The sequence below is a fragment of the Delftia sp. WSY_10 genome (assembly GCF_043104705.1).
GTDB lineage: Bacteria > Pseudomonadota > Gammaproteobacteria > Burkholderiales > Burkholderiaceae_C > Comamonas > Comamonas tsuruhatensis.
Genome location: NZ_JBICKY010000056.1, coordinates 610,651 through 666,720 on the forward strand (window position 1 = coordinate 610,651; position 56,070 = coordinate 666,720).

Consider the following 56,070-nt stretch of genomic DNA (forward strand, 5'->3'; position numbering starts at 1 on the left):
ATTGCAGAGACCGATAAGAGCGTGATTGCCCGGAACGCCGAGGGCAAGGCGTCCATCGCGCTAGCAGAAGCCTTTGGAACGGAGCGCGAGCAACGTGTGGCACAGGTCAAAGCGTCGGAGGACAACGCCGCCGCGTTGAACAAACTCGCCGCGTTGAAGGCCACTGAACTCGCGGTCATGAAGGCTGAGCTTGACGCACTACAGACGCTCTACAAAGAAAAGGCAAACCAATCTCCAGAGCGCAAAAAAGAGATCGAGGAGCTGCAAAAGAAGGTCGACCTGCGACAGCAGGATACGGACAAAGCTGTGGCTCAAGCGCAGGCATCGCGCCTGGCTGTCGAGCAGGCGAAGGCCGAAGCCGAGGCGAACAAAGACAACAGCAAACGCGTCATCGAGCTGCGTGAAGCCTGGGAGCGTGCTCGCCAGGAACTGGAGCGAGTCCGTGCCGCAAAGGCAGCGGGCAAGGCCACTACTGAGGAGCTGGAAAAAGCCGAGCTGGCGGCAGGCAAGGCAGCGTATGTGTACCGCGATGCCCTGCAGGACCAGCTCAAGGCCATTGAGGCCAAGCGCAACCTGGCGCAGGCAGACTTTGATGTGCAGTCGGCGACCGTGCGCGTCGCCATCGAACAGCAGAAGGCGATCTACGAAGTCGCCAAGGCCCGTGGCGACGAAAAAACCGCCATGGCCGCGCAAAACGAGATCCGCCGCCTGGAGATCGAGCTGCTCACGCTGTCGGCCCAGGCCAAGCGCTTAGAAGCCGATGCGGCCATTGCTACAGCCCAGGCCAAGAAGGCCGAACTGATTGCCTCGGGCGAGTACACCGGGGCCAAGAGACTGGAGATCGAGGCCGCGATCAAGTCGGCAGAAGTCAAGCGCAAGGAAGCCGACATCGCGGACATCACGGCGAACAAGCTGCGAAATCTCGCGCGGGTGCAAAGCGACCTCAAGAACTCGGCAGATAAGGCAACCGACTCCATCAACAACCAGGCCGATGCCATGGAGCGCCTTGGCGATGGTGTGCAGAAGGTGGGCTCCGGCTACCGCAACAAAGATGGCTTCACGTCCGACGCCAAGGGCAACGTCCAGTCGCAGTTCCAGTGGACGCGTGCCTCGATCATCGACTATCTCAAGCAGGCCGGACTGGATGAGAAGGTGGCTGCCGAGCTGTCCAAGCAGTTTCTCGATGCCAACGGCAATGTGCCCTACGAGGCATCGGATGTGCAAAAGAAATGGGGCGGCACCTACGGCACGCTTGCGTCGGCGCTGGGCAAGATGGCCGAGTACTACAAGTACGACGACTCCGGCAAGCACGAAGCCGCGTACATGCTTGAGCAAGCCAACGGCAAAGACAAGCCCACGAAGCCAGCCCCTGGGCCATCGCCCGCTCCCGGCCCTGCACCAGCCCCTGGCCCAGCACCAGCCCCTGGCCAGGGCGGCAACACCTACATCAACAACATCACCATCAATGGCGTGGAGCCCTGGGGCTTCCTGAACGGCACGACGAGCCACACAAGCAAGCAGAGTGCAGACACTGAGGTCGACCTCATGCGCAAGCTTGCTCAGGCGAAGGGAGTGGCCCAATGATCACGCTCACCCACGCCGGCACCACGCTGGATCTGTCGGATCGCCTGATCTGGACAGATGAGTACGCATGGAGCCCGGCAGTCACAGAGACGCGCTACAGCACCAGCGGCGCGCTGCACGTGCATGTCGGCCTGCGCCAGGCTGGGCGGCCGATCACGCTGGACGGCCGCGACTCCCAGGCATGGATTTCACGGGCGTTGTGCGACCAGCTCAGGGCCTGGCAGGGCATGCCTGGCGCCACGTTCCAGCTCATCGTGCGCGGCGCCCCGCGCACCGTGCTGTTCCTGGAGTTCCAGGCCGATCCGATATGGCACCTGCTGGATGGAGAGCACACCTCCGAACTGCAGTACGTGCCGTCTTTTAAGTTCATGGAGATCTGATATGGCCCTGCTCGCAGGCGACATCCGTTTCGCACGCTCTGCCAATATGGCCGACGTGCCCGAGGGCGGCGGTCCGCCGTCTTCCCAACTGCTCACATCGGGCCGGTCGAACGAGATTTTTCCAGACATTTCCGAAGAGACCAGGACCACCGGCCGCGTCGAGATTTACCAGGTCTTCGGCGTGCTCAGGAATACGGACCGCACGCCATTTATGGGCTGCAACGTGATACTTGCCGAGCCCCCTGCAGACCCCAATGTCTCTGTCACGCTGCTGTCGCTCAAGAGCCCCTTTGCGACGCGCGCCGATATCGCAAAGCGCATCGAGAGCGGCATGGCCGCTGGCAGCGAGTTCGCGGGCTACCTGCTCGAAAACCACTTCACCACTATGCGCAGCATCCAGGTTTTCCAGCGGCCTGGCATGCCGCCCCCGGCCATCGGCCGCACGTTCGTCCTGGTCTACAACGAAGGCCAGGCCGGCGAGCGCCGGCAGCGCATCCGCGTCAAGGCGACGGACACCGTGACCCGTATGTTCACGGAGACCTCGGGCGGCCAGCTGGTGGACTTCCTGGCCCAGGTCACGACATGCGAGCTGTTCGACGGCCTGCTCTACGATTTCCCAGGCTCCCCCGCAACCCGCTCGTTTGCGCGGGCCGCAGGCAAGACGCTGACGCGCGAGACGGTCTACAGCGATTCCGGCCTGTTCTACAGCGCGACCCGGCTGACAGCAGCCACGGCCATCAATGACGCTTGGCTCCAGCTCGCCAGCATTTACACCCAGGTCGTGCCCAACAGCCGCTCCGAGGTGGCCTCGGTCGACCAGATGCCGGCCGCGCGCCGAACGATCCTGCTCGCAGACGCGCCGCGTCGCGTGGAAGTGGGCATCACGCCCCACACACAGCGATATGTGATCGATGAAGCCAGCGCGGGCCTGACCTTCGTCTGGCAATGCAACCCGTTGCCTGAGCCCGGCACGATCTTCATCGACTTCTGGGCCTTGGGCCAGCGCTACACCCTGACCGATGACGGCAACGGCAAGCTGGTGGGCGCGGGCGGCGGCGCGGTCAACTACCTGACAGGCAGCATCAGCGCCACGCTCAAATCCATCCCGGACATCGGCAGCTCCATCGCGCTGACCCATGGCGCCCGCGTGTCGTACACGAACCGTGCGAATCAGGGCGCTGCTATCCGCCCCCCGGAGTACTGCTGGGTCGTGGGCGGCCAGGACGAAGCCACAAAGTACGACCGCATCGTCCCCGGCACCTTGGTCGTCAAGTACACAAGCGGCGGTGTTGTGCGGACAGTCACAGAAGCCGGCGCGGGCAAGCTCGCGGGCGCCGCAACCGGCGTCGTGGACTACCACAGCCGCACCGTGCTGCTGCGGCCAAGCTTCATGCCGGACCCGGGCGCCGAGCTGCAGGTCGACTGCCAGCTCGAAACCCTGGTGACGGAGTTCATCAGCGGCGGGCCTGATGCCACAGGGATTGCGGCTTTCAGCCTGGCACAGCAGCCTGCGGCGGGGACGCTGCAAATCGAGTGGTGCGTCGCGCGTGCGGTGAGCCAGACCGCAGGCGGCAGCTTGAACACGACCACGTCGACAAAGACCGCAGACGTCACCTACGTTTTCAAGTCGACGCCTGAATGGCAGACGCCGCAAAGCCCCGGGCAGAACGTCGTGCTCAACGCCGCATACCCGTAAAGGACGCACATGGCATACGAAATGATTTCCCGCCCGGTTGCGGTCACGACCACCAACGGCAGCAGTGCAAGCCTGTCCGAGCAAAGCGGCACGACCGCCGACAACCGCCTGGTCGCAATCCGAACCGTAACGGATGACGGCGCTGGGCGCTTCGCTGCAGCGCTGGGCACCGTCGACTATGCAGGCAAGCAGGTCCAGCTCAAGATGGTTGAGTTCGAGCGCAAGACCGAGTCATACCGCAGCGACTACGAAGACTCGAAACAGTTCTCGCGTGCGGTCGGTGATGGTGCTGGCCTCTGGCAGGACAACGGCAAGAAGGGCGGCACATACGGCACGGCCAGCGTGGGCGAAGAGATGCTCGGGGGCTCCAGCATCGTTGCGCGGTACCGTGTCGGTGCCGGCGTGCCGCGCAGCCACAGCGAGACCTACAAGCCCGCTGAGGTCACGATGGACCTGTGCCCCTACACGTCGCAGCGCATCGTTGCCGGCAGCGTGCAGTTTCGCTGGATGGGCCAGACCTACGTCGACTTCGAGGGCGTGATCTATCGCGGCCGCACGGATACCGATCCTGGCATTGCCAGCGGAAAGATCGACTATGCGGCTGGCACAGTCGGCATGTACGACTATGTCGTCGGCGGGTCTGGCGCGACGGACTTTCAGCTGCAAAGCCTGTGGACGCAAGCCGGGCAATGGTCCACGGCGAGCGTGTTCTTCAACACCGATGCGGCCCCGTTGCGCGCGGGCGCTGGCGGCTTCGTGCTGACCGTGGTGGACACGCGCGGCAACACGTTGACCGCGAACGTCGATGCGCAGGGCAACGTCACAGGCTCGCACATGTGGGGCCGCGTGGACTTCAGTCGGGGCGGCGTGCAGCTGATGTTTGGCGACTTCGTGCTCGACTCCAGTCTCTCGGCCGAGGACAAGGCCGAGTGGTGGTACAGCGCGGCCGATGTGGGCGCCGTCCAGCCAGGCCGCATCTGGCGGCCGTGGCCGGTCGACCCCACGACGCTGCGCTACAGCGCGGTGAGCTACATCTATCTGCCCGTCGACGTGACGTTGATGGGCATCGACCCGGCCGCGCTTCCCTCTGATGGCCGCGTCGCGTTCGCCCGGCCTGGTGACACGTGCGTCATTGGCGTCACCCACGGCGGCGTCCAGTTCGTGCCCGAGGTGGGTCAGACGTTCAACCTGGGCCATCAGCGCCTGTCCTTCGTTCAGGTGCTGGACGCGGCCACGGGCGCCGAGATCCGCACGGGCTACACGGCTGATCTCGACGCCGGCACCGTCAAATTCACCGACCTGGCCGGCTACCCAGCCGCCGTCAAAGTCATCGGCCGCACCGAGGTCTACCGGCAGATCGCAGAGGTTCGCATCGACGGCAAGGTCAAGCTCACGCAGCCCGTGGGCTATGCCTTTCCTGCTGGGGCCGTGTTCTCGACCGCGCTGCGCTTCGGCGACCGCTTCGCCCGCGTCTCCCGCGTGTACGACCAAGCGAGCTGGAACGGCACGACCTGGTATGACGGCCTGGACCCGTCCAAGGGCGAGGCCACGGCCACATACCGGCACAACGATTTCCCTATCGAGGTCTCCAACCTCGGCGCCATCACCGAGCGATGGGCGCTGCGCATCCGACAAGACGGCAGCACGTTCGACTTGATTGGCCAGCACCTGGGCCAGATCGCCAGTGGCAGCCTCAACGTGGACTTCGCGCCGCTCAACGCTGCAGCCGGTGCGCCATACATGCGCGTGCGCGCCGAAGGCTGGGGTGCTGGCTGGGTGGGCGGCAATGTGGTGTTCATCGACACCATCGGCGCCGAGGCTGCGATTGACATGGTCCGCTGCACGCAGCCGTCCAGCCCTGCCGGCATCGATGACCGCTGCTGGATCGTCCAGCGCGGCGACGTGGGCCGCGCGCCCGAGGCTTCCTTTTAAAAATCCATAGAGAGCACATCCATGGCATCCCCTGTCGATACCTCCGTCAAACACTTCCTGAGCACCATGATCGGCGCCCCTGCCCTGAGCGGCACCGTGGGCTCGATGATCGCGCTGCTCGACGCGCTTCTGGTGACCGGCTTTGACACGAAGACGCTCACGTCGCTGACCGTCGCGGGCGGCGTCGCCACGGCCGCGTTCTCCGGGCAGCACAGCGCAATCGTGGATTCGGTGATCCTCGTCTCGGGCGTGGCCGGTGGGCCGGCCGGCTGGGCGGGCCACAACGGCGAGCAGAAGGTGGTGGCCGTGGGCGCCGGCATGGTGCGCTTTGCAACGACGCTACCCGACGGCACGTACACGGGAACGATCACGATCAAGATGGCGCCGGCAGGCTGGGTCAAAGCGTTCACGGGCACGAACATCGCCGTGTACCAGAGCGCCGATCCGCAGTCGAGCAAGATGCTGCTGCGCGTTGATGACACCGCAGCCCAGTGGGCGCGGGTGCGCGGGTACGAGAACATGCAGGACGCTAATACAGGCACCGGCTTGTTCCCGCTCGACAGCCAGACGGCCGGGGGTGGCTACTGGTCAAAGTCGGCTGCTGCAAACAACACGCCCGTGAATTGGGCCTTCGCTGCAGATAGCCGCTTCTTTTACACCTCAGTCCAGCCGGGCTCCTCCGGGGCTGCGAACCGGCAGATTGGTGTTATCCGGGCATTCGGCGATCCGATATCGGCACGGCCCTCTGGCGACCCCTACGCCAGCCTGCTCAACTACAGCACGTCGACGAACGGAATCGAATACCAGTACGACAACTGTCTCTCCAATACGTCCCCCGGGCTGTCAGCGTGTCCCCGGGCCTACTCTGGCCTGGGTTCATGCGTGCTGCACAGGATGACTGTATGGGGTGGGGGTACATCGGTTTATCAGTGCAGCGGGATCGCAAACATCCACGGATCGTTCCCCAATCCTATTGACGGCGGTCTCTATCTGACCAAGCGCTTTATTGCAACAACCGAAAGCATCAGCCTGCCCAGGTCTGAGCTGCCAGGCTCATATCACATGCTGCAGACCAGCGCCTACGACAGCTTTCGCTCGGGCGACAAGGTGCCCGGAACGGGGGGGCTGGTGGGTAAAGCGCTGATGGCTATCCACGGCAACAACGCCAACTCCATGACCTCGGGTTCTAGCTCCAGCAACACGAGTATCGTGTTCGTTGATGTGACCGGACCTTGGCGCTGATCCATGGCAGCACATCGCTACTGGCGCGCCTCGGGCATAGAGCCCTATGACAACGGCGCCGTGACCGAACTGACAGAGTTCCAGTTGCTCGCAGGGACGACGCGCGTCGATGCTTCCGCAACGCTCGCGGCGAGCAATGGCATCAACGTGGCAGCGCTTTCAGACGGGGCTGCAGGCGCCGCCGTCAGCTTGCCGCGCCGGGTGACGCTGAACTGGGATTTCGGAGCGTCGCCGCAGGATGTGACCGACATCCGCCTCGGCTCGTCCGCCGACCAGCGACGCTTTGCTCTCATGGTGACCATGCAATGGTCCGACGATGGCGCGCAGTGGACCACTGCATGCAGCTACTGGGGTGTCGCCTGGCCCGGCCCACGGATGCTGACTGCAAGTGCCATGGGTTTCCCGCGCACGCCGGCCAATGAGTCTGTGCAGCTCCTGATGGACTTTGAGGCCGATGGCCCCGTGCCACGCAACTTGGCGTTTGGCAGCGTCCCTCCGATCCTCTACGGCTCCGCCGCCATACGCAGCACTGCACAAGCACGGTTTGGTGCAGCGTCTTGGTTCGCGGGCAACGGCACAAGCCGCGTCCAGTCCGAGGGAGTGAGCTATGGAGGCGGCGACCTTACGCTCCAGGCCTGGTCGTACTTCACAGGGTCGATAGCAACCAACTGGTCGCACCTTCTCCAACTCGGCTCAGACATCAACAACCGTATCAACATCGGTGTGTACAACGGCCAGTACGTGCTTTATGCGACCAGCAACGCGGGCACCCTGAACCCTGGCACGGGGCGGACCGTGCAGCTCAATACGTGGACGCACCTCGCGCTGGTCCGCGCGGGGACGACATACACGATGTTCGTCAACGGCGAAGTAGTGTTCACAGGTTCGAGCTCGGCAGGGCCTGCGGCATTCGGCAACGGCAGCATCGCGCTCGGCACGCAGCAGTTCAATGGCTATTCCGTTGATGGCTGGGTGGGCTGGATGGATGATGTTTGCGTCAGCTTCCGCGCTGAGTACACGGGGCCATTTACGGTGCCTTCGGTGCCTCGCAGTGCCCACGCATCGACAATCCTGCTCAACCGCGTCGCCGGCCGTGCATCGTCTTCTGGAGTGGTCGTGGCCTCCCCTGGTGGCGCCATGCCACCGACTGGCAAGACGCTACTGGGGCTTGTTGGCAAGTCCAGGACCAACTATCTGTTCGACCGGGCTGCGAACGGCCGCATTCGTGGCACTGTCGAGCGCGATGCGTCGCCGGCCGACGTGCCGATGCGTCGGCGCGTGACACTGCTCCGCGACATCGATCTGATGGTCGTGCAGCAGCAGTGGAGCGATGCCGTGACCGGGGCCTACGACTTCCAGTACATCGAGACCGACCATGCCTACACGGTCATCGCGCACGACTACGAGCACAACTACCGCGCGGTCATCGCCGACAACTTGAGTCTCGCCACGGGTGGCGTGGAGCTGATGCCATGAGCGCGCCGAGCAGCGATTGGGAGATCACCCAGACCACGGCCCTGGCGCAACTGGCCGCGATGCTTGCGCGTGCGGACGTCGGGCCTGGCCGGGCCAGCCTGGCGCTGTTCTCCACAGCCAGGCCGGCGCTGATCACGGACCCGCATGCGGACGCGCCCCAGGCCGAGATCGTCCTGGCCAAGCCCAGCGGCACCATCATCGGCAGCAGCCTGGTGCTGTATGTGGAGACGCCTGCAGGCGCCATGGTGCAGTCCAACGGCCTGCCGCGCTGGGCAGAGTGGCGCGCGGCCGATGGTGCGGTGCTGGCGCGCTGCGATGTGACGGACATGGACCATGGCGGCGGCTTGCGCGTCATCGGCGGCGCTACCCCCGAGGGCGAGACTTCGCCCATGCTCTACACGGGCGGGCTGGTCCAGCTCGGATTGGTGGCCCTGTCATGACGGACAGCAACAGGCTGCTCTTTCGTTCGGCGCCGCACACGGGCAGTCCCGTGCCGCTGGTGTTCGGCAGCGATGGCGGGACGGCGCCCCCGGCCGTCACGGTCGAGGGCGGGGGGCGCATCACGGGCCTGCGCGGCCATCTTCGCGCTCGCGTGGCAGTCCGCGCCTCGGGGGGCAGCCGCGTGACTGGCTTGCGCGGTCACATCCGCAGCCAGTGGGATGCCAACGTGAGCCGCACAACGCGCTCTGAGCTGGGCACGGCCTGGCAGACGGCTGCGCCCGTGGCCCAGGCGCTGGAGGCCGCATGGCAAACCGCTGATAGGTTGCGCGTGGCGTGTGCCAGCGTCTGGCGGCAGGGCCAGTGGATGCGGGCCGGCGAGGTCGCTGCGTGGCATGAAACATTGCGCATGCGTGCCACCGTGGCGAGCGCCTGGCAGGAGGGCGAGGGCCGGCGCGCAGCCGTTTACACAGCCTGGCATGAGGCCCTGCGCGTGCGTGCTGGCAGCGTCAGTGCCTGGCAGCAGGGCGAGATGCTGCGCGGCAGCCTGGTCGCCGGCTACTACGAAGCGCTGCGCCTGCGCGCGGCCGTGGTGGGCACCTGGCAAGAGGCCGTGCCCCGCTCCGAGTGGCTGCGCAACGGCTTCGGCGACGCAGAGCGCTGGCGCATCGTTTTGGATGCCCATTGGCAGGAGGCCATCTGGCCCGCGTCGGGCGAGAGCCCGGTTGTCGTGCCCCCTGGCAAGACGCCTTGCTACGTGCCCAGCTCGCCTGTGCGCCTGCTGTTCCGGCTGCCGGCAGTCAGCGGCCGGCCGACGCGCCTGGTCTTCATCTGCGAGGACCGAAATACCCCGACACCGGGCATCGTGGTGCCGCCCCGAAGGACATACATCGTGATCAATTCAGTCGAGATCCGTCGTGCTGATGCCTTGGCCGGCGACCCGCTGCCCAGCGAGAGCTTCCAGATGTCGCTCAACCGCCAGTCCTGGACCTGGACTTTCTCGGCGAGCTTCCACGCCGCCGCGCGCGACGCGCTCATGCCAGGCCCGGGCGGTCAGCCCGTCGAGCTGGAGGTGCGTGTCAACGGTCAGCCATTCCGGCTGCAGGGCGAGCGCATCGGCCGCAGCAAGCGGTTTCCCGAGCACTTGGTCACTGTCTCGGGCCGGGGCAAAGCTGCGCTGCTGGACGCGCCGCACGCGCCTGTGCAGACGTTCTCTCATGCTCTGGACCGCACGGCGCAGCAGCTCATGAGCGAGGTGCTGACGGTCAATGGCGTGGGCTTCGGCTGGAGCGTGGATTTCCATCTCACGGACTGGCTCGTTCCTGGTGGTGCCTGGATGCACCAAGGCAGCTACATCAGCGCGTTGACAGATATCGCAACGAGCGTGGGCGGCTACCTGCAGCCGCATGACACCGATGCTGTGCTGCACGCGCTGCCAGCGTGGCCGCTGCCCTGGTGGCGGTGGAACGAGTTGGCGCCTGACATCGATCTGCCGGAGGGCATTGCCGAGGTGGACGAGACCGAGGTGATCGACGTGCCTGAATACAACCGCATTTTTGTGGCTGGCGAAGCGGGCGGCGTCATGGGCGACCTGACCCGCGCCGGCACGGCCGGCGACGTGCTCAAGCAGCCGATGGCGGTGCATCCACTGATTACGACGATTGGCGCCGCCAAGGCCCGGGCCATCGCGGAACTGGCTGAATCCGGCCGGCAGCTCAAGCACAAGATGACGCTGCCCGTGCTGGCAGAAACGGGCGTGATCAAGCCAGGCCGCGTGCTGCGCTATTACGACGACGCCGGCACGCGGCGCCTGGGCATCGTGCGCGGCACGTCAATCTCGCAGCAGTTCCCGGTTTTGACGCAGGCGCTGGAGGTCGATAGCCATGTCTAACCTCTATCTGCAACTCCGGGAAATCCTCGCACCTGGTCGGGTGCAGATTGGCAAGGTCGTGGCCGTTGCCGACGGGGCGGTCACTGTGGAGCTGCCCGGCGCGGGCCGGGTGCGTGCGAAGGGCCAGGCCGCCGAGGGGGCCACTGTTTTTGTGTTGGAAGGGGTGATTCAGGGGCCAGCGCCCGACCTACCTGTTTATATAGACGTGATCTGACAAAAAAGACGGGCGACCTGGTCAAGTGCTACGAACACCTGCCCAAGCCCCGAACCGCAGAGCAAGCCTGCAAGCCCGGCGAGGCCCGCCACCCTGTACAGAGTGCGCGGAGCATACCGGATTTCACATACGGAAAAAGGCTTGCAATGCAGGAAATACGCTGCGGCTCCTGCCGCCGCAAACTAGGCGAGGGGGAATACTTCCGCCTTTGCATCAAGTGCCCCAGGTGCGGGGCATTCAATCAGCTGAGCGCCGCGAGCGCCCCATCAGAGCCCCCCAGAGGGCCGACAGCTGAGATAAATGACAAATCCCATCATTCCCTGGATCGGCGGCAAGCGCCGCCTCGTCGACCTGCTGCTCAAGAGGTTTCCCCACCATAGCTGCTACGTCGAACTCTTCGCGGGCGGCGCGGCCGTCTACTTTGCCCGACACCCTGCGGACGTGGAAGTCCTCAACGATGTTAATGGTGACTTGGTCAACCTATATCGCGTCGTCACCCATCACTTGGAGGAGTTCGTGAGGCAATTCAAATGGGCGCTGACGAGCCGGCAGGTGTTCAAGTGGCTCCAGGAGACCCGGCCAGAAACGCTGACGGACGTGCAGCGTGCGGCCAGGTTCTTCTATCTGCAGCAGCACTGTTTCTCGGGGAAGGTCAGCGGGCAGAGCTTTGGCACGGCAACCACGGCGCCGGCTATCAATTTGCTGCGAATCGAAGAAACGCTGTCAGCAGCGCATTTGCGCCTGGCTGGCGGCACATATGTCGAGCAGCTCGATTGGGCGGCGTGCATTGACCGCTATGACCGGCCGCACACCCTGTTTTATGCGGACCCACCGTACTGGGAGACGGAAGGCTACGGTGTGCCATTCTCCTGGGAGCAATACGAGCAGATGGCGACCAAGCTCAAGACGATCAAGGGCAAGGCCGTGGTCAGCATCAACGACCACCCAGCGATCAGAGAGTGTTTTAAGGACTTCGAGATGGAGGCGCTCAAGCTCGACTACACCGTGGGCGGCGGTGCAAATCGGGTGGAACGGGGTGAGCTAATCATTTACAGTTGGGATCGCCAGGCTGAACCAGCAGGGCTTTTTTAAATTAAACATATCGCTAAGGAAGGAAGTAATGAATTACGATACTGCCGTTGAATGGGCGAAAATTCTCGCGACTCCAGCTGTTGCGGCAGTTGTCACAGTGACATTCGGCTTGATGCAGTTTCGGCTTGCCAAGGTGCAAGCTGATACAGCTAAGCAAGCAAAAGATATAGCTCACGATAAACTCAGACTAGATCTGCTGGAGCGTCGTATGAAGGTATATGACGTAGTCATAGAATTCATTCGTACAACACAGATGGAACGTCGCATTAATATGTCGGATGTGATCGATTTGACAAGAGATGTTCAAGTCGCAAAGTGGCTGTTTGGACCAGAGGTATATAAATTTCTTGATACCTTTTACACTACAGCACGCTTAGCAGCGATATCTTTCTTTGATGTCAACGAAGGTGATATGCGCAGCGAAGTGACGTTGAGTACGGCACGGCAGTTAGAGCAGGATAAATTTCTAACTTGGTTACTTGCCCAACAGCCAGTTTTTGAAGCACTTCTAAAGCCGTATCTCCAATTTTCCCAGCGCTCATAGGCAGATTTTTCGGAGAGACGCGCAGTACTGCTTGGAATGTTGTTGATCTAGCGGTAAGAAGCTGGATGATTGGCATTGAACGTCCCAAAGATTAAGACAAAGCCCCTTTCAAGGGGTTTTGCTAACTGGAGGAGCGTGCATGAGGCCTGTGCCAAAGCGAGCGCAACTTTGTGCCAAAGCGAGCGCAACTTTGTGCCAAAGCGAGCGCGACGCCATCGGAGGGGGCTTCGGGTTGCTAGGTGTTTTCCCCCGCATGTCTTCGCCGCGACAAGCTTTCCATGCAAAATAGCACGAACGTTCGTTTTAACAAGAATTTCGCATGTCCAGCGTTTCCGCCCCACGCCGCACCGCTCGCTCTCCGACCAACTCCAATGCCGATCCCAAGGCCGGCTCTTCCGTGCACGAAGCGGCTGCGCCCGCGCCGCGCCGCGCGCTGCACAAGGGTCAGCAGACCAAGGCCACCATTGTGGAGGCTGCCCTGAACCTGGCCACGCACATCGGGCTTGAGGGCCTGTCCATAGGCGCTCTGGCCGAGCTGACGGGCATGAGCAAGTCGGGCGTGTTCGCGCATTTTGGCTCGCGCGAGGAGCTGCAGATTTCCGTGGTGCATGAATACCACGACCGTTTCGAGCAGGAAGTGTTCTTCCCGGCGCTTCAGGCACCGCGCGGCGTGGCGCGTCTGCGGGCGCTGTTCGACAACTGGATGAAGCGCACCTCCATCGAGCTGGACTCGGGCTGCATCTATATCAGCGGCGCCGTGGAGTTCGACGACCGCACGGGGCCGGTGCGCGATGCGCTGACGGCTTCGGTCCAGACCTGGCACGCAGCCATGCGCCGCACCATCGTGCAGTGCCGCGAATGCGGCGACCTGCGTGCCGACCTGGACGAGAACCAGCTGCTGTTCGAGATCCACGGCCTGATCCTGGCCCTGCATTACGAGGCGCGCTTCCTGCGCAACGAAGGCTCCATGCAGCGCGCCATCGACGGCTTCGAGAGCATTCTGGCGCGCTACGCCAGCCCGACCTGATTTTTCAGTTTCACCGTTTTCACCGCATCCACTGCAAACCCCGCCAACACAGGAGAAGACAAATGCCCAGCTACAACCCGCCCCTGCGCGACATGCAATTCCTCATGCACGAGGTGTTCAAGGTCACGGATGACTACCGGCAGATGACGGCGCATGCCGAGGTCGATGCCGACACCATCAACGCCGTGCTGGAAGAGGCGGGCAAGTTCGCGGCCAATGTGACGTTTCCGCTGAACATCAGCGGCGATGCCGAGGGCTGCGTGCTGAACAAGGAAACCCACGAGGTCACCACGCCCAAGGGCTTCAAGGAGGCCTACCAGAAGTACGTGGAAGGCGGCTGGCCTTCGCTGTCCTGCGACACGGTCTATGGCGGCCAGGGCCTGCCCTTTGCGGTGAACTCGGCGCTGTACGAGATGCTCAACAGCGCCAACCAGGCCTGGACCATGTACCCCGGGCTGTCGCACGGCGCCTACGAGGCCCTGCATGTGCATGGCACGGAAGAGCAAAAGAAGCTGTACCTGCCCAAGCTGACCAGCGGCGAGTGGACCGGCACCATGTGCCTGACCGAGCCCCATTGCGGCACCGACCTGGGCCTGCTGCGCACCAAGGCCGAGCCCGTGGCCGGCGCGCCCGAGGGCACCTACAAAATCACCGGCAACAAGATCTTCATCAGCGCTGGCGAGCACGATTTCACAGAGAACATCGTCCACCTGGTGCTGGCCCGCCTGCCCGATGCGCCCCCGGGCTCCAAGGGCATCAGCCTGTTCGTGGTGCCCAAGTTCGTGGTCAAGGCCGATGGCTCGCTGGGCGAGCGCAACCCCATCTTCTGCGGCGCGCTGGAGCACAAGATGGGCATCCATGGCAATGCCACGGCTCAGATCAATATCGACGGCGCCATCGGCACCCTGGTGGGCCAGCCGAACAAGGGTCTGCAGGCCATGTTCGTGATGATGAATGCCGCCCGCCTGGGCGTGGGCAACCAGTCGCTGGGCCTGACCGAGGTGGCCTACCAGAACGCCCTGGCCTATGCCAAGGACCGCCTGCAGATGCGCAGCCTGTCGGGCACCAAGGCCAAGGACAAGCCGGCCGACCCCATCATCGTCCACCCCGACGTGCGCCGCATGCTGCTGACGGCCAAGGCCTATGCCGAAGGCGGCCGCGCGCTGGTGACCTACTGCGCCTTCCTGATCGACAAGGAGTTCAACCACCCAGACGAAAAGGTGCGCAAGGACAGCGCCGAGCTGGTGGCGCTGCTGACCCCCATCGTCAAGGCCTTCATCACCGACAACGGCTGGACGGCCACCACCATGAGCCAGCAGGTCTATGGCGGCCATGGCTTCATCACCGAATGGGGCATGGAGCAGTTCGTGCGCGATGCGCGCATCAACATGATCTATGAAGGCACGAACGGCATCCAGGCGCTGGACCTGCTGGGCCGCAAGGTGCTGGGCAACCAGGGCGCATCGCTCAAGAAGTTCGGCAAGCTGGTGGCGCAACTGGTGGAGGAAGAGGGCGTCAACGAGAAGATGGCCGAGTTCATCAATCCCATCGCCTACCTGGGCGACCAGATGACCAAGTTCACCACCGAGATCGGCTTCAAGGGCATGCAAAACCCCGACGAGGTGGGCGCCGCCTCTGTGGACTACCTGCGTGTGGCGGGCCACCTGGTGTTCGGCTACTTCTTCGCCCGCATGGCCCAGGTGGCGCTGCGTGAAATCGCCAAGGGCAACACCGACCCGTTCTACCAGGCCAAGCTGCAGACCGCGCGTTTCTACTTCGCCAAGCTGTTCCCCGAGACCGCGACGCTGATGCGCACGGCCCGCGCGGGCAGCAAGTCCCTGATGGACACGGACGCGGCGCTGGCCTGAACGGCTTCACTCCAACATGGGAGCACGGGCTGTGCGCATCAGCGTGGTCTGTGCGCCTTTCTAGGCGAAAGGGGTTTGAAATGAAGGCATATCAAGCACTGGCAGCAATGGTGCTGGGCCTCACGGCCGTCGCGGCGCAGGCGCAGATGACGCCCGTGGGCCTGTGGAAGAGCGTGGACGACAAGAGCGGCGAAGCCAAGTCCGAGATCCGCGTGGCCGAGAACGACGGCGTGGTCACGGGCCGCATCGAGCAGATCCTGCGCAAGGGCGCCGATCCGGCCGCCACCTGCACCGAGTGTTCTGACGACCGCAAGGGCCAGCCGCTCAAGGGGCTGGAGATCATCCGCGGCGCCAAGAAGGCCGAGGGCAAGGACGTCTGGGAAGGCGGCAAGATCCTCGACCCCGAAAACGGCAAGACCTACACCCTGCGCCTGACGCCCATCGAGGGCGGCGCCAAGCTCGAGGTGCGCGGCTCCATCGGCCCCTTTGGCCGCACCCAGACCTGGGTGCGCGTGCAGTAAACCATTCCGGAAGGCGGCCGCAGCGGCCGCCTTCCTCCCACTTGTGGAACATCCATGTCCCGATTCAATGTGAAGAAAGTCGCCGTGCTCGGCGCTGGCGTGATGGGAGCGCAGATCGCGGCCCATCTGGTCAATGTCAAGGTGCCCGTGGTGCTGTTCGACCTGCCTGCCAAGGAAGGCCCGAAAAGCGGCATCGCCGAGCGCGCCATCGCCAACCTCAAGAAGCTCAAGCCTTCGCCCATCGGCGTGGCCGAGGACGCGGACCTGATCCAGCCCGCCAACTACGAGGAGCACCTCAAGCTGCTCAAGGGCTGCGACCTGATCATCGAGGCCATTGCCGAGCGCATGGACTGGAAGCTCGATCTGTACACCAAGATCGCGCCCCATGTGGCCAAGCACGCCATCGTGGCGTCCAACACCTCGGGCCTGTCCATCACCAAGCTGTCCGAGGCGCTGCCCGACGCGATCAAGCCGCGCTTTTGCGGCATCCACTTCTTCAACCCGCCGCGCTACATGCCGCTGGTGGAGCTGATCGCCACGCCGACCACGCAGCCCGTGGTGCTGGACCAGCTCGAAGCCTTCGTCACCAGCGGCCTGGGCAAGGGCGTGGTGCGCGCCAAGGACACGCCCAACTTCATCGCCAACCGCATCGGCATCGCCGGCATGCTGGCCACCATGAAGGAGGTCGAGAACTTCGGCCTGACCTTCGACGTGGTCGATGACCTCACCGGCAAGAAGCTGGGCCGCGCATCCAGCGGTACCTTCCGCACGGCCGACGTGGTGGGCCTGGACACCATGGCCCATGTGATCAAGACGCTGCAGGACAACCTCAGCGCCGAGACCGATCCCTTCTACGGCAGCTTCGGCACGCCGCCCGTGCTGGCCAAGCTGATCGAGCTGGGCAACCTGGGCCAGAAGGCGAAGAAGGGCTTCTACAAGAAGGTCGGCCGCGATATCCTGCAGTTCGAGCTGGACAGCGAGGACTATGTGCCCGCAGGCGGCAAGGCCGACGAGGTCTATGGCCGCATGCTCAAGAAGCCCGCAGCCGAGCGCCTGAAGCTGCTGCGCAATGCCGAGGGGGCGCAGGGCCGCTTCCTGTGGGCCATCCTGCGCAACAGCTTCCACTACGCGGCCATCCACCTGGAGAGCATTGCGGAGTCCGCACGCGACGTGGACCAGGCCATGCGCTGGGGCTTCGGCATGAAGCAGGGCTCGTTCGAGCTGTGGCAGGAAGCCGGCTGGCTGGAAGTGGCGAAGATGGTCCAGGAGGACATCGATGCCGGCAAGGCATTGAGCAAGGCACCTCTGCCCAAGTGGGTCTTCGAAGGCCCGGTGGCCGAGGCCGGCGGCGTGCACACGGCGCAGGGCTCGTGGAGCCCTGCCAAGGGCCAGTTCGTGCCCCGCCGCGTGCTGCCCGTCTACGAGCGCCAGATCTTCCCCGAGAAGCTGCTGGGCGAAGACAGCCTGCCCGACTGGAAGACGGCAGGTACCACGATCGCCGAATCCAAGGCGCTGCGCACCTGGACGCTGGACGGCCAGATCCTGATCGCCAGCATCAAGAACAAGATGCACGCCATCAGCCCCGAAGTCATGGAAGCGCTGATGGAGGCCGTGGACGTGGCCGAGACCGACTTCCAGGGCATGGTCATCTGGTCGGGCGATGCGCCGTTCAGCGTGGGCGCCGACCTGGAAGCCACCATGCCGGCCTTCGTGATCGGCGGCGCCGACGCCATCGAAAGCGTGGAGCAGGAGCTGCAAAACCTGATGCTGCGCATCCGCTACGCCCAGGTGCCCGTGGTTGCGGCCATCCATGGCATGGCGCTGGGCGGCGGCTGCGAGCTGGCCGTGTACAGCGCACGCCGCGTGGCGCATATGGAAAGCTACATCGGCCTGGTGGAAGTCGGCGTGGGCCTGGTGCCCGGCGCGGGCGGCCTGACCTACATCGCGCGCCGCGCGGCAGAGAACGCCGCCACCAGCACGGGCAAGGACCTGCTGCCCTTCCTGACCGAAGGCTTCACGGCCGCGGCCATGGCCAAGGTGGGCACCAGTGCCATCGAGTCGCGCAAGCTGGGCTACCTGCTGGACAGCGACCTCATCGTGCCGCACAAGGACGAGCTGCTCTTCGTCGCCATCAACGAGGCCAAGTCCATGGCCGCAGGCGGCTGGCGTGCGCCGCTGCCGCGCAGCTTCCCCGTGGCGGGACGCAGCGGCGTGGCCACCATCAAGGGCTCGCTGGTCAACATGCGTGACGGCGGCTTCATCAGCGAGTTCGACCAGCATGTGGCCAGCCTGATCGCCAACGTGGTCTGCGGCGGCGACGTGGATGCGGGCACCCTGGTGGACGAGGCCTATCTGATGAAGCTCGAACGCAAGGCGTTCTGCCACCTGATCGGCCATCCCAAGACGCATGAACGCATTCTCGGAATGCTCAATACGGGCAAGCCCGTCCGGAATTGATATGTCCCCCCTGAGTCGCTTCGCGCCTTCCCCCAGGGGGACGACAGCCTCGCGGCGGGGCGGCCCTTGCTTGCTGTCCCTGACTTGGGACATGCCTGCGTTGCGGGCCGCGAATAACTGAGATCTAGGAGCAATCTCCATGAAACAAATCCAAGACGCCTACATCGTCGCCGCCACGCGCACGCCCATCGGCAAGTCGCACAAGGGCTTTTTCCGCAACTACCGTCCCGACGACCTGCTGGCGACCACGCTGAAGGCCGCGCTGGCCCAGGTGCCGGGGCTGGACCCGGCTGCCATCGAGGACATCATCTGCGGCTGCGCCATCCCCGAGGCCCAGCAGGGCCTGAACGTGGCGCGCATCAGCGCTGTGCTGGCGGGGCTGCCCACCAGCGTGGGTGGCATCACCGTGAACCGCTTCTGCGCCTCGGGCCTGTCGGCCGTGGCCATGGCGGCGGACCGCATCCGCGTGGGCGAGGCCGACGTGATGATCGCGGCCGGCGTCGAGAGCATGAGCATGGTGCCCATGATGGGCAACGCGCCCTCGCTGTCGCCGTCCATCTTCGAGCGCGATGGCGACGTGGGCATTGCCTATGGCATGGGCCTGACGGCCGAGAAGGTGGCCCAGCAGTGGAAGGTCTCGCGCGATGCGCAGGACGCCTTTGCGCTGGAGTCGCACCGCCGTGCCCTGGCCGCGCAGCAGGCCGGCGAGTTCAAGGACGAGATCACGCCCATCGAGGTCACTGACCGGAGCCTGGACCTGGCCAAGGGCGAACCCGTGGTGCGCACGCGCACCGTGGAGCTGGACGAGGGCGCACGCCCCGACACCAGCCTGGAAGGCCTGGGCAAGCTGCGCACCGTGTTCGCGGCGCGCGGCTCGGTGACGGCCGGCAACAGCTCGCAGACCAGCGATGGCGCAGGCGCGCTGATCCTGGCCAGCGGCGCCGCCGTGCAGCGCTTCGGCCTCACGCCGCTGGCGCGCTTCGTGAGCTATGCCAGCAAGGGCGTGCCGCCGGCCATCATGGGCATCGGCCCCATCGAAGCCATCCCGGCCGCGCTGCGCTATGCGGGCCTCAAGCAGGACGACATCGACTGGTTCGAGCTCAACGAAGCCTTTGCCGCCCAGTCGCTGGCCGTGGTCAACACGCTGGGGCTGGACCCCGCCAAGGTCAATCCCATGGGCGGCGCCATCGCCCTGGGCCACCCGCTGGGTGCCACAGGCGCCATCCGCTCGGCCACCGTGGTGCATGCGCTGCGCCGCAAGCAATTGCGCTACGGCATGGTGACGATGTGCGTCGGAATGGGCCAGGGCGCCGCCGGCATCTTCGAGAGGATGTAGCACCCCCTGAGCGGCTTTGCCGCTTCCCCCGTTGCACGGCGCCTCTCTACTCGCTGCGCGAGGGAGGGGGACGACACCCTCGGTGCGGGGCGGCCCTTCCTTGGTGTCCCTGGCGTGGGGCCGCGCCGGTTTTTGACTTGGTGTCAGCACATTGCGGCACCGACCAGGAGACAGCCATGGAACAACACCAACTCAGCAGCGATGGCGCCACGCTGGCGCTGCGCGTCTACACGCCCGCTGCCCCGCCGCGCGCCAGCGTGGTCATCGGCGGGGCCATGGGGGTGCGCCAGGCCTTCTACGAGGCCTTTGCCACCTGGCTTGCGGGCCAGGGCTATCGGGTGACCAGCTTTGACTACCGGGGCCATGGCGATTCCCTGCAAGGCTCTTTGCGCCAGGTGCGTGCCGACCTGTGCGACTGGGCGCGCGACTACGAGGCGGTGATCGCCCATGCCAAGGCGCAGCTGCCGGACCAGCCGCTGTTCCTGATCGGCCACAGCCTGGGCGCCCAGCTGCCGGGCCTGCTGCGCTCCCCGCAGCTGGTGGACGGCCTTTTGAGCATTGCGGCCGGCAGCGGCTACTGGCGCGACAATGCGCCCCGCCTCAAGCGCATGGTTCCCTATTTCTGGCATGTGCTGGTGCCCGTGGCCACGCGCCTGTGCGGCTACTTTCCGGGCCGGCGCCTGCGCAAGGTGGGCGACCTGCCGGCAGGCGTCATGCTGCAGTGGCGCCGCTGGTGCCTGAATCCGCGCTACAGCGTGGGTGCCGAGGGCGAGGCCGCCGCGCGCAGCTACGCCGCCGTGCGCTTTCCGGTGATGGCGCTGTCCATGAGCGACGACGAACTCATGACCTGGCGCGGCACCGAGCACCTGTTCGCGCTCTACGCCAATGCCCCCAGCCGCATCGAGCGCATCGAACCCAAGGCCCTGCAGTTGCGGCGCATAGGGCATTTCGGTTTCTTCCGCGCCGATATGCGCGACGCGCTCTGGGGCCGGGCCGTGGACGTGTTCTCGGGCTGGACCAAGGCGCCGGCCGCCGCGGCCCACCCGCGCTTTCCCTCACCCGCAGAGTCGCCGGCTTGACGGACGCGGGCGCCGCTTGCCATCACACTCGTTTGCCATGAGCACAGACATCCATCCTCTCGACCAGGCCGTGGCGCTCACGCCCACCGGCGCCGTGGGCCACTACCAGGGCCAGACCACGCAGGACTACTGGAACATGGTGGGCCCGTACGGCGGCATCACCGCCGCCGCGCTGGTGCAGGCCATCCAGCAGCATCCGCTGTGCCTGGGCGATCCGCTGTCCATCACCGTCAACTACGCGGCCGCGCTGGGCGCGGGGCGCTTCGACATCGAGGCCCGCCCCGTTCGCACCAACCGCTCCACCCAGCACTGGCTGCTGACCATCACCCAGCCCGACCAGGATGGCGATGCCCAGGTCGTCACCACGGCCACGGCCGTCACGGCCGTGCGGCGCAGCACCTGGGGCGGCACCGACCTGGCCATGCCCGAGGTGCCGTCGCCCGCCGCCGTGCCGCGCGTGCCGCCGCTGGGCGGCGTGGAATGGCTCAACCGCTACGACATGCGCTTTCTCGACGGCATCATTCCCCAGACCTGGGATGGCCGCGAGACCGACAGCCTCACTCGCCTGTGGGTGCGCGACGAGCCGCCGCGCGCACTGGATTTTTGCGCGCTGGCCGGCCTGGCTGACGTATTCTTCCCGCGCGTGTGGCTGCGCCGCGCACAGCGCACCCCGGCGGGCACGGTGTCCATCACCGTCTACTTCCATGCGGGGCGCGAGGAACTGGCCGCCGCAGGCACGGGCCACCTGCTGGCCCAGGCGCGCGGCCAGGAATTTCGCAACGGCTTCTTCGACCAGAGCGCCCAGCTGTGGAGCGAGGCCGGCGTGATGCTGGCGAGCAGCCACCAGATCGTGTATTTCAAGGAATAAGCAAGGCAAGACCATCATGAGCGAAACCACCCAGGACATCCTCGTGCACACCGAAGCCGGTGTCTGCACCATCACCTTCAACCGCGCCGACAAGAAGAACTCCATCACCGAGGCCATGTACGCCAGCATGGCCGATGCGCTGGCCCAGGCCGGCGAAGACGCCGCCGTGCGCTGCGTGGTCTTCCAGGGCGACATGGCCATCTTCAGCGCGGGCAACGACATTGCCGACTTCCTCAAGCAGTCGGCCGGCGGCGCCGCCAGGCCGGAGGGCGAGCAGCGCCCCGTCTGGCGCTTCCTGCACAACATCGCCGCCTTTCCCAAGCCCGTGATCGCCGCCGTCTGCGGCCCGGCCGTGGGCATCGGCACCACCTTGCTGCTGCACTGCGACCTGGTCTATGCGGGCGACAACGCGGCCTTCTCGCTGCCCTTCGTGAACCTGGGCCTGTGCCCCGAAGCGGCCTCCAGCCTGCTGCTGCCCCAGATGCTCGGCTACCACCGCGCGGCCGAGGCCCTGCTGCTGGGCGAGCCCTTCCTGGCCGAAGCCGCCCTGGAAGTGGGCCTGGTCAACCGCGTCGTGCCGCCCAGCGAATGCAATGCGCTGGCCCAGGCCCAGGCCAGGAAGCTGGCGGCCAAGCCGCTGTCGGCCCTGATCGAGACCAAGCGCCTCATGAAGGCCGGCCAGTCCGGCCTGGTGCGCGAGCGCATGGCCGAGGAGGGCGCGAGCTTCGGCAAGCTGATGGGCGGGCCTGCTGCCAAGGAGGCGTTCACCGCGTTCATGGAGAAGCGCAAGCCGGACTTCAGCCAGTGCTGAAATCCACGAAGGCCTCTGAGGTGCCCGTGCAGTTCGAGCCCGAGTTCATCGCCGGGCTGCGCGAGGTGTTCGAGCGCCAGATCGCCTTCAACCAGGTGCTGGGCCTGCGCATCACCGAAGTGCTGCCCGAGCGGGTTGAAGGCCGCATCACCATGCGGCCCGAGCTCATAGGCCACGCGGCCTACCAGCGCATCCACGGCGGCGTGATCAGCGCCGGCCTGGACTCCATGGGCGGCCTGGCCGTCATGGCCGCCATCGGTGCCAAGCACATGGACGACGCGCCGCTGCAGCGCCTGCACCGCTTCTCGCGCCTGGGCACCATCGACCTGCGCGTGGACTACCTGCGCCCCGGCATAGGCAGCGAATTTATCCTGCGCGCCGAGGTGCTGCGGCTGGGCTCGCGCGTGGCCAACACGCGCATGGAATTCCTGGGGGCCGATGGCAGCTTGCTGTCCACGGGGACGGCGGCGTACATCGTTTCTTGAAGCATGGCCCGCTGACTGCGGGCCTTCTTTTTGCGTTTCTTCACCCCCAGTGCGCGCGCCACACGGCCCAGGCCGTGCCTGCGCCATAGGCGGCCATGGCCACGGCCACGAGGATGAACAGCGACTGGGCGCTGCCCAGGCCGCTGGACATGAGCCAGCCGCCGCCCACCACCACGATCAGCAGGCGCACGGTGCCGGCCAGCACGGGCGCCCAGACGCGGCCTGCTCCCAGGGAGGCGAAGTACAGCACCAGTCCCAGGCCGAACAGCCCGAAGGCCGGGCCCACGGTGCGCAGGTAGAGGTCGGCGTAGGCGCGCACGGCCGGGTCGCCGGTGAAAATGCCCGACCACAGCTGCGGCCAGACCATGACCACCAGCCCCAGCACGCCCAGCAGGGCCGCTGCCATGGCGCCGCCCGACCAGGCCACGCGGCGCGCGCGCGCCACCTGGCCGGCGCCCATGGCCATGCCCACCATGGGCACGGCGGCCATGCCGACGCCGAAGGCCATGGGGATCAGCAGGAACTCCAGCCGCTGGCCAATGCCGTAGCCGGCCAGTGCCAGCGGGCCCAGGCGGGCGACCATGCCTGTCAGCAGCAGCGCGGCCAGCGCCGTTTGCACGGGAGACAGGCAGGCGAGGGCGCCCACGCGCAGGATGTCGCGAAACATGGGCCAGGCCAGGCGGGGCCTGCGCCAGTCCAGTTGCAGGCGCTGCTGGCCCCATTGCAGATAGGCCAGGAAAACTGCGACGGCCAGTGCCATGGCCACGATGTTGCCCACGGCCACGCCCGGCATGCCCCAGCGCGGCATGGGTCCCAGGCCCAGCCCCAGCGTGCCGCCGACGGCGATCTGCACCAGCGAGGCCGCAAAGATCACGGCCGACGGCATGCGCATATTGCCCGTGCCCCGCACCACCGAGGCCAGCGTATTGCACAGCCACACCAGGATGGCGCCGCTGAACAGCACGGCGCCGAAGCCCGTGGCCGCTGCCAGCACCTCGCCGCGCCCGCCCAGCCAGCCGTAGAAGGTGGCGCCGCACAGCACGAAGATGAGCGAGTACAGCAGGCCTGCGATGGTGCCGATGACGATGGCGTGCAGGGCCAGTGCCGAGGCACGCGCGCCGTCGCCCGCGCCCAGCGCGCGGCTGATGGCCGAGGACACGCCGCTGCCCATGGCACCGTTGCTCATCATCTGCGTGAGCATGGCCAGCGGAAACACCAGGGCCATGGCCGCCAGCGATACGGTTCCCAGCTGCCCTACGTAGTAGGTCTCGGCCACGGCGACCAGCACCGACATGCTCAGCGCCACCATGTTGGGCACGGCCAGGCGCACCAGGGTGGAAGCGATGGGGCCGCTGACCAACGGATGCGCGGACCCGCTGGCCGCAGCGCCAGGGGCTGCGGAGGACAGGGCGGCGCTCATTCCGCGCTCTCCTGCGTGGCGGTTTCCAGCACGGGCAGCATGCCCAGCACCAGGCTTTCCAGCGCGCCGATCTGCTCGCTGCCGCACAGCTCGCGCACGCGCTGCTGGGCCTGGCGCCACAGGGCGGCAGCCTCGCGGATGCGGGCGCGGCCTTCGGGCGTGACCACCACGCAGCGGCTGCGCGCATCCGCGCCAGGAACCAGGTCGATGAAGCCGGCCTGCTGCAGCGTACGCAGGTTGCGCGTCATCGTCGTGCGGTCGGTGTGCAACTGCTCAGCCAGGGCCGAGACCGTGGGCGGGCCGTCGGGCGCATTGCGCGCCTGCACCAGCAGGCTGAACTGCGTGCCGCGCAGGCCGCTTGGCGCCAGCGTGTCGTCATAGAGCTGGGAGATCTTGCGCGACAGGCTGCGCACCATGAAGCAGGTGCAGACCGGACTGGCGGCGCTTGAGGTGGAGGAGGTCATGGGGCGTTGGGCAGGTGGCCTGGAATGGAAATGAGTGTAGGTGCACCTATTGATTTGCGCATGTCCGCTGCGCGACCTGCGCATGCGCGGTGTGTGATCGAGAAAGGCTTGCAAGCACATGAAACGGGAGAACCATCTGGTTACTTTTCTTGCGAGATGCCGGCATTTGTTGCCAGTTCGTGTGCGTAGCATCGGATTTTTCCGAAGGAGACCCACCCATGGCTGTTCAGAACCCGTTCTTTGGCAAGCGCGACAACGATGCTTTCACCTCCCGCAACACCCTGGGCAGCGGCATAGGCGCCACCGGTACGGGCGGCAGCCCCTCCGGTGCCGTCACGCCCAGCTCCAGCGTGACAAGTCCGTCGACCGCCCAGCGCCAGGCATCGGCCGTGGCGCAGGACTCCCAGGGCAGCAAGCTCACCGTAGGCCCCAATATCAAGCTCAAGGGCGTGGAGATCACCGACTGCGACACGCTGGTCGTCGAAGGCACGGTGGAAGCCACCATGGACTCGCGCGTGATCCAGATCGCCGAGCAGGGTGCCTTCCACGGCACGGCCGAAATCGACATCGCCGAGATCCATGGCGTGTTCGACGGCACGCTGACCGTGCGCGAGAAGCTGGTCATCTACGGCACGGGCAAGGTCAGCGGCAAGATCCGCTACGGCAAGGTGGTGATCGAAGAGGGCGGCGAGCTCACGGGCCAGATCGAGGCCGGCTCCTCGCCGCGCTCGTCCTCGTCGGGTTCGGCTGTGGCATCCAGCGCCTCCAGCCTGTCTTCCTCGTCGGCAGCCTCCAGCGACAGCGCCGCCAGCAGCTCCGCTGCGCTGGCCGCGGCCAGCGCGGCCGCCTCGCTGCAGCCGCGCGTCACGCCCTCGCTGGCCTGAGCCACCCTTGCGCCGGAAATGAAAAAGCGACCTGCAAAGGTCGCTTTTTTCATGGCTGCAGATGGGCGGGTTCAGCCGGCCTGCTGCTGCTTGCGTTCTGCATTGCGCTCGGCCGCTGCGCGCCAGGAACGCACCTGGTCGTTGTCCGGCAGCGACTGGGGCTTGCCCTGGCCATCGATGGCCACGTAGGTCAGCAGGGCTTCGGTCACCTTGACGAAGCGGCCCTGGTCGGCAAAGCGCTCGGCATAGACCTCGACATCGACCGTGACCGAGGTGCGGCCCACGCGCTGCACGCTGGAGTAGAACGACAGGATGTCGCCCACGCGCACGGGCTGCTTGAAGATGAACTCGTTCACGGCCACGGTGACCATGCGGCTCTGGCCCAGGCGCGAGGGCAGCACCGAACCTGCCAGGTCGACCTGCGCCATCACCCAGCCTCCGAAGATGTCGCCATTGGCATTGACATCGGCAGGCATGGGAATGACCTTGAGAACCAGCTCCTTGTCTGCGGGCAAGGGATGGGGCGGGAGGTCTGGGCGGGGTGGCATGGGCACAATCGGGTCAATATAACAACCGAGAATTGTCTTTCATGCGACGCGAGAGCGCTTCCCCTACGGATTTACCCTTGGTCCCAACCCCGGCACCGTCGCGGGACTGGAACGCGCTGCGGCGCCTGCTGCCCTACCTGTGGCAATACAAGTGGCGCGTGCTGGCGGCGCTGGGCTTCATGATCGGGGCCAAGCTCGCCAACGTGGGCGTGCCGGTGCTGCTCAAGCACCTGGTCGATGCGCTGGATCTGAAGGCCGGCGATGCCCGCGCGGTGCTCGTCGTGCCCGTGGCCCTGTTGCTGGCCTACGGGCTGCTGCGCTTTTCCAGCTCGCTGTTCACCGAGCTGCGCGACCTGGTCTTTGCCAAGGCCACGCAGGGCGCCTCGCGGGCGATTGCGCTGTCCACCTTCGAGCACCTGCATGCGCTGAGCCTGCGCTTTCACCTGGAGCGCCAGACCGGCGGCATGACGCGCGACATCGAGCGCGGCGTGCGCAGCACCGAGTCGCTGATCTCGTATTCGCTCTACAGCATCCTGCCCACCTTCATCGAGATGGCGCTGGTGCTGGGTATCCTGGCGCTGCGCTTCGACATCTGGTTCGCGGTCATCACGCTGGCGGCGCTGGTGTTCTACATCACGTTCACCGTCACGGTGACCGAGTGGCGCACGCGCTTTCGGCGCGAGGCCAATGCCCAGGAGTCGGCGGCGCACACCAAGGCCATCGACTCGCTGCTGAACTACGAGACCGTCAAGTACTTCGGCAACGAGGGCTTCGAGGCGCGGCGCTACGACGAGAACCTGGAGGCGCTGCGCCGCGTGCGCCTCAAGAGCCAGAGCACGCTGAGCCTGCTCAACTGCGGGCAGCAGCTGATCATCGCCACGGCCCTGGTCGCCATCCTCTGGCGGGCCACGCAGGGCGTGGTGGATGGCCGCCTGTCGCTGGGCGACCTGGTCATGGTCAATGCCTTCATGATCCAGCTCTACATTCCACTGGGCTTTCTGGGCGTGATCTACCGCGAGATCAAGCAGAGCCTGACCGACCTGGAGCGCATGTTCACCCTCATGGACAAGGAACGCGAGGTGGCCGACGCGCCCGGCGCCCAGCCGCTGCAGACCCATGGCGCACCGCCCGAGCTGCGCTTCGAGCATGTGGACTTCGCCTATGACCCCGAGCGGCCCATCCTCAAGGACGTGAGCTTCACCATTCCCGCCGGCAAGACCGTGGCCGTGGTCGGCCCTTCGGGCTCGGGCAAGAGCACGCTGGCGCGGCTGATCTTCCGCTTCTACGACGTGCAGTCCGGCCATGTGCGCATCGCCGGGCACGACCTGCGCGAGCTGACCCAGGACAGCGTGCGCGGCGCCGTGGGCATCGTGCCGCAGGACACGGTGCTGTTCAACGACACGGTGGAATACAACATCGCCTACGGCCGCCCTGGCGCCAGCCGCGAGCAGGTGGTGGCGGCCGCGCGCGCCGCGCGCATCCACGACTTCATCGAGGCCACGCCCCAGGGCTATGCCACGCGCGTGGGCGAACGCGGCCTGAAGCTGTCGGGCGGCGAAAAGCAGCGGGTGGCGATTGCGCGCACCCTGCTCAAGGACCCGCCCATCCTGATCTTCGACGAGGCGACGTCGGCGCTGGACTCGGCCAACGAGCGCGCCATCCAGGCCGAGCTGCAAAGCGCCGCGCGCAACAAGACGGCGCTGGTGATTGCCCACCGCCTGTCCACCGTGGTCGATGCGCACGAGATCCTGGTCATGGAGGCGGGCCGCATCGTCGAGCGCGGCACCCACGCCCAGCTGGTCGCGGCGGGCGGGCGCTATGCGGACATGTGGGCGCTGCAGCAAAGCGGGGAGCCCGCCGTGCTGTAGCGCGGGGCGGCCGGGTGCCTGGACGGCTTCAGGGCTTGAGGTGCGTGACCAGGAACTGCTCCATGGCCTCGTAGAACTCGAACTTGTTCTCGTCGTTGTGAAAGCCGTGGCCCTCGTTGTCCTTGACCATGTACTGCACCTCGACGCCGCGCTCGCGCAGCGCCTTCACCACCTGGTCGCTCTCGTCCTTGTTCACGCGCGGATCGCGCGCGCCCTGGGCGATGAACAGCGGCGCCTTGATGCGGTCCACATGCAGGGCCGGCGAGGTGGCGGCCAGGCGCTCCCTGTCGCGCTCGGGATCACCCACCATGGCGTGCATCTGGTCCAGCAGCGGCTTCCAGTAGGGCGGAATGGTCTTCATGAAGGTGAACAGGTTGGACACGCCCACATAGTCCACGGCCGCCGCATACAGGTCGGGCGTGAAGGCCACGCCGGCCAGCGTGGCATAGCCGCCATAGCTGCCGCCGTAGATGCCGATGCGCGCAGGGTCGGCAATGCCCTGGGCGATCAGCCAGTTCACGCCGTCGGTGATGTCGTCCTGCATCTTCAGGCCCCACTGGCCGAATCCCGCTTCCCAGAACGCGCGGCCATAGCCCGTGGAGCCGCGGAAATTCACCTGCAGCACGCAAAAGCCCCGGTTGGCCAGGAACTGCACCTCGGGGTTGTAGCCCCAGCCGTCGCGGGCCCAGGGGCCGCCGTGCGGGTTGATGATGCAGGCCAGGTTCCTGGGCTCGCGGCCGGCCGGCAGGGTCAGGTAGCCGTGGATGGTCAGGCCGTCGCGGCTGGTGTAGCTGACGGGCTGCACGCGCGACATGGCGGACTCGGGGATGGCCGGGTTGATGTCGGCCAGCTTGGTCAGCGCGTCGGCGGCCGCGTCGTAGATGTAGCGCGCGCCCGGCGTGCGGTCGTTGAAGGCGGCGACGATGAACTTGTCCTCGGCGCGGTTGGCGCCCTGGATGGCGAAGTCGTAGCCGGGCAGCTGCGCAGCCAGCCGGCCGTAGAGGGCTTCGGTCTCGGCATCGAAGAAACGGTACTGCGGCTTGTCGGTCTGGTAGGCGGCCAGGGTCAGCACGCGGCGCTTGCGCGAATAGGCCGCCGCGCCCAGATCGACTTCCTCGGGCACGAAGATTTCCTCTTCCTCGTCGGGCCGGGCCGGGTCGATGACCACCAGGGCCAGCTTGTCGCGGCCCCGGTTGGACAGGGCGTAGAGCTTTTGGTCGTCGAAGGTGAAGAAGGCCGGGCTGACGCTGGTGCGGTAATCGGTGGTGATCAGGGGCTGGAACTCGCCGGCCTCGTCGTCGCGGTAGAGCAGGGCGCTGTTCAGGCCGTCGCTGGCCACGGCGGCCCGCACGCGGCCTGCGTGGTCGGTCTGCCAGCCGACGATGTTGCCGGGGTTCTGCGCCACCAGTTGCGCCGCCCCCGTGTGCACGTTCACGCGGTACACGTCGAAGACCTCGGCATCGCGCCGGTTGTGGCTGATCAGCACATGGTCGGGGTCGTCTTCCAGGTCGTCCTCGATGCTGGCGCGCACGCCTTCCCAGGGCGTCAGGTCGGTGGCTTCGCCGCTGCGCGCGTTGACTGCCAGCACATGGAAGTTCTCGTCGCCGCCGAAGTCCTTCTGGTAGAGCACTACATCCGGGCCCTTCCAGAAGAAGTTGCTGATGTCGCGCTCGGTCTCGGCCGTGATGCGGCGCGGCTCGCCCACAGGGGTGCTGCCCTCCAGCGCCTGCACATGGATGTTCATGCGCGCCGGATGGCCGTCCACGCTGACGGGCTGCATGAAGCCCAGCATGCTTCCGTCATCGGCCAGGCGGAAGAAGCCGCGCTCCGGATTGCGGAAGAAGTCCTTGATCGGATAGGCCTGCGGAGCCTGCGCATCGGCGCTGGCATCCCGTGCCAGGTTGAGGATGTGGGCGGCCATGGCGGGGTGTCGGGAAAACGTCGGCAAGGGTGACCTCCTGGGTTGCAGCGGCAGGGGAAAAAGGGAGCCGGCCATGATGCCATGGCGCTGTATACAAACAGGCGGGACACTGTCTTTGATGGGATTGGTTGTATACATTTGATTGGTGTTTTCCCGTGTTTTTGCGGAAAAATGCACCATGAATCGCCTTGGATGTATACATTCACGCCATTCCATCCAGACAAAGCCCCATGAGCCCCCAGCTTGCCCCCGCCGCCTCCGAAGCGGAAAGCCACTCCCAGGTCATCAAGGCCCAGCTGCAACTGCGCGAGATGATTCTTGCGGGCGAGTTGCCCGCAGGCGAGCGCATTGCCGAGCTGACCGTGGTGCAGCGCCTGGGCATCTCGCGCACGCCGGTGCGCGCCGCGCTGATGCGGCTGGAGCAGGAAGGCCTGCTCGAAGCCATGGCCGGCGGGCGCGGCTACCGCGTGCGGCTGTTCTCCGAGGCCGATGTGGCCGATGCCATCGAACTGCGCGGCACGCTGGAAGGCCTGGCCGCGCGCTGGGCGGCCGAGCGCGGCGTGGCCGAGCCGCTGCTGGCGCAGGCCGGCCGCTGCCTGGATGCCATCGACCGCGTGTTGGAGACGCCCGACTGGGGCGATGAGGCCTTCTCGCGCTATGTGGCGCTGAACTCCGAATTCCACGACCTGCTGCATTCCATGGCCGGCAGCAGCGTCATGCAGCGCGAGCTGGAGCGCGTGGTGCGCATGCCCTTCGCCTCGCCTTCGGGCTTTGTGCTGGCGCGGGCCGAATCCCCGCGTGCGCGCCACAGCCTGATGGTGGCCCAGGATCAGCACCGCCAGGTGCTGGACGCCATTGCCGCACGCGAAGGCGCGCGGGCCGAGGCGCTGATGAAGGAGCACTCGCGCATCGCGCGCCGCAACCTGCGCGAAGCCGTGAGCGAGCCCGGCAGCCATGCGGTTCCTGGCGTGCAGTTGATCCGAGCCTGATTCGAGTCTGATCCGCGCTTGATCTGCGCTTGATCTGCCCTTGATGTGCGCCGGCGGCCTCGGCCGCCTGCGCCCCAGCCACCGCAGCGCCAAGGACTGCGGACCCCACCCATAAAGGAGACCCCCCATGAGCACATTCCCCAAGAACACCTGGTACGTGGCCGCCACGTCCGACGAGATCCAGGACAAGCCGCTGGGCCGGCGCATCTGCGGCGAGCGCATCGCCTTCTATCGCGCGCAGCACGGCATTGCCGCCGTAGAGGATTTCTGCCCGCACCGCGGCGCGCCCCTGTCGCTGGGCTTTGTCTGCGAGGGCAAGCTGGTCTGCGGCTACCACGGGCTGGAGATGGGCTGCGACGGCAAGACCATTGCCATGCCGGGCCAGCGCGTGCGCGGCTTCCCCGAGATCCGCAGCTATCCCGTCGAGGAGCGCCATGGCTTCATCTGGGTCTGGCCCGGCGACAAGGCGCTGGCCGATGCCGCGCTCATCCCGAAGCTGCCCTGGCACGACAACCCCGAATGGGCCTATGGCGGCGGCATGTTCCACATCCAGGCCGACTACCGGCTGATGATCGACAACCTCATGGACCTGACGCACGAGACCTATGTGCACGCCAGCTCCATCGGCCAGGCCGAGATCGACGAGACGCCCTGCAAGACCGAGACGCGCGGCGAGGGCGCCGATGTCGAGGTGGTCACCAGCCGCTTCATGAACGACATTCCCGCGCCCCCGTTCTGGAAGATGGCGTTGCGCAGCAACGGCCTGGCCGACGATGTGCCCGTGGACCGCTGGCAGGTCTGCCGCTTCACCCCGCCCAGCCATGTGCTGATCGAGGTCGGCGTGGCCCACGCAGGCCACGGCGGCTACGACGCGCCCGACGAGCACAAGGTCTACAGCATGGTGGTGGACTTCATCACGCCGGAGACCGAGGAGTCCATGTGGTACTTCTGGGGCATGGCGCGCCGCTTCAATCCGGGCGATGCCGAAGTCACCGACCGCATACGCGAGGGCCAGCACAAGATCTTCAGCGAAGACCTGCAGATGCTGGAGCTGCAGCAGCGCAACCTCAGTGCCCACCCCGACCGCAAGCTGCTCAAGCTCAACATCGATGCGGGCGGCGTGCAGTCGCGCAAGGTCATCGACAAATGGATTGCGCAGGAACAGCAGGCGGCGGCGGTGGCCGCAGCAGCGGCCCAGCCTGCCGCCGTGGTGGCCTGAGGCCGGCCATGGCCCGGCGCGCATCCAGGATCGGCGCCGGGGATGGGGTAATCTCGGCGGGCTTCAACCCCAGGGCCGCAAGGCCTGCCGCCACCGATGGTCCACTCCGCCTCCGATCCGCTTTCCATCGACCTCTACGACCAGCCGGGCCACCTGATCCGGCGCGCGCAGCAGATCGCGGCGCAGCTGTTCCGCGACGTGCTGGGGCCGGACGTGACGCCGGTGCAGTACGCCATCCTGCGCATGCTGCAGGAAAAGCCGGGTATCGACCAGGTGACGCTGGCGCGGCTGGTGGCGCTGGACAACTCCACCACGGCCGACATCGCGGCGCGACTGGAGGCCAAGGGCTGGGTGCTGCGCGAGATCCTGCCCCGGCGCCAGCGGCGCCTGACGCTCACGGCCGAGGGCGAGGCCATGCTGGGCGGCTTCGTGCCGAATGTGCACGAACTGCACAACCGCATGCTGGCCGCGCTGGAGCCCGAGGAGCAGGCCGAGTTCAAGCGCCTGCTGCGCAAGTTCGTGCAGTTGCACGACGCACGCGACGCCCTCGACGCTTCCTCATCCGACTGACAGCGGCCCGGCCGCCTCCGCGTCCGAGACTGCGCGGCCCCGCCTGATCGGGGAAATCCCGGTATCTGGCGCCGATTTTCATTCAGTAAACTGAATCACATTCAGCATACGTAATGATGTGCTGAGAACACAAGAAAGCTTCCACAGAGCTTCAACCCAAGGAGACCCACGATGACTGCCTCTACCCCTGTCCCATGGCTGCAGCGGCCTTGCGCCGCCGCATCGTCCAATTGCCCTTTGCGGGAGCTGCGGCCATGAGCGCCGACCTGCGTGCAAGCGTCGACCAGCGGCCCATGACGCGCTTCCAGTGGTCGGTCATAGCCCTGTGCATGGTGCTCAACATGATCGACGGCTTCGACGTCCTGGTCATGGCGTTCACGGCCTCGGCCGTGTCGGCGCACTGGCAGCTCAGCGGCGCCCAGCTGGGCTTTCTGCTCAGTGCAGGCCTGTTCGGCATGGCGGGCGGATCGCTGCTGATCGCGCCCTGGGCCGACCGGCTGGGCCGCCGGCCGCTGATCCTGGCCTGCCTGGCGCTCTCGGGCGTGGGCATGCTGGGCTCGGCCTTCAGCCAGAGCGCCACGCAGCTGGCGGCGCTGCGCGTGCTCACGGGCCTGGGCGTGGGCGGCATCCTGGCCTGCAGCAACGTGATCGCCAGCGAATACGCCTCGCAGCGCTGGCGCAGCCTGGCCGTCACGCTGCAGTCCACGGGCTATGCGCTGGGCGCCAGCATTGGCGGCTCCATCGCGGTGTGGCTGCTGGGGCGCCATGACTGGCGCGCGGTCTTCCTGTTCGGCGGCTGCGTGACGCTGGGCGTGCTGGTCCTGGCCTGGTGGCGACTGCCCGAATCCATGGACTTCCTGCTGGCGCGGCGCCCGGCCGGCGCGCTGCAGCGGCTCAACGCCCTGGTCGGGCGGCTGGGCCTGCCCGCATTGGCTGCGCTGCCGCCTGCCGCGCCCGCATCGGCGGGGCCGGCGCGGCGGGGCCCGCTGCAGCTGTTCGCACCGGGCCTGCGCCGGCCCACGCTGCTGGTCTGGCTGTCGTTCTTCGCGGTGATGTTCGGCTTTTACTTCGTGATGAGCTGGACGCCCAAGCTGCTGGCCGCCTCGGGCCTCACGCCCGAGCAGGGCGTGACCGGCGGCGTGCTGCTGAGCCTGGGCGGCATCCTGGGCGCCACCTTGCTGGGCCTGCTGGCGGCGCGCTATCCCGTGCACCGCGCGCTGGCCGGCTTCATGCTGGCCACGGCCGTGCTGCTGTGCTTCATCGTGAGCAATCCGGGTTCGCTGCTGCTGTCGTATGCGCTGGCTTTTCTGATCGGCGTCTTCGTCAACGGCTGCGTGGCCGGGCTCTATGCCATCGCGCCCATGGTCTATGGCGGCGAGGTGCGCGTGACCGGCGTGGGCTGGGGCATAGGCATAGGGCGCATCGGCGCCATCGTCTCGCCCATGGTCGCGGGCTCGCTGCTGGACGCCGCGTGGTCGCCCAGCCAGCTCTATGTGGGCTATGGCCTGGCCTTCGTGTTCGCGGCCTGCATCGTGTCGCTGCACCGGCTGCAGGGGCCCGAAGCCGGCAGGCCCGCAGCCACGGGCCGCACGCTGTCGGCGCATTGAGCGCGACTTGCAGACAAGAAGGAGAACCCATGACCGAATGCACCACCATTGCACCTGCCTCCACGCCTGCCTTCCCGCTGGACCAGTGGTATGTCGCCGGCTTTGCCTGGGAGCTGCAGGACGCGCCACTGGCACGCACCCTGCTGGGCCGGCCCGTCGTGCTGTTTCGCACGCCCGATGGCAGCGTCGCCGCGCTGGAGGACCGCTGCTGCCACCGCGAGCTGCCGCTGTCCTGCGGCACGGTGGAGGCGCGCGGCCTGCGCTGCGGCTACCACGGCCTGCTGTTCGACCGCGCCGGCCAGTGCCTGGAGATTCCGGGCCAGCAGCGCATACCGCCCAAGGCCTGCGTCAAGTCCTTCGACCTGCGCGAGCGTGACCAGATCCTCTGGATCTGGATGGGCGCCACACCCGATTCCGTGCCCGCGCAGGAGCCGCCCGCCTATCCCGTGCATGGCGATGCGCGCTACCGCTTCGGCGGCGATGTCTACCACTACGACGCGCCCTACCAGCTCATCCACGACAACCTGCTGGACCTCAGCCACCTGGGCTATGTGCACCTCAAGACCATTGGCGGCAACGCCGGCGTCCACATGAATGCGGAGCTGCAGGTCCGCCAGGAGGGCGACAGCGTCACCGTGCTGCGCTGGATGCCCGACTCCGACCCGCCGCCCACCTATGCGGCGGCCTGGCCGTTCGCGGGCCGCATCGACCGCTGGCAGGAAGTGGAGTTCCACCCCTCGCACGTGTGCATCTGGACCGGCGCCATGGACGCAGGCAGCGGCCGGCTCGACGATCCGCAGCGCGAGGGCTTTCACATGCGGGGATTTCACGGCGTGACGCCGGAGACCGAGCATTCGGCCCACTACTTCTGGACCATTGCCACCAACCCGCATCCCGACATGCAGGACACCACGCGCCTGGTGATCGACCAGACGGCCGCCACCTTCGAGGAGGACAAGGTCGTCATCGAGGCCCAGTTCCGCAACCAGCAGCGCTTTGGCGCGCGCCCCGTCATCGACATCCACGTGGACGCCGGCCCCAACCGCGCGCGCCGCGTGATCAGCCGGCTGCGCGAGGCCAGCGCCCGTGCGCTGGCGGCGGCCTGATTTTTCCGAACCCCTCCATTCCCACGTTTTTCCCATGCAAGCCAACCCCATCCTCCAGGTGCGCGTCGCGCGCAAATGCGCCGAGGCGCAGGACATCTGCAGCCTTGAACTCGTGCCGCTGGACGGCCAGAGCCTGCCCGCCTTCACGGCCGGCTCGCACATCGACCTGCACCTGCCCGGCGGCCTGGTGCGCCAGTACTCGCTGTGCAACGACCCGCAGGACACGGGCCGCTACGTGGTCGGCGTGCTGCGCGAGGCCGCCTCGCGCGGCGGTTCGGCCGCCGTGCACGAACAGGTGCAGGAAGGCCAGCAGATCGCCATCGGCGCGCCGCGCAACCACTTCGCGCTGCATGCGGGCCAGCCCGCACGGCATCTGCTGCTGGCCGGCGGCATAGGCATCACGCCCGTGCTGGCCATGGCGCGCCAGCTGGCGCGCGAGGGTGCCGACTTCGAACTGCACTACTGCGCGCGTTCGCGCGAGCGCATGGCCTTCACGGCCCTGCTGCAGTCCATGCCCTGGGCCGACCGCGTGCACCTGCATGTGGATGGCGAGGGCGCGCTCGACATGGCGCAGCTGCTGGGCGCCCCGCAGGCGGGCCTGCACCTGTATGTCTGTGGCCCACGCGGCTTCATGGACGCGGCCCTGGGCATGGCTCGCGCATCGGGCTGGAGCGAGGACCGCCTGCACTACGAGTTCTTTGCAGGCGAGGCCGTGCAGCGCGAGGGCGATGCCGGGTTCGAGATCGAGATCGCCAGCACCGGCCAGGTGGTGCGCGTGGCGCCCGAGCAGACCGTGGTCCAGGCGCTGGCCGGCATCGGCGTGGAGGTGCAGACCTCGTGCGAGCAGGGCGTGTGCGGCACCTGCCTCACGCGTGTGCTCTCGGGCGAGCCCGAGCACCGCGACATGTACCTGACCGAGGACGAGCAGGCCGCCTGCGACCAGTTCCTGCCCTGCTGCTCGCGCGCCAAATCCGCCCGGCTGGTGCTGGACCTGTAGCGCTGGACCCGGCCGGCCGGCGCACAATGAGGTTTTCCCCCAAGGCCCGCCCTGTGGCGGCGGGCGCCGCCTTCCTGCCATGCAACCTGCCCTGCTCGTCCTCAACTTCAATACCGAGGCCCATCTGCGCCAGATGGCCCAGGCCTTTCCCTCCTTCGACCTGCTCTACGCGCCCGACGCCAGCCAATGCGAGGCGACTCTCGCCGAGCACGGCGCACGCATACAGGCCGTGCTGACCATAGGCTCCATCGGCCTGTCGGCCGCGCAGATGCAGCGCATGCCCGCCCTCAGGCTGGTCTGCGCGCTGGGCGCGGGCTACGAGAACATTGATGTCGCCCATGCGCAGGCCCACGGCATTGCCGTGGGCAACGGCGCAGGCACCAATGACGACTGCGTGGCCGACCATGCCATGGGCCTGCTGATCGCCTCCGTGCGCGGCCTGGTGCGCCTGGACCGCGCCACGCGCGACGGCGTCTGGCGCACCGCCATGCCGCTGCCGCCCAATGTCTCGCACAAGCGCCTGGGCATCCTGGGCATGGGCGCCATCGGCGCCAAGATCGCCCAGCGCGCGCTGGGCTTCGAGATGGAGATCGGCTACCACAACCGCAGCCAGCGCAGCGGGCTGCCCCACCGCTACTTCGGCGACCTGCTGTCCCTGGCGCAATGGGCCGATGTGCTGCTGGTCGCCACGCCGGGCGGCCCGGGTACGCGCCATCTCGTCAACGCCCAGGTGCTGGACGCACTGGGCCCGCAGGGCCACCTGGTCAATATCGCGCGCGGCAGCGTGGTCGATACCGCCGCCCTGGCCGCCGCCGTGCGCGAAGGCCGCCTTGCCGGCGCGGGCCTGGATGTCTACGAAAGCGAACCCGCGCCCCCGGCCGAACTGCTGGACCTGGACGCCGTGGTGCTCACGCCCCATGTGGGCGGCTGGTCGCCCGAAGCCGTGCAGGCCTCGGTGGACCGCTTCATCGCCAACATGCGCTGCCACCTGGAAGGCCGCCCGCTGGTCTCGCCGGTCACGGCCTGAGGCTGGATTCAGCCCTGTGCCATCCCGGCAGCTGCTGCCAGGTGCAGCAGCCCCATGACCAGGCAGAGGGCCGAGGACACATGCCAGAAGCGGTCGCTGTTGTCCGGGAACCGCGGTTTCAGCCACGGAAAGGCCGCGGCCCGCGCCACCAGCACCAGGCCGGCCCCGGCCAGCACCGGGCGCATGAAGGGCAGGGGACCCAGCAGGCCCGCGCCTGCCAGCGCATACCCCGCCAGCAGCGACAGCACCACGCCGATGGCCGCCGACACCAGCGGCGGATACCAGTGCCCGGCCTCGGCCATGCGCGCCATGCGCTCGCCGGCACCCATGAGCCGCAGCCCACGTCCCCCCCAGACGATGCAGGCGAAGTGGGCCAGCGCGGCCGCCGTGTCGAACAGGGCGGCGGCCAGGGCCAGCAGTTGCACGCCCTTCACGGCAGGGATTCCCACGCGCCGGTGTGCTGATGCTTCTTCATGGTGTATTCCTTGGGATTTGCTGCAATGGCCGGCCACTGTAGTGCTTAAACTCCGGGCAGAAAACTCGCCTTGTGCTCAGGTTTTGCCGCATGCCCTCCCATACCTCCGCTACCACTGAATCCCAGAGAAGAAGACAGCCCGTACAGGCCCGTGCGCAGCGCACGCTGGAGGCCATTGTTCAGGCAGCAGCTCAGATTCTGGTCAAGGAGGGCGAAGCCGCACTCACCACCAATCGCATTGCCGAGCGCGCAGGCGTCTCCATCGGCACGCTCTACCAGTACTTCCCCGACAAGCAGGCCGTCTTGCGCGCCATGGTCGATGGCCAGCGCCTTGCGGCCGTCGCGGCCATCGAGGCCTGGCTGGAGCAGGCGTCGGAGCAGGGCCTGCCGCGCGAGGCCGTGGCGCGCGGCGTGGTCGCCTGCATCGTCGAGGGCTTTGCGGGCCGCACGCCCGCGCAGCGCAAGCTGGCGCGCTTTGCCTGGCGCCAGGATGGTGACGAGCGCATTGCCCTGTCCATGCGCGAGACCGCCGAGCGCATGGCCGCCCACCTGCAGCGCTGGGGCGGCCCCTCGCTGTCCTATGCGCGCCTTTACGTGGCCACGCGGGCCGTGCTGGGCACGGTGCGCTTTGCCTCGCTGGAGGCTTCGCCGCTGATCGCCTCGGGCGCACTGGAGGAGCTGCTGTGCGAGATGGGGGCAGATATGTTGCTGGGTGGCGCGACGGACGCGGGAGCCGCTGCCCGTGCCCCTGCCCCATAGGCAGCAGGGGCTGTGCCTGTGCCATTTCGCTGGACCGGCTTCGCAGCAAGGCATGCCTTGATGGGCGGGCTGAAGTCCTGGTCGTCCTTGCGAAGCAGGATGGCGAAAAAAAGGCCCCGCAGAGCGGGGCCTTTTGCTTCTACCGGAGTGTGCGATCAACCGATAGCATTCTAACGAGTTCGCGCGGCAATGGCTTTCTCCGCCACATCCACCAGGTCGGCGCCGACCTGCTGCTTCCACTTGTCGTAGACGGGGCGCGTGGCCTTGACGAAGGCTTCGCGCTCGGCCGGCGTGAGCTGGGTCACGGTCACGCCGTTGGCGGCCAGGTCCTTGAGCAGGGGCTTGTCGGCCTCGATCATGCCCTTGCGCGCGATCACGACCTGCTCCTTGGCGGCGTCCACGGCGGCCTGGCGCACGATGTCCTGGTCTTCCTTGGTCCAGGTGGCCCAGATGTCCTTGTTGACCACGAAGATCAGCGGATCGTTGATGTAGCCCCACAGCGTCAGATGCTTCTGGCCCACGGACTGCAGCTTGGCGGCCATGTAGACCGAGACGGGGTTCTCCTGGCCGTCCACGGCGCCGCTGGCCATGGCGGGCTGGGCATCGGCCCAGCTCATCTGCGTGGGGTTGGCGCCCAGCGCGGTGAAGGTGTCCAGGAACAGCGGCGAGCCCACGACGCGGATCTTCAGGCCCTTGAGGTCGGCAGGGGTCTTGATGGCGTGCTTGGAGTTGCTGATCTCGCGGTAGCCGTTCTCGCCCCAGGCCAGCGGCACCACGCCGGCCTTGTCCAGGCGCTGGAACAGGCGCTTGCCGGGCTCGCCATGCGTGAGCGCGTCGGCGGCCGCGTAGTCGGGCATCAGGAAGGGCAGGGCGAACAGGTTCAGCTCCTTGATCTGGGGCGACCAGTTCAGCGTGGAGCCCACGGCCATGTCGATCACGCCCTGGCGCAGCGCGCTGAATTCGCGCGTCTGGTCGCCCTGGATCAGGGACACGCCCGGGTAGAGCTTGATGTTGATGCGGCCGTTGGTGCGCTCGCGCACCTTGTTGGCCCAGATCTCGCCGCCCTTGCCCCAGGGAAAGGCCGTGCCCAGCACCAGCGACATGCGGTACTCGCTCTTGTACTTGGCCGGTGTCTGCGCCACTGCGGGAGCGGACGAAAGGGCCAGGGCCGCCGCTGCGGCCAGGCCGCTGGCGAGGAAAGTGCGAAGTTTCATTGCGAAGGTCTCCTTGTTGAATTTTTGGGAAATCAGTAGCCCAGGCGTGCTGGGAGCCAGAGAGCCAGCTGCGGGAAGGCGATCACGGCGATCATCACCAGGAACATGGCCAGCAGCATGGGGCCGACCCAGCGCACGGTGGACTCCATGCGCACGCCCGCGATGCGGCAGGACACCATCAGGTTCACAGCCAGCGGCGGCGTGAACTGGCCCAGCGCCACCTTGAGCGTGAGGATGACGCCGAACCACACCGGGTCCCAGTGGTAGTGCTGCATGATCGGCAGCAGCAGCGGCACGAAGATCAGGAAGATGGAGATGCCGTCCAGGAACATGCCCACGGTGATCAGCAGCAGGATCAGCAGCGCCATCACGCCGTACTCGCCCAGGCCCGATTCCACGATGGCCTTGGCCACCGGATCGATCACGCCCAGCGTGGACAGCGAGAACGCGAAGATGCCGGCCAGCGACACCACCAGCAGGATCACGGCCGACAGCTCGCCGGCCTCGCGCAGGATGGGATACAGGTCGCGCAGCGTGATGGTGCGGTGGATCACCATGCCCACGAACAGGCCGTAGAACACGGCCACCACGGCGGCCTCGGTAGGGGTGAACCAGCCGGCGCGCATGCCGCCCAGGATCAGCACCGGGGCGGCCAGGCCCCAGGAGGCCTCGCGCAGGCTGCGCCAGAACGGCGGGCGCGGCATGGACGATTCCAGCGCACCCATCCTGTGCCTGCGCGACATCCACACGGCCGGAACGATCAGCGCCACGCCGGCCAGGATGCCGGGGATCATGCCGGCCGCAAACAGCGCCGGCACCGAGGCGCCGGGCACCAGCACCGAGTAGATGATGAAGGCCACGGACGGCGGGATCAGGATGTCGGTGGCCGCGGCCGCGCCCACCACGCTGGCCGAGAAGCTGCCGGGATAGCCGGCGCGGCTCATGGCCGCGATCATCACGCCGCCCACGGCAGCGGCATTGGCCGGGCCCGAGCCCGAGATGCCGCCCAGGAACATGGCCACGGCAATCGCCACCAGGGGCAGCATGCCGGGGCCACGGCCCACGATGGCCACGGCGAAGTTCACCAGGCGCAGCGCCACGCCCGAGCGGTCGAAGATCGAGCCCACGAGCACGAACATCGGAATCGCCAGCAGCGGGTACTTGCCCAGGCCGGCATAGAAGTTCTGCGGCACTGCCAGCAGGCCGAACCACTGCGTGTCGGGGCTGGCCAGCGCGATGGCGGCCGCCCCTGCCAGGCCCAGGGCCGCGCCGATGGGCACGCCCAGGAGCATCAGGCCCAAGAAGGCGATGAAGAGCAGGGTCGCGATCATGGCGCCTTCTCCTCGTCCACGAAGGCGCCGGGGCGCCCCTGGCGCAGGAACAGTTGCAGCGCGCGCAGCGTGATCAGCGCCGAGCAGATGGGCAGCCACATCGAATACCACCACTGCGGCACGCCGATGCCGGGCGAGGTTTCCTCGAAACGGTAGTCGTCCCAGACCACGCGCACGCTCAGTGCGGCGATCACCGCGAACAGCAGGGCCACCATCAGCGTGCCGAAGCGCGCCAGGCGCTTCCTGCGCAGGGCGCTGCCGCCTTCGGCGAAGTATTCGATGCGGATGTGGGCGTTGCGCGCCACGGCCGCCGAGCCCGCGACCATGGCCAGCAGGATCATCAGGAAGACCGAGATTTCCTCGGTCCACGCGAAGGACGAGGAGGTGAAGTAGCGCACCAGCACATTGGCGAAGGTGATCAGGGCCAGCAGGGCCATGATGACCACGGTGAGCCAGTCCTCGATGCGCAGCGAACGCGGCTCGTCCGGCTGGGAAGGCGTCTCAGCGGCGCCGTTTTCGGTGGGAGGGGATGACATGGACGCGGGGAGTCAGAAAATTACACATGGCGGGGCAGATGCAGTCACTGAGCTTCCTCGGCGTCGTGTGCCGGGGGCCGTGAGGAAAAATGTCACATTGGGTAAATGCGGCGCAGCGCCATTATGTGCGCATACGAGCGCCGCATCAGATGGCGGTTTCCTCAGTGTGGCGGCCCATGCGGGACGTTGATACGGGCATGCCCCGGCGTGGAGGCACCGAGGAAGGGCCGCCCCGCACCGAGGGTGCCGTCCCCCTCCCGGAGAGAGAGGGGGAAGCGGCGTAGCCGCCCAGGGGGTGCCTTCCATCACAGCGGATAATGGCGGGCATGGAAACCAAATGGCTAGAAGATTTCGTCAGCCTGGCTGAAACACGCAGTTTCAGCCGCTCCGCCCAACTGCGGCATGTGACGCAACCTGCGTTCTCGCGCCGCATCCAGGCACTGGAGGCCTGGGCCGGCACCGACCTTGTGGACCGCAGCTCCTACCCGACCCGGCTCACGCCGGCCGGCAAGACCATGTATGACCAGGCGCTGGAGATGCTGCAGTCGCTGCAGAGCACGCGCACCATGCTGCGGGCCCATGTCAGCGCGGGCAAGGGCATGGTGGGGTTTGCCGTGCCGCACACGCTGGCCTTCACCTTCTTCCCGAACTGGGTCTCCAGCGTGCAGGCCAAGTTCGGGCCGTTCCGCAGCCGGCTGTTCGCGCTCAACGTGCACGACGCCGTGATGCGCCTGGTCGAGGGCGGCTGCGACCTGCTGATCGCCTACTTCCATCCGTCCCAGCCCTTCCAGCTTGACCCGGCGCGCTACGAGATGGTCAGCCTGGGCCATGAGGTGCTCGCCCCCTACGCCAGGCCCGACGCCGACGGCCTGCCGCTGCACCAGCTGCCGGGCCGCCAGGGCCAGCCGCTGCCCTACCTGGGCTATGCGCCGGGCGCCTACCTGGGCCGCGTGACGGAACTCATCCTCAAGGAAGCGGCCGAGGCCGTGCACCTGGAACGCGTCTACGAGACCGACATGGCCGAAGGCCTCAAGGCCATGGCGCTGGAAGGCCATGGCGTGGCCTTTTTGCCATTCAGCGCCGTGCGCAACGAGCTGGAGGCCGGCCGCCTGGTCAGCGCCGCACCTGCCGGTGACGACGGTTTCCGCATGGACATGGAAGTGCGCGCCTACCGCGAAAAACCCACCAGCAAGGATGCGCCCCAGGGCGTGGCCGGCGCGCTGTGGAACTTCCTGCTGGAGCAGGGCGAGACCATCGGCTGACACGCCAGGCGGCACTCATGAAGACAAAGGGGCTCTCGAGCCCCTTTTTGCTGCACGCTGGTGCATGGCAAAGCCCTTCAAGAGACCGACTTGGTGCATGGGTTATGCCTAGGGTAAACACCTATTATGCATGGCATGCATAAGGGTTTCTGCAAACGGCATTGGCTGTGCTGCCACGCCTGGCATTAGAGTGCGCGCACAGCAGCCACGCCGTGTGCAGGCCCCCAGGCGCGCTGGATCGGGCAAAAAACGCGTGCCATGGCACGGCAGTTGCTTACCTGAATCTGGCTGACGTGCTGGAAAGCCCTAGCACGTGTCGGTGCTCCAGCACCGTGCGTGATTGCACAATATGTGTCACATCGTTGATAGTTCGAGCCAGCCCACAAGGCGACTCGACCGTTCTCATCAAGACCGTTTTCGTTCTCATCTCAGGAGACCCGTATGAAGAAGCATTTGTTGGCCATCGCCGTGACCGCCCTGGCTGCAGGCAGCGCTTTTGCGCAGGCTGGCGACACCCTGGCCAAGATCAAGTCCTCCGGCGCCGTGACGCTGGGCGTGCGTGAATCCTCCGGCCTGGGCTATACGCTGGGCAATGGCAAGTACGTGGGCTTCCACACCGAGATGGGCGAGCGCGTGCTGGCCGACATCCAGAAGCAGCTGGGCCTGGCCAAGCTGGACATCAAGTACCAGCCCGTCACCTCGCAGAACCGCATCCCCCTGGTGACCAATGGCACCGTGGACATCGAGTGCGGCTCCACCACCAACAGCCAGGCCCGTCAAAAGGATGTGGCCTTCGCCGTGACCACCTATGTGGAAGAAGTGCGCATCGCCGTCAAGGGCAACTCCGGCATCACCGGCATCAAGGACCTGAACGGCAAGACCATCGTCACGACGACGGGCACCACCTCGGTGCAGACCCTGCGCAAGAACAAGCGCGCCGACGGCCTGACCTTCAAGGAAGTCATGGGCAAGGACCACGCCGACAGCTTCCTGATGCTGGAAACCGGCCGTGCCGACGCCTTCATCATGGACGGCTCCATCCTGGCCGCCAACATCTCCAAGTCCAAGGCACCTGCCGACTACAAGATCGTCGGCGAAACCCTGTCGGTCGAGCCCATCGCCTGCATGCTGCGCAAGGACGACCCCGCCTTCAAGAAGGCCGTGGACGACTCCATCAAGCGCCAGATCGCCGATGGCTCGCTGGCCAAGCTCTATGACAAGTGGTTCATGCAGCCGATTCCTCCGGCCAACGTGAAGGTCGGCCTGCCGCTGTCCGACGCCACCAAGGACGCATGGGCCAACCCCAACGACAAGCCCATGGAGTCGTACGAAGTCAAGTAAGCACCAGCTGAATGCCGCCCCTTCTGCCATGCGGTTGGAAGGGGCGTTTTTTGTTGCGGCGCCGTTTTTGCCGGTAGTGCATTTTTCAAGAATCTGAATAAAGAGGTGCTCCTATGAGTTGGGATTGGCAGGTGTTCTGCCAGGACACCATTACCCAAGAGGTCGGTCAAAGCTGCTTCGGCAAGAACGGCGACATCACCTACCTCGACTGGATGCTGTCGGCCTGGGGCTGGACCATTTCCGTGTCGCTGCTGTCGCTGTTGATCGCATTGATCGTCGGCTCGCTGATCGGCACGCTGCGCACGCTGCCCGACCGGCCGTGGATCGTGCGGCTGGGCAATGCCTGGGTCGAACTGTTCCGCAATATTCCGCTGCTGGTCCACATCTTCATGTGGTACCACGTGGTGCCGTCCATCTTCCCCGCGCTGAAGTCCCTGCCGGGCTTCGTGCTCGTGGTGCTTGCGCTGGGCTTCTTCACCTCTGCGCGTATCGCCGAGCAGGTGCGTTCCGGCATCCAGGCGCTGCCGCGCGGCCAGCGGTACGCGGGCATGGCGCTGGGTTTCACCACGTTCCAGTACTACCGCTACGTGCTGCTGCCCATGGCGTTTCGCATCATCATTCCGCCGCTGACCAGCGAGACCATGAACGTGTTCAAGAACTCGTCCGTGGCGTTTGCCGTGTCCGTGGCCGAACTGACCATGTTCGCCATGCAGGCGCAGGAAGAGACTTCGCGCGGCATCGAGATCTACCTGGCCGTCACCGGCCTGTACGTGGTCTCCGCCTTTGCCATCAACCGCATCATGGCCTTCATCGAGAAGCGCTCGCGCGTCCCGGGCCTGATCGCTGCCAGCGGCGGAGGACACTGACATGAACCTGCAAATCGACTGGTCGTTCTTCACCTGGGACCTGTTCAGCAACTTCGTGCTGAAGGGCCTGTACTTCAGCCTGACGCTGACCGTCATCGCCACCATCGGCGGTGTGCTCTTCGGCACGCTGCTGGCGCTGATGCGCCTGTCGGGCAAGAAATGGCTCGATGTGCCCGCCACGCTCTACGTCAACGGCATGCGCTCCGTGCCGCTGGTGATGGTGATCCTGTGGTTCTTCCTGCTGATGCCGCTGATCATCGGGCGGCCCATCGGCGCCGAGGTCTCGGCCATCATCACCTTCATCGCCTTCGAGGCGGCCTACTTCAGCGAGATCATGCGTGCGGGCATCCAGTCCATCCCGCGCGGCCAGGTCTTCGCGGGCCAGGCCATGGGCATGACCTATGGGCAGAACATGCGCCTCGTGGTGCTGCCCCAGGCCTTCCGCAACATGCTGCCCGTGCTGCTGACGCAGACCATCATCCTGTTCCAGGACACCTCGCTGGTCTATGCCATCGGTGCCTACGACATGCTCAAGGGCTTCGAAGTGGCCGGCAAGAACTACGGCCGTCCCATCGAATCCTATCTGGCCGCTGGCGTGACCTACTTCGTGCTGTGCTATTCGCTGTCCTGGGCAGTGAAGCGCCTGCACAAAAAGATTGCCATCATTCGATGAGCCAGCACCCCATTGAGGAATTGCAATGATTGAACTCAAGAACGTTTCCAAGTGGTACGGCAGCTTTCAAGTGCTGACCGACTGCTCCACCAACATCCAGAAGGGTGAGGTCGTGGTGGTCTGCGGCCCGTCGGGGTCGGGCAAGTCCACGCTGATCAAGACCATCAACGCGCTGGAGCCCTTCCAGAAGGGCGAGATCTTCGTGGACGGCGTGGCCGTGCACGATCCCAAGACCAACCTGCCCAAGCTGCGCAGCCGCGTGGGCATGGTGTTCCAGCACTTCGAGCTGTTCCCGCACCTGTCGGTGACCGAGAACCTGACCATTGCCCAGGTCAAGGTGCTGGGCCGCAGCGCGGACGACGCCAGGAAGCGCGGCCTCAAGATGCTGGACCGCGTGGGCCTGACGGCGCACAAGGACAAGTTCCCGGGCCAGCTGTCGGGCGGCCAGCAGCAGCGCGTGGCCATTGCGCGCGCGCTGTCCATGGACCCCATCGTGATGCTGTTCGACGAACCCACCTCCGCGCTGGACCCCGAAATGGTCGGCGAAGTGCTGGACGTGATGATCGGCCTGGCCAACGAAGGCATGACCATGATGTGCGTGACCCACGAAATGGGCTTTGCGCGCAAGGTGGCCAGCCGCGTGATCTTCATGGACGTGGGCGGCAAGATCCTGGAGGACTGCTCCAAGGACGAATTCTTCGGCAACCCGGAAGCGCGCCAGCCCCGGACCAAGGAATTCCTCAACAAGATCCTGCAGCACTGAACCGGTGCGGCCCTTGCGGGCACGGCAATCAAGGGGGCGCTTCGGCGCCCCTTTTTTGTGGCCGCGGCGAGACGATGATGAGAATCGTTCTCGATACAATCGCCGGCTCAGCTGTTTGCACCGTGCTCCAGATCCCGCCCCCATTTCCCCGCCACCGGACAACTTCCACGTCCGCCGTGCCATGCCTGCCATGAAGCGCGACGACGCCCCGGGAGAGCCCGGTGGCCATTCCCGCAGTCTCTACACCCGCTGGCGCAAGCCGCTGCAGCGCATGCTGGCGCGGTACTTCAAGAGCCCGGCCGATATCGAGGATGCCTCCCAGGAAGTCTTCGTGCGCATGCTGTCGGCCGACAAGCGCCTGCCCGTGGACGAAGAGCGGCCCTATCTGCATCAGGTCGTGCGCAGCGTGGCGGCCTTCGCGCACCGCACGGCGCCGCAGCAGGCCGGTGTGCGGCTGGTGTCCGTGGAGGATTGCCGCGACGAGGTCGAGGCCCTGCCGGCCCGCGACGGAGCCGACCATGCGCTGGACGATGAGCGCCGCCAGCGCCTGGCCCGGCTGCGCGATGCCCTGAACGAGCTGCCCGAGCGCCAGCGCCAGGCCTTCGTGCTGCACCGCGTGCAGGAACTGACGCTGGAGCAGACGGCCGAGCGCATGGACATCACCGTGCGCATGGTCTCGCGCCACCTGAGCCGGGCACTGTCCTATTGCGAGATCCGCGTACGCTACGCCAGCGCCGAGCAAATGCGTGCCCTGCTGCGCGCAGACGAGCAGCGGCCGGGCGCCGCAGAGAACACACGATGAGCAACGAACTTCCCCCGGGCGTTTCGCCGCAGGAGCTGGTGGGGCTGCATGACAGGGCGGCCGACTGGTTCGTGCGCCGCCAGCAGCCGGACTGGACGGGCGCCGATGAGCGCGCGCTGGATGCGTGGCTGGGCGCCCACCCGCTGCACCGCAGCATCTTCGAAGGCATGTCGCGCCACTGGCATGGCGCGCCACAGCTCAGGGAATTGTTTCCCGATGAGTTCGGCGCAGCGGTGCCGCCCGCCGCGCCTGCCGTCTGCGCTGCACCAGCGGCCGCGCCGCCGCGCCAGCGCGTTCTTGCCCGCTGGCCCGGCCGCCCTGCGGCGGCCCTGTCCGTGCTGGCGGTGGTCTCGCTGCTGGCCTGGGGTGGCTGGTACCGCTGGGACCACACGCCAGGCTATACGCTGCAGGCCCGCACGGCGCCCGGGCAGACGCAGAGCATCGAGCTGCCCGATGGCTCGCGCGTGGCCCTCAACGTGGACAGCGAACTCCAGGTGCGCTACTACCCGCGCCGCCGCGAGGTGGTGCTGGATCGGGGCGAGGCCTTCTTCGAGGTCACGCCCGGCCCGGACAGGCCCTTCACCGTGGACTCCGGCGCCAGCCGCGTCCGGGTGGTGGGCACCGCGTTCAATGTGCGCGCCGGGCCGCCGCGGCTGGTGGTGAAGGTGCTGGAGGGCAAGGTGCAGCTGCGGCCCGAGCGAGACCGGGCCGGGGGCGATGTCCTGCTGCTGGCGGCAGGCGCGGGCGTGGCTGTGGACGGCGCCGGCCGGCACAGCACCGTGGTGGCCGATGCGGACAGCGTGGGCGACTGGCGCACGGGCCAGGTGCGCTTCAGCGGCACGCCGCTGGCGGAGGTGGCGCAGGAGCTGTCGCGCTATCTGGGTGCGCCCGTGGAGCTGGGCGACGAGTCGCTGGGCCGCCTGCGTGTCTCGGGCCTGCTGGCCACGGCCGCGCCCGAGCGCTTTGTGCGCGCGCTGCCGGCCTTGATTGCGGTGCGCGTGCAGCCGCGCAACGGCGGAGGTTGGCTGATCGTGCGGGGATGAATCGAAGGACGGGAAACAATTTGTTTCAAATTGGTGGACAACCCCAGGTTCCAGCTTTGCACCGCTCTTGGCTTCTATAGGGGCAGGGGCGTGGATTTTCCAGGCCCGCACGGCTGCCAGCCAAGGACCACCGAGGGCGCTCGTCCCTCACGCCCCAGCCAACGGCCGCAACACCTGACGCGCATGCGCGGGTGGGCTGGCATGGCTTGTCCGGCGCGGTTCCTGATCGCCCGCGACGGCTGCCTGCGGCCTGCCTGTCGCGTGCCCGTGCAACGGCACAGCAACGGAGTGGCAATGAGAGCGCAAGAAGCAGCAGGCAGGGAATTCGCAGGCAGGGGCACACATGCCCGACGCAGGAACATGAAGGAGCAGGGCGCCGGCCCGCAGGCCAGTCCGCGCCTGCTGGCGTGGCTGGTGGCCGGTGCCGTGGCCGGCATGGGCGCCGCGCCGTCCGCCCGTGCGCAACAGCTTCAGCAGCCGGCCGCCTCTTCACCGATGCCGTCATCCGGACAGCGGCTGGCCTTTGACCAGCCGGCCCAGCCGCTGATCAACGCGCTGCGCGCCTTCGGCCGCCAGACCCAGTTCCAGGTGCTGTACGACGAAGCCGTGCTGGGCGGCCGCCAGGCGCCGGCCCTCCGGGGCAGCTTCACGCCGCAGGAGGCCATGGACCGGCTGTTGGCCGGCACCGGCGTGACCGCGCACAGCACCGAGCAGGGCACGTTCACGCTGCGAAAGGCGCCTGCGCCTGAGCCTGCGCCGCAGGCGTCGGCGGGCACCACGCTGTCCACGGTCAACGTGACCTCGCAGCGCATGGCCGCGCCGGGCAGCTACGTGGGCAGCGGCAGGAGCGCCAGCACCAAGCTGGACACGCCGCTGATCGAGACGCCGCGCTCCATCTCCATCGTCACCCAGGAGCAGCTGCAGAACCAGGCGCCCAAGAGCATCGAGCAGGCCCTGTCGTACACGGCCGGCGTGTCCACCGAAGTCACGGGCGCGGACCTGCGCATGACGGGCGCCATCATCCGGGGGTTCAGCGATGGCAGCTCCTACTACAAGGACGGGCTGCGGCAGTTCTCGGCCGGCACCTATGGTTCGTGGAACGACGAGATCGACGAGCTGGACAGCATCGAGGTCATCAAGGGCCCGGCCTCCGTGCTCTTTGGCCAGGGGCGGCCGGGCGGCGTGATCAACGTGGTCTCCAAGAAACCCGAGGCCGACCATGTGAACAGCGTGGGCCTGTCCTATGGCCGCTACCAGCGCGCCCAGGCCACGGCCGATCTGGGCGGCGCGCTGGATGCCTCGGGCGACCTGCTGTACCGGCTCAACCTCAAGGCGCGTGACAGCGACGGACGCACCGTGGGCTCGCGCGATGACCGCATCTCCATCGCGCCCTCGCTGCGCTGGAACCTCTCCGGCCGCACCCACCTGACCGTGCTGGGCAGCTACTCGCGCGAGCGCGGCACGCCCAAGTCCTGGTGGCCCAGCCTGTTCACCTACCCGCAGATCAAGGACCTGCCCGCGCACCTGACCGCCGGCGACCCGTCCTTCGACCGCTTCGACCGCGACACGCGATCACTGGGCTACGAGTTCTCGCACCAGACCGACAGCGGCTGGCAGCTCACGCAGAACCTGCGCTACTCCACCATCGACATCGATTACCGCCATATCTACGCCATGGACGTGCTGGCCGACGGCCGAAGCGTCTCGCGCGCCAGCCTGGCCCAGCGCACCAAGGGCCGTACGCTGGCGCTGGACACCCGCCTGCACAAGGACCTGCGCTGGGGCGGGCTGCAGCACCGGATGGCCTTCGGCATGGACCATGTGAAGTACAGGGAGCGCGGCGGCCTGGGCTTTGGCTGGGATGTGCCCGACCTGGACATGCTCGACCCCGCCTATGGCCAGTCCATCGCCTATCCAGAGCTGGAGGACAGCCGCACGGACCTGCGCCAGACCGGCATCTACACGCTCAACCAGTTCAAGTGGGACCGCTGGGTGGCCAATCTCAGCCTGCGCCATGACCAGGCGCGCACCACGCAGAACAGCAGCACCCAGCCGCGCATGAGCGACAGCGCCACCACCGGCAGCGCGGGCCTGCTCTACCTGTTCGACAGCGGCTGGGCGCCCTATGCGAGCTATGCGACCTCCTTCGATCCGGTCACGGGCCTGCAGTACGACGGCAATCCGTTCGAGCCCCGGCGCGGCAAGCAGTACGAGGCGGGCGTGAAGTACCAGCCTCCGGGAAGCACCTCGCTGATCACGGCCTCGGTCTTCGACCTGCGCCAGACCAACGTCACCACGCTGGACCCCGACCACCCGCGCTTCAGCATCCAGACGGGCGAGGTGCGCTCCACGGGGCTGGAGCTGGAAGGCCGCTTCGCGCTCACGCGCGAGCTGAACGCGCTGGCCAGCTACACCTACCTGGACCCGCGCACCACGCAGAGCAACCGGCCCGCCGAAATCGGCCGCCAGACCATACAGACCACACGCCACATGGCCAGCCTGTGGCTGGACTACCGCCCGCGCGCGGTGCCGGGGCTGATGGTGGCCGGCGGCCTGCGCTACAAGGGTCGCTCTCCCTACAACGTGGCGGCGGACGGCACGCTGAACATCAACGACTCCGCCACGCTGGCCGACCTGGCGCTGGCCTACGAGACGCCGCAGTACCGCATCGCGCTGAACATCAACAACCTGTTCAACCGCAAGTACTTCGCAGGCATCTTCCGCGGCGTGGATCGCGAGGCCACGCTGAGCTTCAAGTACTACTGGTCTATGTAGAAGACCTGCGCGCGGGTGGCTTGCGCGCGGCGCGAGCCGGCCCGCGCGGCTCGGGCGTCCTGATCAGCTGGTGGTTGAACTCCCTCCACAGCGCGTCGCGCCGGGCCAGCGCCTCGGACACATCGGCATGGCGCAACTGGGCCACGGCCGAGACCAGGGCATTGCACAGGTAGAAGGCGGCCGTGTAGGAGTGAAAGGGCGAGGCATTGGCCGTGCGCACCTGCAGCCAGTGGTGGGCCACGGTGGCCAGGGGGGCCGTGGGGCTGTCGGTGATGGCCAGCACCCGGGCGCCGGCTTCCGAAAATCGCTGCGCCACCTCGTAGGTGCCGCGTGAATACTGGCTCACGCTGAAGGCCAGCAGCGTGTCGGTGGGGCCTACCCACAGCAGCTGGTCGGCCGGGGCGATGGCGCCTGCATCCAGCTGCTGCACGCCGGGGCGGCACATGTTCAGGTGCAGGGCCAGCCAGGCGGAGACCGGCGAGCTGTTGAGCTGGGCCAGCACGAACACCCGGCCCTCGTCCTGCGCGAGCTGCCGGGCCATGGCCTCGAAGGCCGCCATGTCCAGCCCCTCGCGCGTGGACTGGATGTTGTGCTGGTCGTGCAGCAGTGCATCGTCCACGCACTCGCTCAGGCTGCGCTGCGCGCCCAGCAGCACGGGCGCGCGCTGGGCAGCCGTCTGCAGCAGCGCCGTCACCTCGCCGCGCGCCTCGCGCTGGGCCTCGGCATAGCTGGCATAGCCGAGCTTGGCGAACAGGCGCACCACGGTCGAGGCGCTGGTGCCTGTGCGCGCTGCCAGGGCGGTGGCCGATTCCAGCAGCGCATGCGGATAGTCGCTGCCCAGGGTCTGGGCCAGCGTCTGCTCGCTGGCCGTCAGTTCCGCGCCCTGCTGCGCCAGGCGCTGCGGCAGCAGCAGCGCGGCTTTTTGCAATGGTGATTTCATGTTTTTCTTGTATATGCAACGTGTGTTGCAAAATAGGGGGTCGCGTGCAACACTGCATGCACTCTGGAGATTCCACCATGCACGATACCCTCGAACAAAGCCGCGTGCAGCAGCGCGCGAGACTGCTGGACTGGCTGGGCGGCCAGCAGCAGGCCATGCAAGATCTGTTGCACAGGATTGTCGATATCGACAGCGGCAGCCGCGATGAAGCCGGCATCCTGGCCGTGGCCCAGGCCCTGCGCGAGCGGTTGGAGGCGGCCGGCGTGGCCGTGCGCTTCGAGGACGTTCCCGGCTACGGCGTGCTGCTGCATGCCGACGTGCCCGGGCCCGGCGAGGGCGCGCCCATCTATCTGATGGGCCACATGGACACGGTCTTTCCGGCCGGCACCGTGGCGCGCCGCCCCTTCCGCGTGGAAGAAGGCCGGGCCTACGGTCCCGGCGTGGCCGACATGAAGTCGGGCCTGGTGCTCAACGTCTTCGTGGCCGAGGCCTTTGCGCGCTGCGGCGGCCTGGGCGCGCCGCTCAAGCTGTTCTTCTCGTGCGACGAGGAGATCGGCTCGCCCGCCACGCGCCAGACCATCATGGATACGGTGCGCGGTGCGCGCGCCGTCTTCAACGCCGAGCCGGGCCGCGTCAGCGGCAACCTGGTGACCAGCCGCAAGGGATCGATGGCCGTGGAGTTCGAGGTACAGGGCGTGGCCGCCCACGCCGGCATCAACCACGCGGCCGGCGCCAGCGCGCTGGAAGCCATGGCGCGCAAGCTGCTGGCCCTGCATGCGCTGACCGATCCCGCCACGGGCACGACCACCAATGTGGGCGTGCTGCAGGGCGGCATCGTGCCGAACATGGTGGCGCCCCACGCCAAGGCCGAGCTCGATGTGCGCTACACGGCCCAGACCGATCCCGATGCGCTGATGGAGCGCATCCGCGCCATCGTGGAGGAAGAATCCGTGCCCCGCACCCAGGGCCGCGTCACCGCCGTGCGCCGCACCCTGCCCATGGCGCCCACGCCCGATGCGCTGCTGCAGCTGTACCGTCGCGGCGCGCAGTCGCTGGGCTTCGACGTGCAGGGCGAGTTCACGGGCGGCGCGGCCGACAGCGGCCTCACGGCCTCGGTGGGCGTGCCCACGCTGTGCGCCACCGGCCCCGTGGGCGGCCATCCCCATACCGAGCGCGAGTACTGCGAGCTGGCCACCTTCGTGCCGCGCGCCCAGGCCGTGGCCCTCGCCATCTTCGACCATCCTTGACTCCGCTGATACCCATGAAAAACCTGTCCGTGAATGCATCCTTCCCCACCCGCCGCAAGCTGCTGGGCGCAGGCCTTGGCCTGGCGGGCCTGTCCGCGCTGGCGCCGATGGCCGCACGCGCCGATGACAAGTACCCCTCGCGCACGATCACGCTGGTCGTGCCGTTTCCGCCCGGCGGCTCGGTGGACATCATGGGCCGCCAGTACGCCGAGCCCCTGTCGCGCATCCTGGGCGTGCCCATCGTGGTGGAGAACCGTCCCGGCGCGGGCGGCTCGGTCGCCACGCAGTACGTGTCACGCGCCAAGCCGGACGGCTACACCCTGGTCGTGTCCTCGCAAAGCAGCCACCTGGCCAATCCGCTGACCCAGCCCAAGATCGGCTACGACCCCATCAAGGACTTCGAGAACATCGCCATCCTGGGCCGCCAGCCCAATGCGCTGATGGTGCATTCCAGCCTGCCCGTGAAGAACTTCCAGGAGTTCATCGAGTACGTGAAAAAGCGCCCCGGCCAGGTCAACTACGGCAGCGCCGGCATCGGCAGCATGGGCCAGCTCAACGTGGAAATGCTCAAGGCCGCCACGGGCATCTTCGCCACCCACATTCCCTACCGCGGCGGCTCGCCGCTGGTCACGGCGGCCATCGGCAACGAGGTGCAGTTCATCCTCGACAACCTGGTCTTCATGCTGCCCCATGTGCAGTCGGGCAAGGTGCGAGCCCTGGTCGTGGCCTCGGAGCAGCGCCTGCCCATGCTGCCCGACGTGCCCACCATGGCCGAGGTCGGCTATCCCCAGCTCAACATGAGCTCCTGGACCGGCATCGCGGCGCCTGCGGGCACGCCCGACGCCATCGTGCAGACGCTGCACAAGGCCGTGCGCCAAGCCGCCACCGCGCCTGCCATGGTGGCCAGCCTCAAGGAGCGCGGCGTGGTCGCGCCCGAGGAGATGAGCCCTGCCGCGTTCGAGAAGATGATGGCCGAGCGCCTGAAGCTCTTCGGCGAGGTGGTGCGCAAGGCCCATATCGTGGCCGAGTAAGCAGGGCACGCCCAGGGCGCCCCCAGGGCGCCCCGGATGGCCGGGCGCAGCCGAGGTATTTCCATAAGGAGGAGACATGAGCATGACCCCTATCGCCCGCCAGGCTGCCAGCCACCCTTCCCGCCGCCGCGTGCTTGGCGCGGGGCTGGGCCTGGGTATGCTGGCGCCGCTTGCGGCGCTGGCCGCCGAAGGCAAGGCCACCGGCTACCCCTCGCGCCAGATCAGCTTCATCGTGCCGTTCCCTCCGGGCGGTTCGGTGGATGCCATGGCACGCCAGTACGCCGAGCCCATGGCACGCATCCTGGGCGTGCCCATCGTCGTGGAGAACCGGCCCGGCGCGGGCGGCTCGGTGGCCGCGCTGGCCGTGGCGCGCGCCAAGCCGGACGGCTACACCCTGGTCGTGTCCTCGCAGAGCAGCCACCTGGCCAATCCTCTGACCCAGCCCAAAGTGGGCTACGACCCCATCAAGGATTTCGAGAACATCGCCATCCTGGGCCGCCTGCCCAATGTGCTGGTCGTGCCCGCCAGCCTGCCCATCCGCAGCTTTGCGGAGTTCATCGCCTATGCCAAAAAGCACCCTGGCCAGCTCAACTACGGCAGCGGCGGCACGGGCAGCATGGGCCAGCTCAACATGGAGATGTTCAAGGCCGATGCGGGCCTGGACATCACCCATGTTCCCTACCGGGGCGGCACGCTGCTGGTCACCTCGGTGCTGGCGGGCGAGGTGCAGGTGTTCCTGGACAACCTCATCTCCATGCTGCCCCACATCCAGGCAGGCAAGGTGCGCGCCCTGGCCGTGGCCTCCGAGCAGCGCGTGGCGCAGCTGCCCGATGTGCCCACCCTGGCCGAGGTGGGCTACCCGCAGCTGAACATGAGCTCATGGACCGGCCTGGCTGCGCCGGCCGGCACGCCCGCGCCCGTGGTGCAGGTCCTCTTCAAGGCCGTGCGCCAGGCCGCCACGGCGCCGGCCATGGTGTCCAGCCTGCAGGACCGGGGCGTGACCCCGCCCGAGGAAATGAGCCCCGCCGCCTTCGAGGCCATGATGTCCGACCGCCTCAAGCGCTTTGGCGAGGTGGTGCGCAGGACGGGCATCGTCGCCGAGTGAGCTGCTAGTCCAACTGCACACCCACCTCGCGCACCAGCCGCCCCCAGTCCGCCAGGTCCTGGCGCAGCGTGTCGGCGAATTGCGCGGGCGTGGTCCGGGGCAGGTCGGTCAGGTTGAGCTCGCCCAGCTTTTTGGCCGTGGCCGGGTCCTGCAGCAACTGGTTGATGGCGGCGTTGAGCTTGTCCACGATGGGCTGCGGCGTTTTGGCGGGCGCGAAGACGCCGTACCAGGAATAGTTGTGGAACGGGTAGCCCGCCTCGGTCAGGCTGGGCAGGTCCGGCTGGCTGGGAATGCGCTTGTCGCCGCTGTGGGCGATGGCGCGCACGCGGCCCGCACGCACCAGCTC

General features: G+C 66.9%; 52 protein-coding genes (2 of these 52 cut by a window edge). 42 read left to right on the plus strand and 10 right to left on the minus strand.

Annotation, left to right across the window (positions count from 1 at the left end):
* From ACF8ML_RS25425 to ACF8ML_RS25525, 21 genes are all read left to right on the plus strand, one after another.
* A protein-coding gene (locus tag ACF8ML_RS25425; protein WP_392408303.1) for a tape measure protein crosses the window boundary here: on the plus strand, positions 1–1,584 show its final stretch. 1,608 nt of this gene lie to the left of the window's left edge; 1,584 of the gene's 3,192 nt are visible here — the last part of the coding sequence; the start codon falls outside the window, past its left edge; the stop codon is at positions 1,582–1,584.
* Positions 1,581–1,964 carry a hypothetical protein gene (locus ACF8ML_RS25430; protein WP_392408304.1) on the plus strand — a complete coding sequence of 128 codons (384 nt, stop codon included), beginning with the start codon at positions 1,581–1,583 and terminating at the stop codon, positions 1,962–1,964. The genes ACF8ML_RS25425 and ACF8ML_RS25430 overlap by 4 nt, the downstream gene beginning before the upstream one ends.
* 1 nt (position 1,965) lies before the next feature.
* A complete protein-coding gene (locus tag ACF8ML_RS25435) occupies positions 1,966–3,660 on the plus strand; it encodes a hypothetical protein (RefSeq protein ID WP_392408306.1) in 1,695 nt (564 codons plus the stop codon).
* A 9-nt stretch (positions 3,661–3,669) separates the two neighbouring features.
* The gene (locus ACF8ML_RS25440) at positions 3,670–5,592 is read left to right on the plus strand and encodes a hypothetical protein (protein ID WP_392408307.1); all 1,923 of its coding nucleotides are present in this window, start codon (positions 3,670–3,672) and stop codon (positions 5,590–5,592) included.
* Between the two features lie 21 nt (positions 5,593–5,613).
* Positions 5,614–6,834: a hypothetical protein gene (locus ACF8ML_RS25445; protein WP_392408308.1), complete on the plus strand. Its 1,221-nt coding sequence runs from the start codon at positions 5,614–5,616 to the stop codon at positions 6,832–6,834.
* 3 nt (positions 6,835–6,837) lie between these two features.
* Positions 6,838–8,310, plus strand: coding sequence for a LamG domain-containing protein (locus ACF8ML_RS25450; protein ID WP_392408309.1), 1,473 nt, complete (start codon positions 6,838–6,840; stop codon positions 8,308–8,310).
* Positions 8,307–8,750 carry a hypothetical protein gene (locus ACF8ML_RS25455; RefSeq protein WP_392408311.1) on the plus strand — a complete coding sequence of 148 codons (444 nt, stop codon included), beginning with the start codon at positions 8,307–8,309 and terminating at the stop codon, positions 8,748–8,750. The genes ACF8ML_RS25450 and ACF8ML_RS25455 overlap by 4 nt, the downstream gene beginning before the upstream one ends.
* Positions 8,747–10,639 (plus strand): hypothetical protein, encoded by a 1,893-nt coding sequence (locus tag ACF8ML_RS25460; protein WP_392408312.1) that lies wholly within the window; start codon positions 8,747–8,749, stop codon positions 10,637–10,639. Before ACF8ML_RS25455 ends, ACF8ML_RS25460 begins: the two co-directional genes overlap by 4 nt.
* Entirely contained in the window at positions 10,632–10,853 is a 222-nt protein-coding gene (locus ACF8ML_RS25465; protein WP_392408313.1) for a hypothetical protein, read from the plus strand. Before ACF8ML_RS25460 ends, ACF8ML_RS25465 begins: the two co-directional genes overlap by 8 nt.
* A gap of 146 nt (positions 10,854–10,999) precedes the next feature.
* Entirely contained in the window at positions 11,000–11,233 is a 234-nt protein-coding gene (locus ACF8ML_RS25470; protein ID WP_392408315.1) for a Com family DNA-binding transcriptional regulator, read from the plus strand.
* Complete coding sequence (locus ACF8ML_RS25475) at positions 11,154–11,945, plus strand: DNA adenine methylase (protein WP_392408316.1); 792 nt, start codon at positions 11,154–11,156, stop codon at positions 11,943–11,945. The genes ACF8ML_RS25470 and ACF8ML_RS25475 overlap by 80 nt, the downstream gene beginning before the upstream one ends.
* A gap of 28 nt (positions 11,946–11,973) precedes the next feature.
* Positions 11,974–12,489, plus strand: coding sequence for a hypothetical protein (locus tag ACF8ML_RS25480; RefSeq protein WP_392408317.1), 516 nt, complete (start codon positions 11,974–11,976; stop codon positions 12,487–12,489).
* 319 nt (positions 12,490–12,808) lie between these two features.
* On the plus strand, positions 12,809–13,516 hold the full coding sequence (locus tag ACF8ML_RS25485) for a TetR/AcrR family transcriptional regulator (protein WP_016446433.1): 708 nt from the start codon (positions 12,809–12,811) through the stop codon (positions 13,514–13,516).
* Positions 13,517–13,578: 62 nt separating this feature from the next.
* Positions 13,579–15,384 carry an acyl-CoA dehydrogenase C-terminal domain-containing protein gene (locus tag ACF8ML_RS25490; protein ID WP_392408318.1) on the plus strand — a complete coding sequence of 602 codons (1,806 nt, stop codon included), beginning with the start codon at positions 13,579–13,581 and terminating at the stop codon, positions 15,382–15,384.
* Between the two features lie 80 nt (positions 15,385–15,464).
* Complete coding sequence (locus ACF8ML_RS25495; protein WP_016446431.1) at positions 15,465–15,905, plus strand: DUF2147 domain-containing protein; 441 nt, start codon at positions 15,465–15,467, stop codon at positions 15,903–15,905.
* 54 nt (positions 15,906–15,959) lie between these two features.
* Positions 15,960–18,362 (plus strand): 3-hydroxyacyl-CoA dehydrogenase/enoyl-CoA hydratase family protein, encoded by a 2,403-nt coding sequence (locus ACF8ML_RS25500; protein WP_392408320.1) that lies wholly within the window; start codon positions 15,960–15,962, stop codon positions 18,360–18,362.
* Positions 18,363–18,501: 139 nt separating this feature from the next.
* Entirely contained in the window at positions 18,502–19,698 is a 1,197-nt protein-coding gene (locus ACF8ML_RS25505; protein ID WP_061287125.1) for an acetyl-CoA C-acyltransferase, read from the plus strand.
* A 176-nt stretch (positions 19,699–19,874) separates the two neighbouring features.
* Positions 19,875–20,777 carry an alpha/beta fold hydrolase gene (locus ACF8ML_RS25510; protein WP_061287124.1) on the plus strand — a complete coding sequence of 301 codons (903 nt, stop codon included), beginning with the start codon at positions 19,875–19,877 and terminating at the stop codon, positions 20,775–20,777.
* Between the two features lie 37 nt (positions 20,778–20,814).
* Complete coding sequence (locus tag ACF8ML_RS25515; RefSeq protein ID WP_034365068.1) at positions 20,815–21,645, plus strand: acyl-CoA thioesterase II; 831 nt, start codon at positions 20,815–20,817, stop codon at positions 21,643–21,645.
* Between the two features lie 16 nt (positions 21,646–21,661).
* Complete coding sequence (locus ACF8ML_RS25520; RefSeq protein WP_013804194.1) at positions 21,662–22,456, plus strand: enoyl-CoA hydratase; 795 nt, start codon at positions 21,662–21,664, stop codon at positions 22,454–22,456.
* On the plus strand, positions 22,450–22,941 hold the full coding sequence (locus ACF8ML_RS25525; RefSeq protein WP_034365063.1) for a thioesterase family protein: 492 nt from the start codon (positions 22,450–22,452) through the stop codon (positions 22,939–22,941). The genes ACF8ML_RS25520 and ACF8ML_RS25525 overlap by 7 nt, the downstream gene beginning before the upstream one ends.
* A 40-nt stretch (positions 22,942–22,981) precedes the next feature.
* Here the strand turns inward: ACF8ML_RS25525 and ACF8ML_RS25530 are convergent, their stop codons facing one another.
* Both ACF8ML_RS25530 and ACF8ML_RS25535 read right to left on the minus strand, forming a co-directional pair.
* Positions 22,982–24,361 (minus strand): MATE family efflux transporter, encoded by a 1,380-nt coding sequence (locus ACF8ML_RS25530; protein WP_392408321.1) that lies wholly within the window; start codon positions 24,359–24,361, stop codon positions 22,982–22,984.
* Positions 24,358–24,825 carry a MarR family winged helix-turn-helix transcriptional regulator gene (locus tag ACF8ML_RS25535; RefSeq protein ID WP_013804191.1) on the minus strand — a complete coding sequence of 156 codons (468 nt, stop codon included), beginning with the start codon at positions 24,823–24,825 and terminating at the stop codon, positions 24,358–24,360. Before ACF8ML_RS25535 ends, ACF8ML_RS25530 begins: the two co-directional genes overlap by 4 nt.
* A gap of 218 nt (positions 24,826–25,043) precedes the next feature.
* On the opposite strand from ACF8ML_RS25535, the gene ACF8ML_RS25540 reads away from it, so the two are divergent.
* A complete protein-coding gene (locus ACF8ML_RS25540; protein WP_016446423.1) occupies positions 25,044–25,709 on the plus strand; it encodes a polymer-forming cytoskeletal protein in 666 nt (221 codons plus the stop codon).
* Positions 25,710–25,780: 71 nt separating this feature from the next.
* On the opposite strand, the gene ACF8ML_RS25545 is transcribed toward ACF8ML_RS25540, so the two are convergent.
* On the minus strand, positions 25,781–26,257 hold the full coding sequence (locus tag ACF8ML_RS25545; protein ID WP_012203278.1) for an acyl-CoA thioesterase: 477 nt from the start codon (positions 26,255–26,257) through the stop codon (positions 25,781–25,783).
* A gap of 41 nt (positions 26,258–26,298) precedes the next feature.
* Between ACF8ML_RS25545 and ACF8ML_RS25550 the strand changes: the two genes are divergently transcribed.
* Positions 26,299–28,125: an ABC transporter ATP-binding protein/permease gene (locus ACF8ML_RS25550; protein WP_312840008.1), complete on the plus strand. Its 1,827-nt coding sequence runs from the start codon at positions 26,299–26,301 to the stop codon at positions 28,123–28,125.
* A 28-nt stretch (positions 28,126–28,153) separates the two neighbouring features.
* Here the strand turns inward: ACF8ML_RS25550 and ACF8ML_RS25555 are convergent, their stop codons facing one another.
* A complete protein-coding gene (locus ACF8ML_RS25555; protein WP_392408350.1) occupies positions 28,154–30,046 on the minus strand; it encodes an alpha/beta hydrolase family protein in 1,893 nt (630 codons plus the stop codon).
* A 230-nt stretch (positions 30,047–30,276) separates the two neighbouring features.
* Here ACF8ML_RS25555 and ACF8ML_RS25560 point away from each other — a divergent pair, with 230 nt between their 5' ends.
* The 7 genes from ACF8ML_RS25560 (at position 30,277) to ACF8ML_RS25590 (ending at position 37,561) form a co-directional block, all read left to right on the plus strand.
* Positions 30,277–31,035: a GntR family transcriptional regulator gene (locus tag ACF8ML_RS25560; protein WP_016451803.1), complete on the plus strand. Its 759-nt coding sequence runs from the start codon at positions 30,277–30,279 to the stop codon at positions 31,033–31,035.
* A 127-nt stretch (positions 31,036–31,162) separates the two neighbouring features.
* Entirely contained in the window at positions 31,163–32,254 is a 1,092-nt protein-coding gene (locus tag ACF8ML_RS25565; protein ID WP_392408322.1) for a Rieske 2Fe-2S domain-containing protein, read from the plus strand.
* Between the two features lie 96 nt (positions 32,255–32,350).
* Positions 32,351–32,824: a MarR family winged helix-turn-helix transcriptional regulator gene (locus tag ACF8ML_RS25570; protein WP_016446419.1), complete on the plus strand. Its 474-nt coding sequence runs from the start codon at positions 32,351–32,353 to the stop codon at positions 32,822–32,824.
* A 254-nt stretch (positions 32,825–33,078) separates the two neighbouring features.
* Positions 33,079–34,431 carry an MFS transporter gene (locus ACF8ML_RS25575; RefSeq protein WP_016451801.1) on the plus strand — a complete coding sequence of 451 codons (1,353 nt, stop codon included), beginning with the start codon at positions 33,079–33,081 and terminating at the stop codon, positions 34,429–34,431.
* A gap of 29 nt (positions 34,432–34,460) precedes the next feature.
* Complete coding sequence (locus ACF8ML_RS25580) at positions 34,461–35,537, plus strand: Rieske 2Fe-2S domain-containing protein (protein ID WP_392408323.1); 1,077 nt, start codon at positions 34,461–34,463, stop codon at positions 35,535–35,537.
* Positions 35,538–35,571: 34 nt separating this feature from the next.
* Positions 35,572–36,534, plus strand: coding sequence for a PDR/VanB family oxidoreductase (locus tag ACF8ML_RS25585; protein WP_392408324.1), 963 nt, complete (start codon positions 35,572–35,574; stop codon positions 36,532–36,534).
* 79 nt (positions 36,535–36,613) lie between these two features.
* Positions 36,614–37,561, plus strand: a complete 948-nt coding sequence (locus tag ACF8ML_RS25590) for a 2-hydroxyacid dehydrogenase (protein WP_392408325.1) — start codon at positions 36,614–36,616, stop codon at positions 37,559–37,561.
* A gap of 8 nt (positions 37,562–37,569) precedes the next feature.
* On the opposite strand, the gene ACF8ML_RS25595 is transcribed toward ACF8ML_RS25590, so the two are convergent.
* Complete coding sequence (locus tag ACF8ML_RS25595; protein WP_392408326.1) at positions 37,570–38,010, minus strand: hypothetical protein; 441 nt, start codon at positions 38,008–38,010, stop codon at positions 37,570–37,572.
* Between the two features lie 116 nt (positions 38,011–38,126).
* On the opposite strand from ACF8ML_RS25595, the gene ACF8ML_RS25600 reads away from it, so the two are divergent.
* Positions 38,127–38,795 (plus strand): TetR/AcrR family transcriptional regulator, encoded by a 669-nt coding sequence (locus tag ACF8ML_RS25600; RefSeq protein ID WP_392408327.1) that lies wholly within the window; start codon positions 38,127–38,129, stop codon positions 38,793–38,795.
* Between the two features lie 170 nt (positions 38,796–38,965).
* Here the strand turns inward: ACF8ML_RS25600 and ACF8ML_RS25605 are convergent, their stop codons facing one another.
* Genes ACF8ML_RS25605 through ACF8ML_RS25615 form a run of 3 tightly spaced genes read right to left on the minus strand, consistent with a single transcriptional unit; the run spans position 38,966 to position 41,876 of the window.
* Positions 38,966–40,009, minus strand: a complete 1,044-nt coding sequence (locus ACF8ML_RS25605; RefSeq protein ID WP_016451795.1) for a DctP family TRAP transporter solute-binding subunit — start codon at positions 40,007–40,009, stop codon at positions 38,966–38,968.
* Positions 40,010–40,041: 32 nt separating this feature from the next.
* Complete coding sequence (locus ACF8ML_RS25610) at positions 40,042–41,340, minus strand: TRAP transporter large permease (RefSeq protein ID WP_016451794.1); 1,299 nt, start codon at positions 41,338–41,340, stop codon at positions 40,042–40,044.
* A complete protein-coding gene (locus ACF8ML_RS25615) occupies positions 41,337–41,876 on the minus strand; it encodes a TRAP transporter small permease (RefSeq protein WP_016450270.1) in 540 nt (179 codons plus the stop codon). Before ACF8ML_RS25615 ends, ACF8ML_RS25610 begins: the two co-directional genes overlap by 4 nt.
* Before the next feature lie 326 nt (positions 41,877–42,202).
* On the opposite strand from ACF8ML_RS25615, the gene ACF8ML_RS25620 reads away from it, so the two are divergent.
* The 8 genes from ACF8ML_RS25620 (at position 42,203) to ACF8ML_RS25655 (ending at position 51,401) form a co-directional block, all read left to right on the plus strand.
* Positions 42,203–43,138, plus strand: coding sequence for a LysR substrate-binding domain-containing protein (locus tag ACF8ML_RS25620; RefSeq protein ID WP_016450271.1), 936 nt, complete (start codon positions 42,203–42,205; stop codon positions 43,136–43,138).
* 441 nt (positions 43,139–43,579) lie between these two features.
* Complete coding sequence (locus ACF8ML_RS25625) at positions 43,580–44,479, plus strand: transporter substrate-binding domain-containing protein (RefSeq protein WP_016450272.1); 900 nt, start codon at positions 43,580–43,582, stop codon at positions 44,477–44,479.
* Positions 44,480–44,592: 113 nt separating this feature from the next.
* A complete protein-coding gene (locus ACF8ML_RS25630) occupies positions 44,593–45,345 on the plus strand; it encodes an amino acid ABC transporter permease (protein ID WP_016450273.1) in 753 nt (250 codons plus the stop codon).
* A 1-nt stretch (position 45,346) separates the two neighbouring features.
* Complete coding sequence (locus tag ACF8ML_RS25635) at positions 45,347–46,018, plus strand: amino acid ABC transporter permease (protein ID WP_016450274.1); 672 nt, start codon at positions 45,347–45,349, stop codon at positions 46,016–46,018.
* 25 nt (positions 46,019–46,043) lie between these two features.
* Positions 46,044–46,781, plus strand: coding sequence for an amino acid ABC transporter ATP-binding protein (locus ACF8ML_RS25640; RefSeq protein ID WP_016450275.1), 738 nt, complete (start codon positions 46,044–46,046; stop codon positions 46,779–46,781).
* Between the two features lie 190 nt (positions 46,782–46,971).
* Positions 46,972–47,583, plus strand: coding sequence for an RNA polymerase sigma factor (locus ACF8ML_RS25645; protein ID WP_224986090.1), 612 nt, complete (start codon positions 46,972–46,974; stop codon positions 47,581–47,583).
* Complete coding sequence (locus tag ACF8ML_RS25650) at positions 47,580–48,626, plus strand: FecR domain-containing protein (protein WP_252651484.1); 1,047 nt, start codon at positions 47,580–47,582, stop codon at positions 48,624–48,626. Before ACF8ML_RS25645 ends, ACF8ML_RS25650 begins: the two co-directional genes overlap by 4 nt.
* A 360-nt stretch (positions 48,627–48,986) precedes the next feature.
* A complete protein-coding gene (locus ACF8ML_RS25655; protein WP_043789941.1) occupies positions 48,987–51,401 on the plus strand; it encodes a TonB-dependent siderophore receptor in 2,415 nt (804 codons plus the stop codon).
* On the opposite strand, the gene ACF8ML_RS25660 is transcribed toward ACF8ML_RS25655, so the two are convergent.
* A complete protein-coding gene (locus ACF8ML_RS25660) occupies positions 51,394–52,341 on the minus strand; it encodes a MurR/RpiR family transcriptional regulator (protein WP_016450279.1) in 948 nt (315 codons plus the stop codon). The genes ACF8ML_RS25655 and ACF8ML_RS25660 overlap by 8 nt on opposite strands.
* 77 nt (positions 52,342–52,418) lie before the next feature.
* Here ACF8ML_RS25660 and ACF8ML_RS25665 point away from each other — a divergent pair, with 77 nt between their 5' ends.
* The 3 genes from ACF8ML_RS25665 to ACF8ML_RS25675 all read left to right on the plus strand — a co-directional run bounded on the left by ACF8ML_RS25665 (position 52,419) and on the right by ACF8ML_RS25675 (position 55,724).
* Positions 52,419–53,588 carry a M20 family metallopeptidase gene (locus ACF8ML_RS25665; protein WP_016451791.1) on the plus strand — a complete coding sequence of 390 codons (1,170 nt, stop codon included), beginning with the start codon at positions 52,419–52,421 and terminating at the stop codon, positions 53,586–53,588.
* Positions 53,589–53,602: 14 nt separating this feature from the next.
* The gene (locus ACF8ML_RS25670) at positions 53,603–54,619 is read left to right on the plus strand and encodes a Bug family tripartite tricarboxylate transporter substrate binding protein (protein ID WP_392408328.1); all 1,017 of its coding nucleotides are present in this window, start codon (positions 53,603–53,605) and stop codon (positions 54,617–54,619) included.
* A 76-nt stretch (positions 54,620–54,695) separates the two neighbouring features.
* Positions 54,696–55,724 (plus strand): tripartite tricarboxylate transporter substrate binding protein, encoded by a 1,029-nt coding sequence (locus tag ACF8ML_RS25675; RefSeq protein WP_126311318.1) that lies wholly within the window; start codon positions 54,696–54,698, stop codon positions 55,722–55,724.
* A 4-nt stretch (positions 55,725–55,728) separates the two neighbouring features.
* On the opposite strand, the gene ACF8ML_RS25680 is transcribed toward ACF8ML_RS25675, so the two are convergent.
* Positions 55,729–56,070, minus strand: the end of a protein-coding gene (locus tag ACF8ML_RS25680) for a Bug family tripartite tricarboxylate transporter substrate binding protein (RefSeq protein WP_392408329.1). Its footprint extends 648 nt past the window's final position; the window shows 342 of its 990 coding nt (coding positions 649–990); the start codon falls outside the window, past its right edge; its stop codon occupies positions 55,729–55,731.

What these genes read in the sequence shown, in the direction of transcription:
- ACF8ML_RS25540 (WP_016446423.1), top strand. Translation starts at nt 25,044, where the DNA reads ATGGCTGTTCAGAACCCGTTCTTTGGCAAGCGCGACAACGATGCTTTC.
- ACF8ML_RS25505 (WP_061287125.1), top strand. Translation starts at nt 18,502, where the DNA reads ATGAAACAAATCCAAGACGCCTACATCGTCGCCGCCACGCGCACGCCC.
- ACF8ML_RS25565 (WP_392408322.1), top strand. Translation starts at nt 31,163, where the DNA reads ATGAGCACATTCCCCAAGAACACCTGGTACGTGGCCGCCACGTCCGAC.
- ACF8ML_RS25445 (WP_392408308.1), top strand. Translation starts at nt 5,614, where the DNA reads ATGGCATCCCCTGTCGATACCTCCGTCAAACACTTCCTGAGCACCATG.
- ACF8ML_RS25535 (WP_013804191.1), bottom strand. Translation starts at nt 24,825, where the DNA reads ATGACCTCCTCCACCTCAAGCGCCGCCAGTCCGGTCTGCACCTGCTTC.
- ACF8ML_RS25545 (WP_012203278.1), bottom strand. Translation starts at nt 26,257, where the DNA reads ATGCCACCCCGCCCAGACCTCCCGCCCCATCCCTTGCCCGCAGACAAG.
- ACF8ML_RS25675 (WP_126311318.1), top strand. Translation starts at nt 54,696, where the DNA reads ATGAGCATGACCCCTATCGCCCGCCAGGCTGCCAGCCACCCTTCCCGC.
- ACF8ML_RS25430 (WP_392408304.1), top strand. Translation starts at nt 1,581, where the DNA reads ATGATCACGCTCACCCACGCCGGCACCACGCTGGATCTGTCGGATCGC.
- ACF8ML_RS25480 (WP_392408317.1), top strand. Translation starts at nt 11,974, where the DNA reads ATGAATTACGATACTGCCGTTGAATGGGCGAAAATTCTCGCGACTCCA.
- ACF8ML_RS25555 (WP_392408350.1), bottom strand. Translation starts at nt 30,046, where the DNA reads ATGGCCGCCCACATCCTCAACCTGGCACGGGATGCCAGCGCCGATGCG.
- ACF8ML_RS25575 (WP_016451801.1), top strand. Translation starts at nt 33,079, where the DNA reads ATGAGCGCCGACCTGCGTGCAAGCGTCGACCAGCGGCCCATGACGCGC.
- ACF8ML_RS25475 (WP_392408316.1), top strand. Translation starts at nt 11,154, where the DNA reads ATGACAAATCCCATCATTCCCTGGATCGGCGGCAAGCGCCGCCTCGTC.
- ACF8ML_RS25635 (WP_016450274.1), top strand. Translation starts at nt 45,347, where the DNA reads ATGAACCTGCAAATCGACTGGTCGTTCTTCACCTGGGACCTGTTCAGC.
- ACF8ML_RS25590 (WP_392408325.1), top strand. Translation starts at nt 36,614, where the DNA reads ATGCAACCTGCCCTGCTCGTCCTCAACTTCAATACCGAGGCCCATCTG.
- ACF8ML_RS25550 (WP_312840008.1), top strand. Translation starts at nt 26,299, where the DNA reads ATGCGACGCGAGAGCGCTTCCCCTACGGATTTACCCTTGGTCCCAACC.
- ACF8ML_RS25490 (WP_392408318.1), top strand. Translation starts at nt 13,579, where the DNA reads ATGCCCAGCTACAACCCGCCCCTGCGCGACATGCAATTCCTCATGCAC.
- ACF8ML_RS25510 (WP_061287124.1), top strand. Translation starts at nt 19,875, where the DNA reads ATGGAACAACACCAACTCAGCAGCGATGGCGCCACGCTGGCGCTGCGC.
- ACF8ML_RS25645 (WP_224986090.1), top strand. Translation starts at nt 46,972, where the DNA reads ATGAAGCGCGACGACGCCCCGGGAGAGCCCGGTGGCCATTCCCGCAGT.
- ACF8ML_RS25440 (WP_392408307.1), top strand. Translation starts at nt 3,670, where the DNA reads ATGGCATACGAAATGATTTCCCGCCCGGTTGCGGTCACGACCACCAAC.
- ACF8ML_RS25495 (WP_016446431.1), top strand. Translation starts at nt 15,465, where the DNA reads ATGAAGGCATATCAAGCACTGGCAGCAATGGTGCTGGGCCTCACGGCC.
- ACF8ML_RS25625 (WP_016450272.1), top strand. Translation starts at nt 43,580, where the DNA reads ATGAAGAAGCATTTGTTGGCCATCGCCGTGACCGCCCTGGCTGCAGGC.
- ACF8ML_RS25580 (WP_392408323.1), top strand. Translation starts at nt 34,461, where the DNA reads ATGACCGAATGCACCACCATTGCACCTGCCTCCACGCCTGCCTTCCCG.
- ACF8ML_RS25530 (WP_392408321.1), bottom strand. Translation starts at nt 24,361, where the DNA reads ATGAGCGCCGCCCTGTCCTCCGCAGCCCCTGGCGCTGCGGCCAGCGGG.
- ACF8ML_RS25585 (WP_392408324.1), top strand. Translation starts at nt 35,572, where the DNA reads ATGCAAGCCAACCCCATCCTCCAGGTGCGCGTCGCGCGCAAATGCGCC.
- ACF8ML_RS25615 (WP_016450270.1), bottom strand. Translation starts at nt 41,876, where the DNA reads ATGTCATCCCCTCCCACCGAAAACGGCGCCGCTGAGACGCCTTCCCAG.
- ACF8ML_RS25670 (WP_392408328.1), top strand. Translation starts at nt 53,603, where the DNA reads ATGAAAAACCTGTCCGTGAATGCATCCTTCCCCACCCGCCGCAAGCTG.
- ACF8ML_RS25605 (WP_016451795.1), bottom strand. Translation starts at nt 40,009, where the DNA reads ATGAAACTTCGCACTTTCCTCGCCAGCGGCCTGGCCGCAGCGGCGGCC.
- ACF8ML_RS25465 (WP_392408313.1), top strand. Translation starts at nt 10,632, where the DNA reads ATGTCTAACCTCTATCTGCAACTCCGGGAAATCCTCGCACCTGGTCGG.
- ACF8ML_RS25630 (WP_016450273.1), top strand. Translation starts at nt 44,593, where the DNA reads ATGAGTTGGGATTGGCAGGTGTTCTGCCAGGACACCATTACCCAAGAG.
- ACF8ML_RS25570 (WP_016446419.1), top strand. Translation starts at nt 32,351, where the DNA reads ATGGTCCACTCCGCCTCCGATCCGCTTTCCATCGACCTCTACGACCAG.
- ACF8ML_RS25620 (WP_016450271.1), top strand. Translation starts at nt 42,203, where the DNA reads ATGGAAACCAAATGGCTAGAAGATTTCGTCAGCCTGGCTGAAACACGC.
- ACF8ML_RS25660 (WP_016450279.1), bottom strand. Translation starts at nt 52,341, where the DNA reads ATGAAATCACCATTGCAAAAAGCCGCGCTGCTGCTGCCGCAGCGCCTG.
- ACF8ML_RS25460 (WP_392408312.1), top strand. Translation starts at nt 8,747, where the DNA reads ATGACGGACAGCAACAGGCTGCTCTTTCGTTCGGCGCCGCACACGGGC.
- ACF8ML_RS25500 (WP_392408320.1), top strand. Translation starts at nt 15,960, where the DNA reads ATGTCCCGATTCAATGTGAAGAAAGTCGCCGTGCTCGGCGCTGGCGTG.
- ACF8ML_RS25435 (WP_392408306.1), top strand. Translation starts at nt 1,966, where the DNA reads ATGGCCCTGCTCGCAGGCGACATCCGTTTCGCACGCTCTGCCAATATG.
- ACF8ML_RS25485 (WP_016446433.1), top strand. Translation starts at nt 12,809, where the DNA reads ATGTCCAGCGTTTCCGCCCCACGCCGCACCGCTCGCTCTCCGACCAAC.
- ACF8ML_RS25600 (WP_392408327.1), top strand. Translation starts at nt 38,127, where the DNA reads ATGCCCTCCCATACCTCCGCTACCACTGAATCCCAGAGAAGAAGACAG.
- ACF8ML_RS25470 (WP_392408315.1), top strand. Translation starts at nt 11,000, where the DNA reads ATGCAGGAAATACGCTGCGGCTCCTGCCGCCGCAAACTAGGCGAGGGG.
- ACF8ML_RS25520 (WP_013804194.1), top strand. Translation starts at nt 21,662, where the DNA reads ATGAGCGAAACCACCCAGGACATCCTCGTGCACACCGAAGCCGGTGTC.
- ACF8ML_RS25455 (WP_392408311.1), top strand. Translation starts at nt 8,307, where the DNA reads ATGAGCGCGCCGAGCAGCGATTGGGAGATCACCCAGACCACGGCCCTG.
- ACF8ML_RS25450 (WP_392408309.1), top strand. Translation starts at nt 6,838, where the DNA reads ATGGCAGCACATCGCTACTGGCGCGCCTCGGGCATAGAGCCCTATGAC.
- ACF8ML_RS25650 (WP_252651484.1), top strand. Translation starts at nt 47,580, where the DNA reads ATGAGCAACGAACTTCCCCCGGGCGTTTCGCCGCAGGAGCTGGTGGGG.
- ACF8ML_RS25655 (WP_043789941.1), top strand. Translation starts at nt 48,987, where the DNA reads ATGAAGGAGCAGGGCGCCGGCCCGCAGGCCAGTCCGCGCCTGCTGGCG.
- ACF8ML_RS25640 (WP_016450275.1), top strand. Translation starts at nt 46,044, where the DNA reads ATGATTGAACTCAAGAACGTTTCCAAGTGGTACGGCAGCTTTCAAGTG.
- ACF8ML_RS25560 (WP_016451803.1), top strand. Translation starts at nt 30,277, where the DNA reads ATGAGCCCCCAGCTTGCCCCCGCCGCCTCCGAAGCGGAAAGCCACTCC.
- ACF8ML_RS25665 (WP_016451791.1), top strand. Translation starts at nt 52,419, where the DNA reads ATGCACGATACCCTCGAACAAAGCCGCGTGCAGCAGCGCGCGAGACTG.
- ACF8ML_RS25515 (WP_034365068.1), top strand. Translation starts at nt 20,815, where the DNA reads ATGAGCACAGACATCCATCCTCTCGACCAGGCCGTGGCGCTCACGCCC.
- ACF8ML_RS25610 (WP_016451794.1), bottom strand. Translation starts at nt 41,340, where the DNA reads ATGATCGCGACCCTGCTCTTCATCGCCTTCTTGGGCCTGATGCTCCTG.